We start from the raw sequence: 57,671 nt of genomic DNA on the forward strand, positions 1-57,671 counted from the left end.
GTGAACACCACCACGACACCATGAACACCAAGCCCTGCCCGCCTCCGGCGGACAGGGCTTCACCATGCCGCTACAAGCTCACCAGCAACGACGCCTACATGCTCACCGCGAACGCCGCGCAACACCGCGCTCCTTCGCCGATCTCTTGAGACACGTGCGCTGCCCATCGCACCCTTCGCCTCGATCAGCCAGTCATGCGGCGCGACAGCGTGACGCCCGCGTAGGTCTGCCTCGGCGCTACGCCTGCCTCGGCGCGCATCCAACCGGGGCAGGTGGCTGATATGGCCTGTGTCGTCGACGCCCAGCACGTGGACGCAGAACAGGTGGGCGGCTGCCATGCCGAGGCGGTATCCGACGGCCGCCGCCTCGCTGGGATCGCTACCGTGGGTCAGCCACGAACTGCGCTGAAGGACAACGTTGCCTGCCCAGTCATTGCCAACTTGGAGCCCGCTGACCAATGAGTCAATTCGCACTCGGATCTCGGCCCAGGCGAAGGCTGGGAAACGCACAATGTGTGAGGGCAGCCGACGGCCCACGGCGGCACTTGCGAGCAACAGTTCGCCCCAGGTGACTTCGGCAGCCGGGGTGAGGCCCAGCAGCACATCCTGCGGGGCTGGCCATGCCTGAGCGTCGGTGTCGATCGGCTGAGTCCCAGTATGAGTGGAAATAGGAATTCGAATTACATCGAGCAGCCCAGGGGACGTCAACTTGCCTCCTCGCAGAGCAAGCCGCTGCTGAAGCGGGCATCCGCAACGTACACCTTTGTATGTGCGAGCACGTCGGCAATGCCAGCCGTCATACTGGCCGACCCCCACTCCCGCTACCCGTTCAAACTCCGAGGAGATGTCCCGATCCGAGCGGTACCGGCACCAGGTCCATGCCGGACATGCACACCCGCAGGCGACATCACCCGCGGCTCGACCATGAGGTGGCCTACGCGGGCTGGAGTTCAGCCAGGCGGATTCAGCAGCAGAAACGGATGCAAGACATCGTCAATGACTGATGCCTTGCGGGAATTTGCTTGTCCGGGCGAGTTGAACCCTAAGTACATGATCACGATGGCAGCTGACCTGCAACTTACATGATCGCCATGCCGGGCGGCGGCGAACATTGTCGCATCGCCGCCCGGCTAGTCATGCGTAAGCGAGCAGCCGCGTCGGCCCGAGGTGCGAGCGGCTCCGGCTCCGGCTGTCGAGTTCGAAACGCTCCATCAGCGCGTTGAGCATGAAGCGATTTCGCAGCCTGCGCCGTGCTGAATCCGTCGCACGTCAAGAAGACGATCAGGCCGCAGTATTGATTATGCTGGTCACTCTTCGTCGTCTTCCTTCGGCCTAAGTGCGAGGAGTCGCTGTAGCGCCTCGGCGGCACCTGGCGTGCCTACCGCAACCTCTGCGATGATCTCGTCGGAGCGGTTGTGGTCGGCAAGCAGGTTGACCAACCGATGGGCGAAGTACCTGTTGCCTACAGCTAGACCACGCATTAGTTCAACAGCCTCGTTAATGCGGTTATGTTGTTCGAGTAGCGCTGCCAGCCACTCGTTATAAAACCTGTCGGTTGAAGCAAGATTGCTCAGCAACGCTACGGCTTCGTTTAACCGGTCCAACCCTAGGAGCAGGTCGATCAAGCTTTCAACGTCGTGATGGTCTACTTCTTTGCCCTCGTTCAAGGCGTGGCAACAAAGACTTAAAGCTTCAGTAGCGCGACCATACTGGATAGCGTTGCTGATTAGTGGAAGCGTGTCGTCGGGGTGGTGATTGTCGACTAGAGCCCGCCAGACCTGGTCGGCAGGGTGAATGGTACGACGAATGCGCAAGAAGTGTTGGTAAAGGTAGTCGGCGGTGCTATAGCCGGCGATGCGGCCCATCCCCGCTGGGAGCGGGCTGAGCGTGGAGGCTGCGCCGTGGAGGGTCTTGGTGGCGTAGGTGAGGGCCTGGTCGAGCCAGTCGCGTGTTGCGGTGGCCTGTTGAGCAGGGGTGAGGTAAGCAGGGGCGACAGCTTCTAGGAAGCTGCGCGTGACTGATTGTTCGGCGCCGACGCGTCGAGCATCTAGCGCGGCGGTAATGACGGCCTTGCCGTAGCACTGATTAGTAGGAGCTTGCTCCCAGTGGCGAATGAGCGCCGGGCCAGCGGCCATGACTTGGGTAAAACCGGCGTCGGCGTCATCCAGGGCGGCGCGGATGCGCTGATCCGTGGCGAGCACCTCACCGCGGAGGCGTTCAGCTGCACTGAGCATATCGGGCACATCTATGACGTGAGCAATGCGGAGCAATTCCCGGTCATCCGAGTAGGGGTCGGGCTTATTCGGCTCCCGAGGTTCGGTTCGGGCGGCGTACTCCTCTGGCCACAGTGTACTCACCACTGCAGTCCCGGCCGCAACAAGCTTCCGGATACCGTCAGCGGTTAACTTGCTGGCTTGAGGCCCGGCCGGGTGGTTGAGGTAGCGCTGTAGCTCGTCCAGCCACAGCACGGTTCGCGGTGTCGGATTAGCCGCGTATACGTTGATCGCAGTGACGTCGGCCGGATGCAGCAGCCACCACTGCGGCAGAACCGCCCGGACCGCCTCAACAAGGGTGCGCGTCTTGCCAACCGATGAGCCACCGACCAGCAGCACGAACCCGCCGCGCTCGGCGGCGGCGGTAATCGTGGCGCGCAGCTCTGTATCGAGATCCCGGAGGACGTATGGAGGCAGTTCACCGACGGCACCCGGCACCTGGATCGCGGCGTGCACTCCCAGAAGCCGCACTCGGGCGTCCTCAACCCGGACCGCGGCCGGTGGACGTGGCTTGTGGCTGGTGGCGACGCGTTCCAACGCTGCCAGCCAGGACCGCTGCGTCGCATCGTCTTCGATGCCGCACGCAACCAAAAAGGTAATGGTCGTCTCGCGGGTCGGGGTCGACTTGGCGTTGAGCAGGTCGCTGAGCGTGGCAGCTGGCAGCGACCGCGGCCGGGCGGCCCGCCCGAGCTCCGCATAGGAACGGGCGCCGCGCAGCCGATCACACGCCCGGGCGAACGCCTCGAGGGACTGCACCGCGTCTAGGTTGAACTCGATGCTGTCGTCCGCAGCGCGGTGGTCTTCGGCCATTACGGAATCCTCCCTCTTCTGTTCGGCGGGCACACCGAACACTGCCGAACCACCGTAGAACGCTACGAAAATTGGCGCGACCGTGCTGGTCAGCCACGGAGGTTAGGAGCTGGCCGGTTCGGCTTCGTTCGTCGCCCATGCCGGACGGCACCGCCATCCGCTTTCCTCGAGATGCTAATGGGAGACCGGCCGGCTCCCGACCGCCTGCATTAACCGGGAGTACGCCATGTCGAAGCCGCCCACCAACCTCACCTGGCGCGAGAAGCTCGCCCTAGCCACCATCACAGGCGCCATCTCTGGCGCCGTCCGAGCAATCGTCGCCTGGACCTTGCAACACTAAACCGGCCGATGGGCCTGACTCGTCCGAGCCGGGTCGGGCCCATCGCTGACCACAATCGGGAGCACTGACGCTATGAGCGAGGACCGCCAAGATGGGAGTGGCTGCCCGCTTGCTGTATCCGCACCAAACCAGCCTCAACCATCACGCCGGGAGGTGCGTGGATTTCGCTATCGGGCGGGAAGCGGAGGTGGCCATGGCCCAGAGTGGCACCCTGGACCAGTACCTTCACTGGCGCTGCACTCATCATGGTGGCCGTACTGCCCGTTTTCCATCCGCAGGACGGATCAAGTATCACCGCGGCCCAATCGACGATCGTGGCATTCTGTTCGGGATGACGCTCGTATTCGCGTACGGTGCGTCGGCAACCTCACCTTCCGTGCCGTGCTGGGCCGTCTACACCTTCGAGTTACGCCCGCCATGTACCCGCCGCGGAGTGTGACAATGGTGCGGTGAACGAACTGGCGCCGTCGTCGTACCGGCTCATCGAAACTCTGCTGGCCAATGCGGAGACCACCCACCATGGCAGGCCCACGGCCAACCCGAAGGGGTTCGAAGACCTCACCGACTCACAGGTGATCATGATGGTCAACCAGTTGCAGGACATGCACATTCTCATCTCCCAATGGGGTGACGACTTCCCGTTCAGCATCACGCTGACTGGAAACGGCCTCGCCAGAGCGCAGGAGTACCGAACAAACCGAACCAACAAGCGGACCAGGTTGCAAGCGTGCCGCTCGCACCTACTCGCGTGGGCGTACGACCAGGCCGATGCCACCGACCCCGATCCCGAGGGCTTCCTCGCTGACGAGCGAGCGTGGTTCTACGGCTGGAAGTTCTCGGACAGCGACTTCCGCTCCAGCGTGCAGTACCTCGTGCAGCTCGGGCTGCTCAAGACCAGCGTCGTACCCACCCTCGGCCCAGAGGGCATCGACTCATACATCCACTATCTACTGACGGCCGCCGGGGTGCGGTGCGTCGAGGAGTTCGACTGCGACGTGGTGAAGTTCAACAACCATCAGGACGGCCGCCAGGGCCGCGTTACCGTAGCGATCGGCACCATGATCGGCAGCAATTTTGCAGCTGCGGGCGGCGACCAGAGCCATCTCACTCAGGGTGTGAGCGGCACGGTGGACATCGAACAAACGCGGCAGTGGGCCGACTCGGTCTCGACGGTGCTACCCGTGCTCTGCGTCCCCGCTGACCGGATCAGCGAGCTCGAACAAACCGTGGCCGAGCTAAAAGCAGCGACTGCCGAACCGGTACCGCAGCAGTCCCGAGTAGCGGCGGCGTTCGGCAAGACGCTTCAGGTGCTGACCGCGCTGGTAACGGTCAGCGATGCCGCAGGACTGATCCAGATGTTGATCGACCAGGGCGCCGCGCTGGCCCTGGGCGGCTGACTAGCCCGAGGATGGGAGTCGCGTGGGGCTCGCCTACCCGCCAGACATGCTCAGCAGCAACTTACGCGGTGTGCTCAACATGTCCGTGGTCCTCGGGCCTGTCGGCCAGGCCCTCCCAGACGATTCGCCATGTTCGGTAGCCGGCGCGTTCGCATAGCAGCATCAGGCGGACCGGTTTGCCCTCGTGCTCGTTGAACCAGACGTCCGGACCGCTGGTCCAGTGTGGTAACGGGGTACGGCTCATGCTCAGCACACGGCCATGGCCGAGTACGAGCGGCAACTGCGCGACCTCGCGGCCATGATCGTCAACCCCGGCGGCGTCGGACGAGAACCGGTACGGCCCCCATACCTGGTCGCGAAGCTCCTGCTCCGTCACATCGTGGGCACCGCTGGCGCTTGGCAGGTGGTCCGCGTCATCGTTGCCGACCGTAACTGTGACTGCATCAGGCCGTCGCCCCGGCTGGCCCAATGAGCTAGCCACTGTCGCGATAGCGAATGTCCCCGAAGTCGAACGGGTCGTGCTCGATCGTCACGGGCCCGTGGACCGCGGATCCCTCGATGACCGGGCCGCGGATGACCTCCCGACAACGATGTAGACCCGCGGAGTGACAGCGTCCAGCAATTGACGACGCTGCATCGCCATCTGCCTTCGCGCCAGGGCATTCGCGTCGCGTGCTTGCGCCAGAGCCGCTGCGGCGATGGTGTTGGCGCTAGAAGAGTTTCTTTCCGCGTTCTCTGCGGCCTTCGCGGCGATTCTGTTGCCCGTACGTGCTGCCTTGGCCTGTCGGAACGTGGCAAGCAACGCGATGGCGGCTACCGTCAGGCTGACTGCGCTGATCGTCTCCGAGGGGTGTGATGCGAACTACCCGCCGACCTGGTTGAGATCGTGGATGGGTAAGCGCGAGATCACGTCGTCAATGTAGGACTGGCGCACCAACGGTTCCGACCGCTACTGCGAACATGGCCCTGGCTGCGCCCAACCGGCTGGGTCGAGCCGCCGCCACCGCTGATGCCGTAGCCACTGGCTGTTGTCTGTCGGACATCCCCATTGAGGGAACGGCCAGCTCGCCGCAGGTCGGGGCGGCGGAGTCAACAAGCCCACGCGGATAAAGCTCGCAGCAGGGATCCTCATTCCCGGTCGACATCTGCCACAGACAGGCCGAACCGCATCAGCACGCTGGGCTTCGCGCCGTTGACAGAAGGCAGGTAAACGGCCCGAACCGCACCCGTCCGATGGACCGCGACAAGCCGCTGCACGTCCTCAACCAGGCGCGGCTCCGTGAAGTACACCAGGCTACCGCCGTCGAGCGAAACGTCGTCGGCGTCGAAGTTCGAAGTAATTACTTCGACCGGGTACGGCGGGCCACCGACGGCGCGAGCGCTCGTCTTCATCCCCGCTGGTAGGCTCGGCAGAGACGTCACGACGTGCTCGATCCCGCTCTCGACCAGGTGTCGGTAGACATACTCCACATCGGCCAGGAGACGGCTCGTCACGATTAGCACAGGTCCGGCATCCCGAAGGCTGCGCACCGTCGCTGTGAGCGCGGCGAGGCGGGCGTCCGGACCCAGCGCTTCCAGCTTGTCGACGACTCCCCAGATGTCATCGGCAGCGTACGTGGCCTCCTGCTCTCCCTCGGCCTCTCTGGCGAGACGCACGAGCGATGAGTGCATGGCGGCGCGGCTACGCATGCGGTCGGGGTTGTCAAGCAACCGTGCCGCGTCGCCGAGGACGGACTGTTCCGCCGCATCGAGCAGCACGTGGTAGGTCTTGATCTCAGCCTGGCGGGTGCCCGCAAGCTCGTCCAGCGACATCTCGATCACCGTCGCGTCACTCGGCCAGCGCGGATTCCCCCGGCTCCACAGGTTCGCCACGACGATCGTTCGCGCCGATCCGCTGGCGACTTGGAAAATCCGCGGCAGGGAGTCGTTGCCAACCAGCAACATCGAGTCGAACACACACAGGGCAAACGTTATGGACTCCAGAACCTTACGCACCGGACCGTGCTGCGCCCTTGCATCCGTGGCCAGCAGCACACCGGTCGACGGGCGTGCCGAGGAGCTGTCAGCGAGTTCCTGCGCGACGTCGGAGGTGATGACACGCACCTCGGGCACGCCCGCCTCGCGCAAGCGCTGCGCCCACTGGTTGACCATCGTTAGCGTCGGCGCCGTGACGAGGACCAGACCGTCCGCCGCCGCAGTCACGATGTGCGGCATGAGCGTGGAGCGCACGCCGCTTTGCAGAGGCACGCGCAGAACCACGCAGCGATCGTCCTTGGCGCGTGCCAGACGCGCCGCCAGTGGCGGCTGCGGGAAGGATAACGAGCTCACGGAACCATCCTCACCCTTCGCTTGAGCCAGGCGCTCGCCGACATCATGAGCTCGGATTCCTCCGCGGTCACCTCGCCGCGGAAGTGGAAGACCTTATTGCGTACCTCTCGCACCGGCTCAAGCAGAGATACCACCAGCTCACGACTGCCCCCAAACGTGCGATTGAACACGCGCCCGAATCGTTCCCGGTGGCTGATGAGGCTGATCAACTCGCTAAAGGTCAGATCCTCGAGCGCTGCCGCCATTGGGCTGTTCGCCGTTGTCTGCGTCGACGTGGCGATGTAGGTGCGCAGCTCCTCCTCGCTGGCACAGGCCGACTTCACCAGGTGTCTTGTCGCGAGCTCTATGTCTCTGAGCAGCATGAACTGCCTCGATGAGTGCCAGAGGTAACTGTTGAGGTCAGCCGCGGTGACCACCGCCAGCAGGTTGTCCTCGTCTCCGATCAGCACGGCACCCTTGGCCTCGATCGCTGGCAGCGCGTCGGCGACGTCGGAGCCATACCGCACGAAGTAGAGATCCTCTAAGAAGTCGGCCACGGCATAGGCCCTGGGGTCGTCTTGAGGTCGGACGACCCCAATATTGCTAGCGAACGAACGGTAGCTAAAGACTCCGACAACCGCCTTGTTGCGAGTGACCGGGATCTGATCGAATCCGGTTCTGGCCATCACTGCAAGTGCCTCCGACACCTTCGTATCGGTGGTGACGGTAACGACCTCCTGGTCCGCGGGCACGAGTTGGCTGATTCGGAGGAAGTGATGCTGCGCTCCCGGGCCGCTCAGTAGGAACACCTCCCGTACGAATCATGGACTTTCATTGCCGCAGGGCAGCATACCGTCGGTGTACGGGAATCGGGACCGCCACATCGGGCTTCGTGCCGCCGCCTGGAGCTACTGGCGCGAGTTGGTCACGGATGCCGGGCCAGGGTTACCGGGGCGACGCCGAGATTGACGAGCGCTGTCGCATACCAGGCGGAATGGTCGCCATCACTGCTGTTCCGGTTCGTGGGCGCCGCACACGAACGCGCCCTGGGCATCGCCAGCCATTGGCCCTTCGAGCAATGGGGCCGGTTCCTGCCCGAACACGTCACCGCAACCAGCCGGCTCGACCGTCTCCTGCACCACGCCACCGTCGTGGTCACCGAAGGCGGTCCTTCCGCATGCTGGAGGCCCGTACCCGCACCAGCCGGACGCCCGTGAGTTGACATGACCACAGGTGGCGACATCGCCGGCTCTGAAGCACTTTCCGTGACGCCGCGTGGGCTCAGGCGTCGAGGAGGATTCTGAGGCGCAGTAGGTCATGGTTTGCGCGGCCGAACATCGTGCGCTTCAGCATCTTGATCTTGTTGATGCGGCCTTCGACCTTGCCGGAACTGTAGGGCAAGGTCAGCCCGGCGACCACGGCCTTCCAGTCCTTGCGTAACCCCGCGGCGAATGAGGCGATCTCCCGGACCGGTCCGTCTCGGGCATCGTCGGCCCATTGTGCGAGTTCGAGGCCACGACGTTCGCGCAGCATCACGTTGAACCGGCGGGCCAGATCGCAGGTCGCCGCCAGTTCCGGGTTACCGTCGCAGACCCGCTTCAGGTCGAGGCGTTCGTCTGCCGACAGGTCGTCCTGCGGCCGCATGATCCACGCCACGAGGTCGCGAGGTTTGATCGCCTTGGGCTGTTCCGGCTCGTCGATGTGCTCCCTCAGGCGGATCAGCCACCGCCGCAGGGTGCGCTCACTGCCGCGGAAGCCCTGCTCCCGGATCTCCGCCAGGAGTGTCTGCGTGCTGATGCAGCCCTCGGCGGTGCGTCTGCGCAGGTGCGGCTTATAGGGCTCGAGCAGCTGGCTCAGCCGCGGCGCGGTGGAGATGAGTTCGTCGGCGGTGGCCGCCAGGGTGTACTTGCGCACGGTCTTGGGGTCCAGATGCAGTGCCGAAGCGATCTGCCCAGGGAGCCAACCCTTCGCCAGCAGTACATGAACCTCGGCGTGGCGGGTGCGTGTCTGCTGCGCCCGTGGACCGTCGGCAGCCTGTGACGCCTGCAGTTCGACGACGACGGCAGCAGGCTGTGGACGCAGCGCACTGCGGTGGCGCCTGACGGCGCTGTCGACCGCGGTCGCCAGGTTGTTGATCAAATGCCAGCGGTCGGCGACCTGGACCGCGGCGCCCGCCGCGCGGGCGGCGCCGTCGGCGTAGTAGCCGGCCCGGTCCCGGCAGATCACCTCAACGCCCGGGTGAGCCGACAACCACGCGGCGAACGTCGCGGCCTCGCGGTCAGGCAGCACGTCGACCGGCTGGGAGGTTTCGATGTCGACCAGGATCGTGTTGTAGGTCTGACCACGGCGCACCGCGAACTCGTCCACGCCCAGCACTGCAGGTGTCAGGGTGTCTGGTGGCGGAATCCGACGGATAAGCCGGATCAAGGTCGTGGCGTGCACGGTCATGCCCAGATGCTCGGCCAAGCGTGCGCCGGGCCGGCCGCCGGCGGCCAGCGCCACCCGCTCAAGCATCCGACGCTGCAGCAGACTGCGCCGGCCATGCCGAAATGTCAGGCCGTCCACCTGCTCGGCAAACGTCCGCCGCCCACACCTGTCGTTGACGCAGATGAACCGGCGGACCTGCAGCTGAACCACGAGTTCGCGGCCACCTGCGGCGACGTCGGCCAGTCGCCGTTCATAGCTGCTGTGCACCCTGCCCGACGCCGTCAGGCAGTCCGGGCAGATCGACTCCGGCCCCGCACAGGCTGCCACAACACGCACAGACCGGCCACGCAGGTGCACCGACTCGACCCTCACCGCCGAAAGGTGCGGAAGAAGCACACGGACGAGATCGGGTTCCAGATTGGACACAAGCCATGATCGACGACGGCGCACGCTTCACGGAATTTGCATCAGAGCCACATCGCCGTGGCCGTTGACAATCGGCCGGCATCATGGTCTCAAACCCCGCAGCAGCACCAGCCAAACCATCGAGTACGTCTTGTCGGCTCACGCGTCACCGCAGCGTACGCGGCACGGCAACTGTGGTAGGCGTGAACTCCTCTGTGCCCCTGCAGCTAGCCCAACAGAGTGCAGGCACCGTTGAGAAACTCCTCATGCGTGCAGAGGGCACGGTAGAGGGCGGTTTTCCAGTCATTAGCCCCGCGACTTTTGGCGTATGAACGCGCTTCACGCATGACCGTATCCAGCACCGCGACACGACCACCTGCTGCAAACAGGTCGCGGAAGCTGTCAGCGCGGTCTTGGAGTTCGACGTTTGCCTCTCGGCGAAAGGTCGTATAGAGGTCGAGGTGCTTGAGATGGTAAAGGTACCGGCGATACGTGCTCAAGTCGACCACATCAGGCGCCAGCCGGTAGTTGACGGTCACAACGCGATACGTGTCGACGTCGGCAAGCAGGATTGGTGCCGTCGGCGGAACGTCGAAGTAGGGGTGGAGGAACCTCTCGTCCGCCAATTGCGCCCTTTTGTTGCCTTTGGTCTGGTTGCAGTTGTAGCAGACGGGCACGAGGTTGGCTGAGAGGACTGCGTACTCCGGGAATACCGATTTTGGTAGGTAGTGGTCAAGGGACCTGACAGTGGCGCAGCCGCACATGGGGCATCGCCGGTTGGCGGCGGCATCGAAGAGGAGTTGGTGTAGATCTCCATCTTCGGCCGCAAGATCGTAGTTGGACTGAAGGGCTTCTTTAGCATCTTTGTCGTCTTCGGCGATGACCGAGGAGGTCGAGCAGAGGTGCCACTGCGCGTCGTAGGCGGCGTATGCGGCGAGGACGTTTTGCTCGACTCGGCGCAGGTGCGTTTTGGTGGGCTGTCGGCGGCGTTGAGTAAGAGACGTGAGCCTGGTGGTGTCGTCGATGCGCGGTCGCGGGATGTGGTACATGCTAGGTCCGCGAGCGGTAGATGCTCTGGACGTAGGCGCGTCCTTGTGCGCTCATCTGACCGTCGAACATGTCCTCGATCTGGTCGGGGGTATGGTGCTCGGCGAGGTTTTCCAGGGTCGAATGATAGTCGGTTGAGCGGCTGTCGAGGCTGAAAACGGTCTTGGTCAAATAGCCGACGTTCTCAGCGAAGGTTTCTTGTTCGGGGCGCCGAATACGGGTCATTTCGCCGATGCGTTCGAGGATGTGAACGTACCTGGCGGGGACTTCCTGCAGAACGACGGGTGAGTGGGTGGCGATGACCGCGTAGGAGTCGCGGTCGTCGAGGACGACATTGATTGACCGAAGCAACGCCGCAAGCAAGGGCGGATGCAGGTGACACTCGGGCTCGTCGAAAAGCAGCAGGGACTTGATCTGCATATGGGCGACGAGTTGCAGAACAATGTTGAGGACAATCTTGTGTCCGGTACTGAGGCGATCGAACACTACTTCGAATCGCCGATCGTCAGCGAGTGCCGCCGTCGTGAAGCCTGCCTGCGGGTAGGAGGGTTCACGCAGGAGCGGCTCGAGTGCTTCCCGGAGGAGGACGGTTCGCGAGGCCCGAGTTTGCTGCAGCGCCATGACAGTTTCGGCGCGGAGTTCGGCGATGCTCTTAAGCGGGTCGGTGACACCACGACCGCGGAAGCTGCGCAAGCCGCAGTACACATAGCCGAACACCTCGCCTTTGGTGCGCATTTGGTCTGCGGCTTGGCGCGATTCGCGGCCGGGGATGGCGAAGGTATCGAAGGCCGAGTAGGACACTGACACGACCGCCCCGAACGGAAAAGCTGGTTCGCGCACGAAAGCCCCGGCGCTATCCATTAACTCATAACGGTTGGCGGGTGCCCGTGATGCCACTGAGGCTAGGTTCGCCAGCAGTTTCGTCTTTCCCGTGCCGTTGTAGCCGATGATGACATTGATGCGTCCAGGCAACAGCGGTGCCTGGTTGAAGGCTAGCGGCACCGTGAAATGGCTGCCGCCGACTGTCGTTCGGAACGGCAAGGTCATCGGTGCGCCTGGTTGCTGGGCGTCGGCGGTGTTGGCGAGCAGCGCTGCGGCGTCATGGATCGCCCGAGTGGCACTGCCTGTTCGCTCCAGCGACTTCCTGAAGCCCGGATGTTCGGAAAACGAATCAGCGATGGTGGGATCGGCAGCGATATCTCGCAGGCCGGCAAGGACAGCGTCGCGGACGTCCGTTCCCGCCTGGTGAAGGTTCTCGTAGTACGACAGTGATTGGCCCAGTGAGCAGTACCCAGGAGTGAGCTGAGTGAACCGCACATCGAGCGGGGTCATGCCACCCGTTTGGTCCCGATGGAGGATCTTGACGGATCCAACGTCGACTGGCGCCTGGCTAGCCGACAGATACAGATGGAGACGAAATGTCGTCACGTATCCGTAGTCGTTCCAGTTGTCGCGGACGAGCACCACGGTTGTGCCAGGATGGTCGCTGACTGCAGGCAGGTTGTCGACGACGAAGAACGTTATTCTCATGTCGGTCCGACTGCGGCGGCCAGTTGTTGAAGCGTTTTCGGGTCGTCGTGGGTGATGAACCGGTAGCTCTGGGGTGGATGAAAGCGATGAGTGCTTCGCAGTTCGCCGAGAGGCAGCACCACCGGAAGGCGCTGGATGTGGTGGAGGTATATCAGGCAGGCGATGTCGCTGCCGTCGAGGTAGTCGTAGTACTCCTGACGGGTGAGCGCGGTGTTGGGACCGTGGTGCGGCCACGCACCACGAGGGGTAAGCACACGTACTTTCTCGACGCGGGCGGTTCCAACAACAGCCATCAGGGGTGAGCTGGCGTACAAGATCACGGCCGTGCCCGGCTCTGCACTGACGCGTCGTCGGCGCAGTTCCGCAGACTTGCTGCCATCGAGGATCGCTTGAGCGAAGCGGGGGCGCAGCGACAACAGCAGTGGCCGGGATGCGGTTTTCATGAGCGTAGTCCCTGTCCCTCTGTGAGGATCTGCGCAAACAACGGTGGCGCGATCTTGATCGGTGCCTGCGGGACGGTCTTCTGACCGTACTGCTTGGCCAACGCCTCCAGACGGCTGAGGGTCACCTGGTTGGGGAAGATTTCCGTGTCGGTGAACCGGATGACCTGTGCCCGACCCTCGTCGGCGACGTGGGTAACTTGACTCCGGTCCCAGACACCGAGGTGACGGTAGGAGTCCATGAGTTCATCGACGTCGGCGACGTAGGACTCCTCTACCAGCGAGCAGCCGATAATTCCTGGCGGGAACAGCGGTTTGCCAGGCCCTTTGTGCTTCTTGACGTACCAGAGGACACGGGCAGGGGCGTCGATGATTTGCGGCAGGCTGCGGTAGTAGACGTGCTCGCGGCTTAGGGCGAGTTCGGCCGGACGCCCTGTGAGAATCTGCGGCACACCGAACAACTGCGCTGCCCACCTGGCCTCGATGGAGACGGCGTAGGTTGGGATATCGGCATCCAGTAACCGCGCTGGCCACCATGCTCGCTCGAACTCAGCAGCGGCGGTCGCAGGCATACCCGATCTTAGGCTTGGCATATCGTCCCGAACAAGGGTTCGAAGAACTTCAACCGCGCGCGCCTCGACGTCGGCCATCGGCGCGCAGAGGTCGATGACGACAGCAGCCATGTGGCCGTCGTCGGCCAGAATAAAGCCCTCTGCGGTCGCGGCATCCTTGATCAACGGCGACGGCAGTGGATCGAGGATCCTGATGAGCGACCGTTCAGCTCGTCGGCACTGTTCACGCAGCGCGAACAGGATCTGTCTCGCCAGCGTCAGGGCCTCAGCGCTATCACGCACCCGGATGAGTGGTACGCACAGTGCCGGCCCGCGAACCTCAGTGGCATACAGAAGCATGGCGACGTCGTCTGGGCCCGTCAGCGCGTATAGCGGAGCTCGGAGTCCCGCGATCGCGTTCTTGAGGTCCTGTGCGGACTCCGATGTCATCGGGTCGACGAATCCGCTCAGGTCGTCCAGATTGTCGGCACCCACATGCGTCTTATGGTAGTCGCTGCCGGAGAGCGCAATCGGCCGGTAGTCCTGCGAACGGGCCAGTTCCTCGAGGTGGACGATCGCCGCTAGCGGTCGCATCACCCGAACCCCGAAGTGCGTCATGACTTGGGAAAAAAACGTGTCAGCGCTTTCGAACGTCACGAAAACGGTCACGCCCGCGCTGATGCAGTCGGCCAATCCGGCAACCAAAGATTGGTCTTTCCACGGCAACTCACTGACCCCTCGGGCGGCGGTGAGCATGGCCCGGAGCTCTTCCTTTGTCTGCGTGGATCCGACTAGGTCGTGCCGCGTGGTAACCATGCTGTCCAGCCGGTCGGTGTACTGACGGCGGCGAGTAGCCGATTGCACGCCGGTCAACTCGACACGCAGTGCCACCGTCACTATCAACTGCAGCTGCTGGTACAGATCATCGCCGGCCAGTGCTGCAGCTTCGATATGGTCGCGGTCTTCGGGATCCTGTATCGCTTCCAAGACGGTCATGTCGAAGCAGGCGCGTAGAGCTGGCTCTTCTTGACGCGACATTAGGGTTGGGTGGCCATGGTCTCGCCACCAGACCACCAACGGCAGGCCTTGCCTATTACGCCCAGGGACCTCGGTTTGCTGGTTAAAGCCGAGCTTCAACCAGACCTGATCGATGCCGTAGCTCTGGCGGCATTTAGCCATGACACCCGGTCGGTCACGGTGGGTCTCGCTGATGTACTCGACTAGCGCCCGCGCGATGCCGTTCTTGCGCACATCAGTGGCCACACACAGGTGGACCAAAGTCACTCTTCTGCGGGACAACCGGTAGAGAACGTATCCGACCACGCGATCTTGAACCAGAGCCGCCACTAGCGTGCCACGTTCGGCCGACGCCGTGTAGACGGCGAAGGGCAGCTGGCCGAGCGTCTTCTTCGCTAGGTCGCCTAGTTTGATACAAGAGTCGATGCGGGCTACCTCGGTCGCTGCGACCTTCGCGATTCGAACAGCTCCGGGCAGTCCACCATCCGCCTCGATCATTGCGAAAGTCTGCCGCATCGACGCCCGCAGCACAATAGGTAGCCACACACTCACAAGCAGTCGCCGATGCCAGCTCGCTCACTGAAGTGTCGCTGTAGCCCAAAACTCGCCTCCGACTTGTGTACGGAAGTTCGGGACAATCTGGCCCCGCCGGCGCCGAGATGCAGATCGATCGGCCATGTCGGTTTCCCAGGTCCCGTATCGCAGTTGGGTGGTCAAGAGGACCTGTCCAAGCTAGTCACCCGCTTCCAGCGCACCGTCCGCAAATTACGACCTCGATCCCTCACACCACGTCGCGATAGTCCAACGGGCCATCGTCATCGTCATGATCCGACGCCAGCCCTTTAGCACAAAATCAGCCCAGCTGAAAGCCGCGCTCAGCACCAGCTGACCAGGTCCTTCAACAGGTACCAATTTCACTCCCGAGCGTCGTCCGGGGCGGATCCTGCTGAAGGTGGTTCAATCCAGTATGGCCACAACGCTGTTAGTTGACCTCCAGGAGATCCTCCGCTCGTTGATCACCGAGGTCGGAGAACCCGAAGAGATCTGGATGTTTGGATCGCGCGCATATCGAACTGGCAGCACTAGAAGTGATATTGACTTGCTGCTCGTTGACCGCAAGAACGAAATCCGCAGAAACCGGCTACTTGAATGGCGGGAGAATGACGTTACGCGGCGGAAGGTGTTGGACTTCTTCATAAGCCGCGACGGCCATATGGCTGAAAGCGTCATCAATGGAAGCGTGCTCCCACATCGCGCTGATCTTCCAACGGAGCTTGATGCGATTCCACTTTGGCGCAATGGGAGCTTCGAATCGGACGGACTGTGGCAGCACGACGTCGACGCCGATACCGATTTTAAGATGACTATTATTCCGACAAACTTCAGCCGGACTCTGGCTGAGCTTCCGGGCGAGCTTGCGAGGTTGCGCCTCCCCAACACGTTCATGGGAAGCAATTGGCAATCCATTGCCATGTATTGCTCGGACGTCGCTGTGCGCGCCGTCGCGTCGATAGCTCAACTAGGAAGAAGAGCAAAGTGTATCAACACAGAGCGCGCATACCCCACTGACGAATATGACGTGCAGAACCTACTATTCCTGGCCTTAAAGCCATGGCTCCCCGATCTTGAACTGAGTCCGATGCTCATCAAGTATGCTGACCAAAAGAAGTTTGCCGATCTTGCTGCCGTACAATCGCAGCTCGTTATCGAGGTCAAGTTCGTTAAAGCAAATGACCCAAGCGGCAACGCTCAAGTCGTGAAGCAAATCGCTTTCCTTGGCAATCTTTACAGACAGTCAGCGAGCGTCAAGGCAGTAATTATTCTCATCGTTATCGAATGGGACGCCACCGGGTGGGATGGGTCGAAAATCGATCATGATCATACGGACTGGAATCACTCGCCTGTGTTACTTACGCGGAGCATCTCACTACCCAAGCCCGCAAACGGACGGTAGAGAAGGCCGCTGGAGTTCGCGTCTTCGACTGTCCGCCCCTCGCCCCCTCCCTGTGCGAGTGGGTGGCTTTCGTCCGCATAGGCAGCGAGCGCGGTCGCGACTTCGTACACGTCTGCTCTGACATAGGTTGCGGTGCTGCCGACGTTTCGGTAGTCGTTGTGGCCGGCGTAGGCGCGGGCTACGGCGTAACCGAAGGTTCGTTCGACCCACGTGAGGGTGGTGTAGCGAAGCCAGTGGGTGCTGACCTGCTGGGCGGCCACCCAGGGGACGTACTTGCCGATGCGCGCCCACAGGACGTCGTATCGACGGCGGGTGATTGGCTGCCCGTTTCGATTTCGCAGGAGGTGGTCCAGAGCCTGTTCCACTCCCCTGCCAGCAGCATGTTCGAGCAGTCGAGTCATCAGGGTAGGCGTCACTGGCTGCCATCGCTCGGTGCCGCCCTTTTCGCGTAGCCGGAGAAGGCACCATTCTTCATCAAGGTCACAGCGGCGCAGGACCAGTGCCGCGCCGCGGCGGCATGCGGTCTGCCGGTGCAGATCGAGTAGGAGTGTGTCAAGGTCGGGGTCGTGGCCGGTTTGATCTGCTGCATGCCAGATCTGCTCGACCTGTTCGGCATGAAGAGCACGTCGCAAGCTCGGGGCACGCAGCGGTTTGGCGACCTTGGCGGCAGGATTGTGTTGTTGTGGTAATACTCCATCAGCTACCGCGAATCTGTAGAGACATCGCAGAGCCCCGATGAGGTGTTCCGCAGCCGCTCGTCCGCCTCTAGCGTTGCGCCTTTGGACAACACGGTTCTTCATCTGCTCGGCGAAGGATGCGATCTCCACCGCGGTCAGATCGTCGATTCGCCGGTGTCCCCACTCTGCCCGTACGCGGTTCCAGTAGGTCTCGTATACGGTCAGCGTTCCTATACTCACGGCCTGGGACACGTGGTCGATGTACTCATCGAATGTCGGCGCGATGGTACCGATCAGCTGCTCGGGCTTTACTCCTAGCCGTGCCAGGAGGAAGCGCGCTGCTGCAAGCTCATCCATGGGCAGATTCATGGTGACGCTCATGAGATCGGCTGCGCCGTCAAGGCGTCCGAGTATGCCTGCAACACGCTGCCGGCCACAGGCAGCGTGTACATCACGATCACATCCCTGTCGCGCATAGCCGCCAGGAAAAGCCGGTCACCGGCGTGAAGCTGCATACGGCGACGGATCGGCGCCGACAGCCTCAGGTGGCCCTGCCCAGTAATCGCGTGGTAGCCGCGGGGGCGGACAACTATCAATCCCGAACGGCAATCTGCCGTGACGGAGACGGGTAGGTTTGCCGGCCAGTTCATAAACCTGACTGGTGTTTGGTCCGCAACACGCCCACTGGCATCGATGCTCGATATCGCGTAGCGACGTGAAGGGTGGTCTCCCTGCTGCTGCGCTCGAGTCGGCACGCATACGGTCCTGCGAGAGTCTTCAGACTCAGGTGCGCTGTAACAAATGCAGCTCCGGGCTGCAACCGTTTCCATGTAACTCCTCCAGGTAGCTGCGGAACGACAGCGATCTAGGGTCCCCTCGACGAGGCAATTCTGATCGGGTGCAATGCGAATGTGCCAGCGTCGGGCTCGGTTTCATCCACTCGATTGACGTCAGGAACCGACCGCAGTGGAGCGCGACGGGCTGCAACTAGATCCTGAGCCGCCATGCGCCTTTGTCGCTGGCCATGATCGATTGTGCGAGCCCCACATACGCCCCAACCGCTGCGAACGTCATCCCTACCAGCTCCGAGCAGCACCCCTAACGAACCAGGCTGGCCACGGATTCAGTCAAGCGCTGATCAAGGCAATGCTGCTCTGCGAGTCGCACGCGGACCACCATTCGCTGATGGTTCTGCCCGACCACGACCGCTACCGACGACCTGACCCACCCCGCCAGCGGCAGCCGGAGTCCACGTCGTCCTCCTGCGGCCCGAGGGTGTTCTGCAAACGGCGACGTGGACACCGTGACCATAAGGCCGACACACGACGCCTACGACGGAACGCTCCGTCAGCTGTGACCGTCAATGTCCGTTTCGGACCAGAACCGACAAGGCACGTCTCCGGTACAGTCCCGGGCATGCCTCAGGCAGACGTCACCAGGGCAAAGGCCATTCTCGACGCCGTGCTTATGGTATTCGAGACATGGATCGGGGAGGACGACGCGAACACGTCCCTGGCCAAGGGACTGATGACGTCCGTAGAGCACGACCACGCTGTAGCAACAGCCGGCGCGATCCGCGCGACCGCGATCCGACTCCTCGGCGAACTCATGCCGGCAAGTGCATACACCGCCCTTCTCGCCGGCCTGGAGAGCCTATTCCCGCGGTCGCACGAACCCGTAGGTGAGACATCCGGCCGCTGGCGCGATCCCGACCAGCGAACCGTGGCCGCACACAGCCTGTTGAAGTCGGCCGCCGCGGCACAGCGCCGCGCCGAACGAACCGCCGACCACGCACGTCGCACGCGGACCGCCGCCGCCCAGGCAATGTTGAACTCGACCGCCGAGAAGGCGGCACGGCTGGCAGCGCAGGAAGCGCAGCGAAAGGCAGACGCAGAGGCCCAGGAACGACGACTCGCCGAACAGGCAGCAGCGGTGAAACGCTTCCGGTGCCAGGCAGACCAGGTGTTCGCCGAGGACTTCCTTGGCGCCGACATGTGGTTTCGCGCCCTGGATACCGGTGGCCACGTTACCGCGGACGACTTCGACCGCTGGCGGGCTGAGTTTGTCCAAGCCTGGGCGCGGGAGGTCCTCAACGACCACCAACTTGACCTCGATCAGGCGCGCGCCGTCGCCCAGACCTCCCGGGACTTGCGGCTCGTCGCACGTGCCGGCAGCGGGAAGACGCGGACGATCGTGACCCGCGCGCTGTTCCTCCAACTGCACTGCCGGGTCGACGCCGGCGCGATCATGCTCGTGGCTTTCAACCGCAAGGCCGTCGCCGAAATCAGCGACCGCATCCGTCGAGGACTGCCCCAAGGCTCGGCGACACCTCACGTCGTCACGTTTCACGCCCTGGCGTATGCGCTGTTGCGCCCGCAGGAGGATCTCGTGTTCGACGACGCGGACGCCGAGTCACTCGCCCAATCCCGCAAGATCCAAGCTGTGGTCGACGACTTCCTCATCGAGCGAACACCCGAGGTCCGGCGTGCGATGCTCGGGCACTTCAAGGACGACTGGAAGGCAATCCAGCGGCGCGGCCTCAACTTGGACCGCGACGCATTCTTCCAGAACCGCGCCGAGGCGACGAAAGTGACACTCCGCGGCGAGTACGTGAAGTCGCGCGGCGAACGTCTGATCGCGAACACACTCTTCGAGCACGACGTCGAGTACAAGTACGAACGCACCTTCGCACGAGCAGACTTCAACTACCGTCCCGACTTCACGATTCTCGTTGCGGGCGAGGCGCGTGTCGTGATCGAGTACTTCGGTGTCACCGGCGACCCCGCCTACCTCGCGAACGCCGAGAAGAAGCGGTGCTTCTGGGCCGATCAGCGCGACTTGACGTTCTTGGAGTACACACCTTCCGACATCGCTTCGACCGACGAGCATGCGTTCCAGAACCGACTGCTCGAACAACTGCAGCTCGCAGGGGTCCCTCATCGTCGCCTGAGCGAGGACGAGATCTGGCAGCGGGTTCACTCACGGGCCGTGGACACGTTCAGTAAGACGGTGTGCCGGTTCGTCGACCGTGCGAGGCAGCTAAACCTGACCGCCGACGACCTGCGGGACCGGACCGCCGAGCTCGACGCCGACGAGAGCGTGACCGACTTCCTCACACTCGCCGCCGATGTATACGAGCAGTACCTGGCACGAGCCTCGGACGAGGGTTACGAGGACTTCACCGGAATCGTCTGGCGAGCCGCTGCGCAGGTCCGCGCCGGCGCGACGGAATGGGTCCGGGCCGGTGGATCCGAGCACGGCGACCTGCGGAGTCTCAGGTTCCTGCACATCGACGAATTTCAGGACTTCTCCCAGATGTTCATGGAGTTCGTCTTGGCGATCCGCAGTCAGAGTCCCGAGGCCTCGCTCTGCTGCGTCGGCGACGACTGGCAGGCGATCAACGGTTTCGCCGGGGCCGACCTCCGAATCTTCCATATGTTCGAGGAGGAGTTCCCCGGCTCGACGACGCATCAGCTCGCGACCAATTACCGGTCGCCCCGCCGCGTCGTCTCGGCGGGCAACACCGTGATGGCCGGTGTCGGCACACCCGCACGGGCAGCAAGAGAGGACGAGGGTGCGGTACGGATCGCCCGACTGGACTCTTTCCGCCCGACGCCCACCGAGCGCGATCGGTTCCCCGGCGATGCGGCGACGCCGGCGCTGCTACGACTCGTCAAGCACGCACTCGACGGTACTCGGGGCAACGTGGTCGTCCTGTTCCGAGGCAACACCGTGCCCTGGTTCACCGACGCCAGACAAGGCGCCTTCGTCGGCAAGCTCGAGCGGTACCAGCGCCACATACGCAAGCATTTCGGCGATGACGAGGCCAAGCGCATCGAGGTGACCACGTCGCACAAGTACAAGGGTCGAGAGGCATACTCCGTCATTGTCGCCGGCGCGGATAGCAAAAACTATCCGCTCGTCCACCACACGGCCGCACTCTTCGAGGTCTTCGGCGACACCGTCGATCGGCTGGTCGATGCAGAGCGACGTCTCTTCTACGTCGCAACGACACGAGCGCAGGCATCATTGTGCTATCTGGTGACCGCAGAGCAGGCGTCGCCGTTCCTACCAGCCGTCGTGGCCAACGCTGAGACGGTCGTGTGGGCCGATCTGCCGGCAGCCGTGTCCCTGCCGACGTCGATGGTCGTGATCCGGATCTACGACGCCTACGACATCAAGGAGACCCTCAAGGATCCCTATGGCTTCAGGTTCGACAGGGATACGGAGACCTGGTATAAGTACCGTCCGGCTAAGGACTTCGACTTTCCGTCAATCCGCCGACTACTTTCCTTCATCGGTCCACGCCTGATCGAGGTCAGGAACGACTCGAACCAACTGCTTCATCAGGCGGGAACCCGGATCTCACGCGCGGCCTTCTGAGCAGACCCTTCCGCCGCCGTCACACCGGCCTCGCCACCGCGACGCCTCCGATCCTAGCTGCCTGTCGTTCAACTTCGGCCGGAGCGGCGGGTACGCCCCAGGCGGCGAGGACTCCGGTGGGTGATCCTGCGGGCGCGGCTGACGCCTTGGCAGTTCCAGGTGTTCAACCTGCTGTTCATCACGGTGTAAAAGAACATCATCCTGCTGCTGATCAGCCGTCCGCGTACACGGCGCTGATCCGCCCGCGGCCCTTCGGGGCGCTGGACGCCATGGTCGCGGTGGTGTTCCTGGAGTGGCTCGCCGGGGAGACCGTCGCCGACCAGCAGCAATGGAACTTCCACCGGCGCAAGAGCGCGGCGATCGCGAGCGGTCGCGAGTCCGAGTCGCGGTTCGCGCGCACGGGCCTGTTCCGGCACCCGCGCCACCCCAACCACTTGTGATGGCAGGCGCAGTGGCGGGTGGTGTTCGGCTTCGGCGTGGTCGCTGCCGGTTCGGTGACTCAGTGGACGGTTCTGGATGCGGTCCTGCCTACCGCACTGTTCGTCGGCTAGACGATCTTTGCGGAGAGCCTCACCCGCTCCCGCTACCCTGAGTACGCCGACACCGGGCGGTCACCTCGCCGATCGTGTCCTGGCCGCCGCGACGCGGCTCGCACGTGCCCCCGCCTCACGGCGTGGGCATGTGCGAGTCGGTGACCCGCGACGCGGTCAGGAGGCCTCACCGAGCGGGCGGTGGCGCGTGTAGGCCGAGGTGAGCGTCGCACGGGCCGTCATGAGCTCGGCACGGCGTGCTTCGACGGCCGCCGTCTCGCTCTCCAGCGGTGCGGCCAGGCGCAGCGCCTCACGTACCGCCGTGACCGATTCTGCCCACGGCACGCCGGGGCCCTCGATCATGAGCCGCTCAGCGATCTCGGGAGCACGGGCGGCGATCTGCTGGGTCAGCTCCTCGCGCTTGCGCTGCTGCTCCCGGCCGAGCTGCTCGCCTTTGTGTTCGCTGATGCCCAGACGGGTCAGCGAGAGCAGGACCGGTGCCGCCTCACCGACCGCCGATATCCAGCGCAGCTGCTTGGCGAGCTTGGCGGCGTGCGTCGGGCTGTTCACCCCGCCGGGCTGACGCAGGAACTCGACGAGCTTGCGGGTGGGACCGTCGTTCTTCAGTTTCGCGAGTTGTCCGGCCGCCGCGTCGCTGGTGAGCACGTCGGTTTGGTTCAGCAGTCTCAGTGTGTCCTTGGCGGTCTCCGGATTGAGCGCCGCCACCAGCGCGTCGTACTCGCCTAGAGTTCGGCGGGCGGTCTCCGGCGTCATCTCAGCGCCCGCCTCATAGATTTTGCCTAGTATCGTCTTGGCGTTGTTCGCCAGCAGGTCGACCGCCTGCATCCGCCGGTCGGGGCCGGGTTCGGCGCCCGCCGCCGGCGTGTGGCGCTGGGCCAGCAGTTCGTTCACCGTGCCACGCAGGTAATCGGTCGGTAGCTGGACCTGGGTCCAGCTCTGCAGTTCGACCTCGGCCCGGCGCGTCAGATCCACCAGGATCTTGTTCGACTGTGCCAGCCATGCCTCGACGTGCTGTCCGATGCGGCGAACGGCCTCGTCGGCCAAGGCGTTCTGGTCCTCTTCGACCGAGACGCGCGCCACTGCGTTCAGCTCGCGTCCGATGAGGGTCTGCAGCCGCGCGCGGGCGCTCGCGTCGACGGTGTCCAGTTCGTGGCGCAACGCCGCCAGCTGGTCGGTCAGCGCCCGGCGCCCGTCCAGTTCGGCGGTCAGCCGCTCGATCTCGGTGCCGGCCTGTGTGATCGCGACGTCGGCCAGGTGCCGCCAGTGGCGTCCTGCCGCAGCGGTGCGCAGCTGCGCCCTGCGAGCGGACAGGCCTGCCAGGGCCGAACCGAGCGCACTCACGCCGTCCCAAGCGCGGGAGCGGTCGTACGCGGCCAGCTGGGGCTGCGCGCGGCGGGCCTGCGCCCCGCTGCTGTCCGCGGCGACGACGACGATCTCGGGCAGGGCACGCCCGGGCAACGCTCGCTGCAGGGCGCTGTGCAACTGCCCCCGCTTGCGTTCGCACAGTTGCCGGTAGCCCTCCGGGTCGTCGACCGGGTCCGTGCCCATGGTGTCGCCCCGGGCGATCACCAGCAGAAGCGCTCCCGGCGGGAACACCGCGTCGCCTGCCGCGGCGAGAAACGTCCCTTCCACCAGTGCGGCGGCCCGCTCGACGTCGGTGAGCACCAGTTGCGGCCCGATCAGCAGCACCAGCGCGTCGGTGAGGTCGATGGCTTGCGCCGCGGCCGTGTCATGGCTGTCCTCTCCGCTGTCCAGCCCGGGGGTGTCCACATAGGTGAGACCGTCTACGGTCACCGCCTCGGCCAGGAACGTCTCGCGACGCGCGCTGGCGGTCAGCCAGCCGGGCACGGTCGCCCCGGCATCCACCAGCAACCGCTTGAGCAGGCTGGACTTTCCGGTGTTGTACGGTCCGGCGACGGTGATCCGCACCGACGGGGTGGCTGCGAACTCCTGCCACCGGCCGTGCCACCGATCGACCGTGGCGGAACCGAGGACGATCGCCGCCGCCGCGGTCACCTCCGACGGCGCCCATTTGTCAGACATCGATGCTGCTCCCCTTGGTCAGATGGGCGGCGGCGGACTCCGCCGCCGCGGCGTACCGGTCGGCGCGGGTCTGCGCTTCGGCGAGGTCCCGCTGGTCACGCTGGCCTTCGCCACGTAGGTCGGCGGCGAGTTCTACGAGTGCGGCGCGCTGGGTGCCCAGCTCGGCGAGCTGCGGGTCGGAGTCGACGATCCCGTTGGCGGTGAGGTCGACGGCTTCCCGCAGTTCCCTGCGTCCCTTCTCTCGGTCCTTGGCGGACTTGCCCTCCTCCATCCAGCTGTAACCGAGGTCGGCAACGGTCGTCACGACCCCCACGTACGGCGTGACCTTGACGACGCGGCCCAGGAAGGTCGCGAATCGGCCCACCTTGACCACGTTCGATGCCGCCTTGGCGATCCGGCCGACCACCGCCGACAGCCGGTTCAGATCGCTGAGCTGGAAGAGCGCGCCGTGGCGGCCGAGGAACCCGGCCGAGACGGCGGCCTGCGGAGTCTCGAACGCCGCTCGGAAGTCCGCCTGCCCGGTACGCCGGTCGACGACGGCCGCGGTGGCCAGGCCCCATGCCTCGACAGCGCCGCTGGTGGCGGTGCGCCACTCGTCGATGACCTGTCGGGCCTCCGGGTGGGTGTCCAGTTCTTTGATCATTTTCTGGACACTGGCCTTGCGCTCGGGCGTGGTGGCCTGTTCCCAGTCCATGAGCAGGCGTTCCACCAGGTCGTTCAGGCTCGCCGACAAGGCCACGCGTCGCTGCGCCGCGAGCACGTCGGCCGCGTCGGCCCGCTGCTCGGCGTCGGCCGCCAGCACGGCGCGCTGCTCGGCGCGGGCGGAGATCGCCGCCAGCTGCGCCTGTGCCTCCTGCCGCAGGGCGGTGAACCGGGCCACGCCCAGGTGCAGCACCGCGGCGTCGGTGCCGTTGGCCGCCAGGGCGGCGCGGCTCTCACGCAGCACCTCGACCAGCTCGGCGAACCCGTCCCAGTCCTGGCCGCCGCGGGCGTAACGGAACGGGTCGGCGGCCATGCTGACGACCTGCTCGCCGATGCCGCCGGGGTCGGCGCCGCCCGCTGCCATGAGCTTGACCAGTTCACCGGAAAGTTCCAGCTCCCTTCGGCGGCAGCGGGCGGCGAAGGCCACCGGCGCGTCCACGGGGTCGATGCCGATCTCGTCGACCCGGTGGATCACGAACAGGCAGCGACCGGGTTGCGCGCTGATCCCGGCCCCGGGGTCGCCGAGGAGCAGCGTCTGGAGTTCGGAGCGGTCGCCGACGGTGATGTTGGGAGTGAACAGGTAGACGATCAGGTCGGCCTGCTCGAGGGCCGCCCGCGCGGCGGTGCGGTGCGCTTCGGTCCCGGACTGGAACCCCGGTGTGTCGATGACCGAGTACGACTCCCACGCGTACGCACGGACCTGGTCGGTGGTTGGGACGGCCCCGACGGCCAGACCGTCCGGGACCGCCGCGCCCGCCTCCCGGAACAACCGCCGTACGAACGAGGTCTTGCCGCTGCTGTAGTCGCCGCACAGCACGATCCGCGGCGGCCTGCCCCCGCTCGCCGCGGTCAGCTCGCGCAGCACGTCCCGGGCCCGGAAGTCGTCGGAGAGCCCGCTCAGGCCGTCCAGCCACGTGCGAGCAATGCCGGGCGGAGGCGAGCCGGCGATCCGGGTGAGCAACGCGCGGGTCCGCGGGCCCACGAGGCGGTGCTCGGCGGGGAACGGCTCGGCGCGAGGGTGGTCGTCGAGGTCGGTGTCGGTGAGGAAGGCGGGGTCGGCGCACCAGTCCTCCCCGAGCCACACCTCGTGACGGCACTGGCGGTCGTCCATGCCCCAGGTGGCGGCCAGCCGGGCGGCCGTCCGCGCGGCCAGGGTCCGGGTCGCCCGCTCGGCGGCGAGTTCATCGGCGAGTTCGCGCAGGCGCCCCGTATGCGCCTCGGACCGCCGGCGTAGCGCGTGGACCGCCAGCCCCGCGTCGATGAGCCCGGTCACCTGCGCGGCGAGCGCATCGACGGTGTGCAGGACCAGCTCGGCGCACAGTTGCCGTTCCCGCTCGTCGAAATGGCTCTCGATGCCGGCGCGTACCTGCGCCTTCGACGCTGCCCGGGTCTCTTCGGCCTTCTGCGCGGCACGGCGGCGCAGGAACCGGCCGATCACGTCGCCCAGCAGACCCCCGACCGCACCGGCGACGATGCCGACCGGGCCCAGCAGCACCGCAGCGGCCACCGACCCGATCGCGATCACGGCCGGTACGGCGTACCCGGCGACGCGGAGCCTGCGCCCGGCCTTCCCGTCGACACCCAGCGGTTGGCGCGACGCCGCACCGCCAACGAGGTTCATCCGCTGGGCGACGACGTTCAGCCGGTGCTTGACGTGCTCGGCAAAGGTCTGCCGCACCTCGGTCACCGCGTCGTCGATCGCCTGATGCGGCAGGATCTGCGACAGCAGGGTCTCCGCGTCGGCGACCTCCCCGTCGGCCATCAGCCGGTCGACGATGGTCTCGCCTCGGGTTCGCGCCTCGGCGCGTACCGCGCCCAGTTTCGCGCTGACCAGGTTCTCGGCGTAGAGGCTGATCGAGCCCTGGCCGCCGGGGCTCAGCGGTGCGCCGCGCTCGCGTTCGAGTTCGCGCAGGCGGTGTACGAGGCGGCCGAGGGTGGTGTCGGGGTTGGCGGCGTCGGGGCCGAGCAGCGCCGGGTCGCCGACCATGAGCAGGATCTGGGTGATTCCCTCCTCGACGGCCGCGGCGGTGCCACCCGCGGTGGCGCCGAGATCGTGCCAGGTAGCCGCCAATGCATCGGCCTCACCGGCGATCTGCCGCTGCTGCGATCCCAGCCGCAGGGCAACCGCGTGCTCCTGGATGGTCTCAGTGAGCAGCTGCTCCAGCCGAGGCAGGTTGGACCAGGTGAGCACGGTCGGGGTGTCGAACCGCCGACGCAGCTGGTCGCGGGTCTCGGCGGCGGGTCCCCGGTAGACGTCGCCGCGTGCAAACACGGCGCGCATGCTGTTCACGGCCACGACGGGAACGTCGGGCAGACCGAGGACGGCCAGCTCGGTGCGGATGCGTTCGGCATGGTCGGCGACGTCCTGGCTCATGTCCAGGCGGCCTTGCAGCCCAGGCACACGGTCGGGGCGGCGCCACTCGTGCTCGCGGACGTTGAGCACCGCGACGGCATGCTTGCCGTAGCCGGCGACCCAGCGGGCAACCTGGTCGAACTCGGCGGCGGTGGAATTGGAGGTGTCGAAGCACAGCAGGACCAGATCCGCCCGGATGAGGCCGCGGTAGGCCTGCGCGCGCAGCTCCTCGACCCCGTGGGCGCGACCCCAGCCGAGGATGCCCGGGGTGTCCACGAGCACGCCGCCGGGCCAGGTTACGTCGGCGACCTCGACGGTCCAGTCGTTCTCGCAGGGCGAGATGCCCGAGCCGTCCCCGCCGACGAAGGCGTTGATCAGCGTGGACTTGCCAGCTCCGGTACGCCCGAACATGACCACGGTGAAGTCGCCGACCTCGGTCAGCCGCTCGGCGACGATCTGCCGGAACTTGTCGACCGACAGCGTGGCCACGTCCACCTCGGCACGTAGCAGCTGACGTACCCCCTCGTCGGTGCTGTCGGCCGCCGGGATGGCGAGGTCGTCGATGACGCGTTCGAGCCGGCGGCGCAGCCGCTCGGCTTCGGGGCGGCTGCGGGCGACGGCGTCCCAGCAGGCTTCCTGCAGCGCCGTGATGGTGGGGTCGGGGGTCGTCATGGGTGGTCTCCTCCCGCCTGGGCGGCGGCCAGCGCTACCAGCGCCTTGATGTAGCGGGTGACAGGGTGGTCCGTCCGGGCGTCGCGCAGTCGGCCCAGTTGAGCCTGGCGGGCCTCCTGAGCCCTTGGACTCTCCGATCGTCAGACCGTGCGGGCTGTCAGGTGAGCTGCGGCGAAATGCCCTTCACCCCGCCGAAGACCTTCAGCGCGGTCGCGGTGACGGGCGCCAGGACGTGGCTATAAGGCCCTAGGATCATGGGACCGGGTCGGCGGCTCAGGCTCCCCTGACTTCGCGGCGTGCAGCCGTTTCGAGGCCGACGAGATCTACCGACCTGGACTTCCTCAGGGCCCGCGTGTCTGAATCACTGCGATTCGTCCAGGTCATAGCTGCCATTCCTGGCGCAGTTCCGCGAGGAGTTGCTTGTGGCGGCGCTCCACGACCTCGGGGGTCCATTCGGCTTCCGAGAGGACCTGGCTGGTCAGAGCAAAGGTCGACACGCCCATGCCTCCCAGGAAGTAGATCTGCTTCTTCTGGGCGAACTCGTAGTTCTGGGCCTGCGAATTCTTGGACCGGTTGAGCAGAACGAGGTTGCCAAGCCGGTGGATCCACTCTTTACGCTGCGTGGCATCAAACAGCTGGGTCCACGCTGAGCCACGGTTTGGCTGCTGCGGCAGCACGTGCTCAACGGTCACGATTGAGTGCACGTAGGAGACGCCGGGGTTCTTCGCCAGCGCCTCGTCGAGACGGAGCAGGACGTACTTCCGGATCTTGTTGGCGAGGTAGACGTCACCGTCGAGGAGATCGACGGTTTCGTGACGCTCCTGGTCGCTGAGCTGGAACGACGGTGCAGCCAAGTCGTGACCCTCGTCAAGCTCCCGCAGCAGGGATGCGTAACGCATGACCCGAGGGGTGGTGTAGACCCGTCGCACGTGCATGCTGGCCGCGAGCCGCTCCAGCGCGCGCAGGAACTGGTCGAGCCAGGCGGAGTCGTGACCGTTCTTGCGGAGCGCCCACAGCGCCAGGGGACGCCAGTCATTGTTGTCGAGCTGCGCTAGCCGCGAGAACCAGGCGTTCACGTTTGCGGCCCCAGTCGGCGCCGTGAATCCGCGCTCGCGGATGGTGACATAGGCGTCGGCATAGGGCGTGAGTACGTCGTCGACGAAGTGCCTGCCCTTGTCGGGCAGGTAGTCATCGAGCACCTGCCTCTGGAACTCGGTGAGCAGCCCGTGCACGGCGCGTTTCTTGCCGAAAATCATCCGAAGGTGCAAGAAGAGGTCGGCGAAGGCGTCGCGTCCTACGGCCTCCTCAGCATCTTCCCACCTACCTGCATACTCATGCGATTGTGGATCGCCGATGCTGCCGATGACCTTGGACTTGAAGATGTCCGCGGGCGAGAGGTCCAGGCCGCGTGAGTTCATCACGCTGAAGATGCGGTGTGCGCTGTTCAGGTCCGGCGTGCTGACCACGACGAGGTACGTCCGCTTGCTGAGCATTCGCACCAGGGCAAGCCGGCGCTCCTCGGCCCACTCGGGCTTGGTCAGCTTCTCGTACAGTGCTCGCACGTTGGCCTGGACGGCGATCTGGGCGCCAGTCGACAGCGTATGCGTGGGAACGTATCGCAGATCCGCAGTTCCGCCCGCGGTCTGTATGTGCTTCTCGAAGAAGTCCTGGTCGCGCTTACGAAGCCGGAGCCTCGGCTCCGGTTCGTGGGCAAGCGCGATGTCGCCCGGCTCATTGATCATCTTTTGAAGCGCGGAACGCAGCTCGTCGTTGTCGGTCAGGTCCCGCAGGATCGCCAGCAGGATGGTGAGGGTCGTGAGCCGCTGCTGCCCGTCAATCACCTCCGCCTCGGCGTGGCCCGAGCGTTTGACCAGCACGACCGACCCCAGGAAGTACGGTTCATCCGGATCTCGGTCGAGGGACTCAGTAAGGTCGTCGAGGAGCTGCTCGGCCTGCTCCCTCTCCCACGCGTAGGGACGCTGGTACTCCGGAATGCTGAACCTGAAGTCGGCGCAGAAGACCCGGTGCAGCGGCACCTCATGGGCCTCAAGGCGGTAGTCCATCGACACGTGTCCTTTGGGGTTGTGAGTGGCGGGTTCCGCGCCCGAGAGGTTCGGCGCCCTGCGAGATCAGACCTTGGGCAGGAAGGGACTCGGCGAACCGATGTGAGAGAGGTAGAGCATGTCCCGCGCCCGGGTGCACGCCACGAAGAGCAGGCACCGTTCGCGCAGCAAATCCTGCCGGTGGGCGATCGGGTCTTCGCCTTCGTCGGCGAGCGCCTTCCGCGCCGGCAATGTCGCCGCATCAACGCCGACGACGGCCAGGCACTGGAACTCCAGGCCTTTCATCGCGTGCATCGTGCCCACTCTCACCACGTCGCCTTTGCCGGTCACCGGGCCGGCGGCGATGCCTGCGGCGGCGAACGTCTCGGTCACTGATCGGACCAGCTGGCCGTGACGAGCGGCAACACCGATCGCGTGGGGCTCAACACCCTTGTCGAGCCATGAGCCGACCTGGCGGACCAATGCCGCGGTCTCGGCGGAGCGGTCGGTGTACGCCGCCACGGCCGGCCGGCGTCCGTGAGTCAGCGATCGATACCCGGTGAGGTTGTCGCCCTCGTCGTCCAGCCCGACCGGTGCGACGCCTGTCAGCACGGAGACGGACCAGGCGAGGATCTCCTGGGTCGTCCGGTAGTTGACCTTCAACTTCCGGCTGCGACCGCGGACCGCGATGCCCAGGCTCGCCAGCGACACCTGGCTGTCGTAGATCCGCTGATGCGGGTCGGCGACGATGAACATGTCGTTGGGCCCGGCTGGGACCAGCGCCCGCAACAATCGCCACTGGGCCGGGTGCAGGTCCTGGCCCTCGTCCACGACCAGATGCCGGTAGATCGTCCTGCCCGTCATGGTGAGCAGGACAGCCGCTTCCTCCGCCAGCTGCAGGTGGGTGCTCTGGCCCCATTCCGCGAGCTTGCCGGTGACCTCGTTCACGGCGTTCCAGATGCGCTCGCGCTGCTCGTCCCCTCGCACGGGCCCGCCTCGGCCCCGCCGGGGAGCCGTCAGGTAGTCGGTCAGCCCGGTCAACCGCTGAGCGAGGATGACCTGCTCCCATTCCCGTTCAAGGAACGTCGCACTCACACCTGTGGCAGTCGTGGCGGCGGTCTCCCAGAGATGGCGCATGGCCTGGTTGTCCGGCACGCGCGGTTGGCGGCCGTGGATCTCCGTGAAGATCCGGTGCGCCAGCCGGTCCACGTTCAGGATCTCGATGCGGCCGAGGATCGCGGGATCATCGGTGAGCAGTGAGAGCTGGCGTTCCAGCGCATCGGCCAGGTTGCGAGTGAACGTCGTCACCAGGACCTGCCGGCCGGAGACCCCCGCCGGAAGCTGGCGCGCGAGATGGACCGCGCGGTGCAGCGCCGTGATGGTCTTGCCAGTTCCCGCACTGCCGGTGACGAGGGCAGGGCCGTTGTAGACAGGCTGGTAGGCGATGTCGCGCTGGGTGGGGTGGAGAAAGATGCGCCAGGCGTCGAACGGGTGAGCGAGGACGTACTTCAGCTCCTGTGGCCCGGTGACGAAGGCGAAACGGTCAGGAGTACGAGCCGCTGCCGCGAGCAGGTCGTCGGCGTCGATCGCCGCTGGCGTCGCGGTGAGGCGCTCGCTGAGCTCTCCCCACACCTCGTCGGCGGTCATGCCCGCGGCCAGCCCTGTGAGAACGTCGTGCTGGACCGCCGGTAGCAGTCCCGCAAGCGCCGTGAGCTGCGCGTCCGTCGCGATGACCCGGACCAGTGGCAGAACCGTCGCATCGATGCCGAGCCGCCGCAGGTCGGCGTCGGAGACGTTGTGCAGTAGCGCTGCCGGTGCCGCCGCGGCGAGCTTCGTGTAGGTCTGCTGGACCTCCTCCAGCTTGTCCTGATTCCGCACCTCCAGGACGCCCAACGCCTGGTTGACGGTGAACCGGTGGCTGATCGCATAGGCGATGGCGTCGTCGTGCGGCAGCACCGTGATGAGGAGGTAGTCGGTTCCGGTCTCCGGGGCGAGCACGACGCCGCGATAGAATTGGTTGATCCGGATCGTGCGTATGCGTGGATCGCGGGCGTTGTTGAGCTTTTCCAGGTGAAGTCCGGCGTGCGTGTGCTCCGCGAACCGCGTGATCGCCGCGTCGACCGCCTTCTGCACGGGTTTCTGCAGCTTGGCGTAGTCAGCGAGGAACTCCTTCGCGATCGCGAGCCGTTGCATGCGTACGTCCTCCCGTGTCTTGTCTGTCCGCATCGCACATAGGCGAACCGACACCATAGCGACACTTTCTGTAGCGATCCACCGCCGGGACGGGCAGTTTCGACGGCTCGGTGGCTGGTTGCGGGCACGTTTCCGGCGAGTAGGCCGGTCCGGCAGGCCATAGTCTCGGCGAGCGTCGGAGCTCTCCGCCGGACCGGTGTCGTGCGGGGTCGGATCTACGACAGCGAGACCGGGGTCCCGCCCGAGAACGCCGAGTCGTGCAGCTCCAGCCGGGTCAGCTTCGCGCCCTTGGGGATGTCGAAGACGATGACGCCGGTGACCTGATTGCCGGGGTTGATCTCGTTGAGCAGTGTGTTGGCATCTTCGTTCACGTAGATGCCAGCACCGCTGTCGGCGCTGTACTCGGCCTCGCCGGCGCCGTACGCCTTCTGGTTGCTGTCGCTGAACAGCTGCGGCTCCTTGCCGATGTTCTTGACCTTGAGCGTGACCAGGCAGAACTGCCCCTGGGCCTTCGCGCCGAACAGATCGCTGCCCACTTTGGCGACCCCGCACTTGACCTTCTGGACGGTGAACTCGAACTTGCCGTCCCGAACCGCCTCACCCACCTTGGCGGCTTTCGCGGCCTCGGGGGCAGCGGTGTTCTCCTCCGCCCCAGCCGCCGCGAGCGCATCGTCCGAGCCGTCCGCTGTGTTGCCGCCGGCACCGCACGCAAGGGTGAGCACCGCCAGGAGCGACGCGGCCGCGACGGCAAAGGCGTTCTTGCTGGTCATTGAACTGTCCTCTCGAAGAAGCGAAGCGGCCTGAGCGGATTCCCGGAGGAAAGCTCGAAACCGGCCATGCCATGAGAGCACACTGTGAACCCAGTTTTCAACTAGTTCTTATGACTCGACGCGCGTCCATAGTTCGCCTAGAGTTCACGACACACGGCGGCGGCTCCGCACCTGCACAGTGCCGGCCGCTCTGCCAGACTGCTCACGACGCGTGGCAGGGGTCGCACGGAGAGGAGTGCCGGTGTCGGACACAGCGGTGGAAGCGTTGAAGGTTGGTGCCCTGGTGGCCGTCCGCGGCCAGAAGTGGGTAATCAGCGACGTCGCACCTGGCCGCAGAAGCCAGCTCGTGACACTGCAGAGCGTCGAGGACGGCCGCTACGGCGAGACACTCGACGTGATCTGGGAGGTCGAGCCAGGCCGCGAGGTGCTCCCTGACCGCCCGCTCCCCCAGGTGTCGGCCGGCGAGTTCGACCCTCCGCATCGCCTTGCCGCGTTCCTCGACGCGGTGCGCTGGTCGGCGGTCACGTCCGCCGACGTCAAGACGCTGCAGGCACCCTTCCGGTCGGGTGTCGCCATCGAGGATTACCAGCTCGAACCGGTGGTCCGCGCGGTCGATGCGCCCAGGGTGAACCTCTTGCTCGCTGACGACGTGGGCCTCGGCAAGACGATCGAGGCCGGCCTGGTCGCGCAGGAACTGCTGTTACGCCACCGGGCCAGGCGGATCATGGTGGTCTGCCCGGCCGGCCTGACGGTGAAGTGGCGCGACGAGATGGCCGAGAAGTTCGGCCTCGACTTCACCATCATCGACGCCGAGCGCTGCGCGGTGGTGCGGCGGACCTACGGCTCCGCCGCCAACCCGTTCATGGTGTACCCGCTGACCATCGTCAGCCTGCCGTGGCTGCGCGGCCAGAAGGCTCAGCGCCTGCTCGACGAGGTGCTACCCGCCGACGGACCCGGCACCCGTCGCACTTTCGATCTGCTCATCCTCGACGAGGCACACCATGTCGCTCCGGCCGCGCCCCAGCAGGTGTACGCGGTCGACTCGCAGCAGACGAAGCTGATCCGGCGCATCGCGCCGCACTTTACGCACCGCCTCTTCCTATCGGCGACCCCGCACAACGGCTACCAGGCGTCGTACACGGCCCTGCTGGAGATCCTCGACGACCAGCGCTTTGCGCGAGGTGTGAAGCCCGACGACGCCGCGGTGCGCGACGCCGTCATCCGCCGCCTCAAGCGCCACATCATCGACCCCGACACCGGCAAGCCACGGTTCACCCAACGCGACCCGCAGGCGATCCCGGTGGAGTACCCAGAGGACGAGCGGGCGGTCCACAGCCTGCTCAAGCAGTTCGCGGCGCTGCGGCGCAAGCGGTTGACCTCGCAGCGCGGACACCGGGCGACCGACCTAATCACGCTGCTGCTGAAGAAGCGGCTCTTCTCCAGTCCGGCCGCGTTCGCGCACACCGTCGCCGTCTACGCCGAAACCCTGCGCGCCAAGTCCGGGCCGGTGGCCGCGAGCACCACCGACGAAGTCCCGGAGTGGCTCGACGAGTTCTTTGACGACGTCGCCACCTACGACGACGAGCAGCTAGCCGAGGCCGAGGACGGAGCGCTCGGCCGGGCTCGGCCGCTGCAACCCGACCCAACCGCCGACGAGCTGGGCCTGCTGGAGCAGATGGAGCGCTGGGCCGTCGCGCACGAGGCACAGCCGGATGCCAAGGCCCGCGCCCTGATCGACTACCTGAAGGCTGTATGCCTGCCGGATGGCAGGCACTGGACCAACGAGCGGGTCGTCGTCTTCACGGAGTACCGCGACACGCAGCGTTGGCTTGCCGAGCTGCTGCGCCAGGAGGGCCTGGCCGGTGAGCGGCTGGAGCAACTGCACGGCCAGACCCCCACTGACGAGCGCGAGCAGCTGCGGCTGGCGTTCCAGGCAGATCCGGCGGAGCAGCCGGTGCGGATCCTGCTGGCGACCGACGCCGCCAGCGAGGGCATCGACCTGCAGAATCGCTGCCACCGGCTCGTCAACTTCGACATCCCGTTCAACCCGAACAAGCTCGAGCAGCGCATCGGCCGCATCGACAGGTATGGGCAAACCCAAACACCAGAGGTCCGGCACTTCGTCGGCACCGGCTGGAAGCACGCCGTCGATTCGTACGAGGCGGATCTGGAGTTCCTCTCCCGTGTCGCTGCCAAGGTCGCCCAGATGGAGGAAGACCTCGGCGCGGTGAACGCCGTGCTCGCCGAGGCGGTGCAACGGCATATGTTGGGAGACCGCAGCGTCGACGTCGACGCCATCACCGCGCGGGGCACGACGCAGCACAGCAGCCAGGCCGCCGCACTCCCCGTCGAGACGCAGCTGCCCGAGCAGGTGCGCCGCCTGCGGGCGACCGTCGACGACACAGTCAAGGAACTGGGAATCACGCCCGATGCTGTGAAGCGGGTCGTCGACACGGCCTTCGAGCTGGCCAAGCAGCAGCCGCTGCGAGCCCACCTCGACGACAAGCACCTGGTGGGCGGCCTTTACGCGGTGCCCCCGCTGACCGGCTCGTGGCAGCGGGCGACCGCCGGCCTGACCGAGAAGCTGATCCGCCCCGGCGAGACGCCCCGGCAGATGCCCATCACCTTCGACCATCAGGTCGCTAAGGGACGTGACGGCATCGTGCTCGCCCACCTCGGCCATCCGCTGGTCACGATGTCGACCCGGCTCCTGCGCGCGGCCGTCAACAACGACCGCATCGGCCTGCACCGGGTCACTGCGATCGTCACCGATCACCCGGACCTCACGGAGACGCTTGTCGGTGCATACTCGCGGTTCGTGCTGGTCGGCACCGACGGCATACGGCTGCACGAGGAGGTGCTCTACGCCGGCGGCTGGGTCCCCAAGGACGGTGGCCGGTTCCGCCGCCTGGAGAACCTCACCACACTGGGCGGCATCCTCGACCACGCGCTCACCTCCGGCACGCCTGCCGCCGAGCACCTCCAGCAGCGGATGGCTGCACGCTGGCCGCAGTTGGCCGACAGCGTGGTGGCCGCGATCGAATGGCGCCGCAAGGACCGGCAGGAATCACTGCAGCGCCGTCTCGAACACAGGCGCGAGTCCGAGGAAAAGCGGATCAATACCAACCTCGACCGCTTCGCAGCGACGCTGAAGAAGGCCCTCACCGTCGACGAGGAAGACGCCCTGTTCGGCCTCGACTTCACCAAGAGCCGGGAAGAGCTGGCGCAGTACCGCAAAGACCGGCAGTCATGGCATGAACGCCTGGCCGGTCTGGAGGAGGAGCGCAGCCGCGAGCTCGCGGCGGTCGCCGACCGCTACCGCGACCCCCAGCCGCACACGTTCCCCGTCGCCGTGGTGTTCGTCATCCCGAGGCAGGAGGCCACCCGATGAGCCGACCGTTCCGCCGCCCCGCCCCCGACGGCGCTCAGCAGCACCGCGACTGGCTGAGCCTGATTGACGTCAGCGGCCCGTTCCTCAGCCTTCCGGTACTGCGGACCACCTGGCCGACGCTCGACCCGCTCGACAGGAAGGTGCGCGAGCAGCTGCGCACTGAGCACGCCCTGTGGGCCGACGCGCCCGCCGACGGGCAGCGCGCCTGGATCGAGTACGTGCTGGGCGACCTTCTCCAATGGGGCGATACGCTTCGCTTCGACGTCCCGGACACGTTCACCGTTCCGGTCGCCGAGCACGACACCAGCCTGGCTCCGTCATTCCTGACGGTCGAGCCCGGCGAGGAGGTCGAGCCTCGCAGCGTACGGCTGCTCGGCATGATATGCCCGTCCGGCCAGCACCCGACGGCTCGCGTACCCGACTCGGACTGGGTGGCGACGCCCGCCGACCGGTTGGCCCACATGTGCCGATACCACAACGTCGAACTCGGCTTGGCCACGAACGGACGCTGGTGGACCCTGGTCTGGGCACCGCGCGACGGCGTCACCACCACCGCCGTCTTCGACGCCACGTCCTGGGCCGAGGCCGCCGAGCGCGATGTGGTCCGTGCCTTCGTGTCGGTGCTCTGCCGCCGCCGCTTCTTCGGCGTGAAGGACTCGGAGAAGCCCGCCGTGCTGCTGCGCGCCAGCCTGGCCAGTCAGGAGGACATCACCGAGGCACTCGGCGTCCAGGTGCGCCAGGCGGTCGAGCTGCTGGTCGCGGCGACCGGCCGCGCCGATGTCGCCGACCGCGAGCACGGCGGGCCCGGCTTGGCCGACATCGAGGCGCACGATGTCTACCGCGGCGCGGTCGCGGTGATGATGCGCGTGGTATTCCTCCTGTTCGCCGAAGAGCGCGGCCTGCTGCCCGCCGACAACGACCTCTACGCCTCCGCGTACTCGGCTGGCGGGCTCTGCGCGGAGCTGGAGCAGCGCGCGAACGAGGGCAGCGAGGAACTGCTGGAGCACAGCCACGCCGCCTGGCACCGGCTACTCGCTCTGTTCAATGCGGTATACCACGGCATCGAGCACCCACGGCTAACCCTGCACGCCCACGACGGCTCGCTGTTCGACCCAAACACCTACCCTTGGCTCCCGCTGTCCATCGACGACCGGACCGTGCTCCACATGCTGCGGTCAGTGCAGTACGTCCAAATCGGCACCGGCAAGTCGAAAGAGCGGCGTCAGCTCAGCTTCGCCGCCCTCGACGTCGAGCAGATTGGGTACGTCTACGAGGGCCTGCTCTCGTTCGAGGGGTTCCGCGCCGAGTCCGTCACCGTCGGGCTGATCGGCAAGGAGGGCTTGGAGGCGGAGGTGCCGCTGAGCCAGCTAGAGGCGCTCGCGGCGCTGCACCGAGACCCCGTGAAGCTGGGCGAGGTCCTTACTGAGAAGTACAAGGAATCGAAGATCGGCACCGCGGGTGCGCTGGCGAAGGCGTTGGCGCCGCTCAATGAGGTGGAGCGCGAAGAGGCACGTAAAAAGCTGCTCGCAGTCACCCGAGGGGAATACGAACTGGCGGGCCGGCTTCTGCCGTTCTACGGCATCATCCGTGCCGACCTCCGCTGTCTTCCCGTGGTCATCCTGCCAGGGGCGCTGTTCGTCACCGAGTCAGCGCTGCGCAAGAACACCGGGACGCATTACACGCCGCGCAAACTCGCTCAGGATGTGGTCAAGCACGCACTACAACCACTGGTATACGAGCCCGGGCCGTTGCAGACAGCCGATACCGAAAGGTGGAAGCTAAAGTCCAGCGGACAAATCCTGTCCTTGAAGATCGCCGACATCGCGATGGGCTCTGCCGCCTTCCTTGTCGCGGCGGCGCGGTATCTCGCGGACCACCTAATCGAAGCTTGGAAGCGCGAAGGGGTCATCGCCCAGGAACATCAGCCGGCTCAGGCAGTGGATCCTGAAAACGACCCGCTGGTGATCGAGGCTCGGCGGCAGATCATCGAGCACTGCCTTTACGGCGTGGACATTAACCCTATGGCCGTTGAGATGGCGAAGCTGTCGCTGTGGCTGGTCTCTATGGACCCGCAGCGTCCCTTCACATTTCTCGACGACCGCCTAGTCGCCGGTGACTCCCTGCTCGGTATCACGTCTCTGGAGCAGCTCGAATACATGCACATGGACCCGAAACAGGGCCGCGAGCTGCACGAGGGCACCCTGCTGGACTGGACGTCCGGCGTCGGATCCGATGTCGCCGAAGTCGCCGCGCGGCGCCGGATGATCTCCTCGATTGGATCAGCGGACGACCCGATCGCCGCGCTCGCCGCCAAGCGCAACCTGCTGAAGGCAACCGAGGACAGGACGGAGCGGCTACGTTTCTTCGCTGACCTGGTCACCGGGGCAGCGCTCGCGGGATCACGCAAGGGCGCGGGCTCCAAGGATCCCAACGCCCGTGCGGAGATCGACGAGGCGAAAGCGCGCGGCCGTGACGGCTACTACGCCGAGGCCGCTCGGCTCGCCGACGAAGTGATCAAGGTCGGCGATGAGCGGGCAGCACGAAAACAGCGCAACGAGTGGCTCGCCATCGACCAGGTCATCGGCGGGTTCGCCCGAGAACCGCTGCACTGGCCGCTGGTATTCCCGGAGGTTTTCGAGGCCGAACGCGGCGGCTTCGACGCGATAGTCGGGAATCCTCCCTTTGTGCATGGTTCAAGAATCTCGAGCACGTCAGGTACAGCCTACCGGGAACTACTCGTCAACGAGATCGCCCAGCACACGAGAGGCAACGCCGACATCGTTGCATTCTTTTGCCTACGCATTCATGCCCTTCTGAACAAAACAGGCCAGGCCGGCCTGATAGCGACCAATACTTTGGCACAGGGCGATACAAGAGAGATCGGCATAGATAGAATTTTGGCGAGCGGTACGGAAATCCGCAGAGCGATAAAGAGTAAGCGCTGGCCCTCACGGTCCGCCAAAGTGGAGTATTGCGCCATCTGGACGACCCAGGTTGCGATGAGCAAAGACTCTGTCCGCCTGATCGACGGAGAAGTCGTACCTGGCATCACAGCCACCCTGGATCCGGCGTCCACCATCTCCGGCAATCCCCATAGGCTTAAAGCGAACACCGGCATTGCTTACTACGGCACCTACGTACTGAGCATGGGCTTCACCATGGAACCTAGTGCCGCAGCAGAATTGATCGCGCGCGACCCGAGGAATAAGGAAGTCCTCTTCCCCTATCTCGGCGGTAGCGACGTCACCGACAGTCCTTCATTTACAGCAAGTCGTTGGATCGTAAGTTTCCGGGATTGGTCTCGAGAACGGGCCGAATCCTATCGAGAGTGCTTCGCGCATGTCGAGGCTTACGTCAAGCCCGAGCGAGAGAAGAACAGCAGTAGCCAGCTTCGCGAGTACTTTTGGCGTTACAAGCGCCCTACCCTTGATTTGTTTGCCGCGTTATCAAAGGTGGACCGTGCGATCGTAATCACACGCCATAGCAAGATGGTGCTTCCCGTCTTCGTGCCTAGTGATCAGGTCATTAGCGATGCTGCAGTCGCATTCGTCAACGATGACCCGGCAATGTTGGGCCTACTGAGCAGCGCGGCCCACTACTGGTGGGCAGCCAGTTTTGGGTCAACCCTCAAGACCGACATCAGGTATGCACCCACCGACATCTTCGAGACATTCCCGCGCCCGGAGCTTACAGGGGAGCTACGTGCACTCGGCAACCGGCTAGACATTTTCCGCCGCGAGGTGATGCAAGCCCGCCAGGTCGGTTTGACTGCTACCTACAACCTGCTCCATTCGCCCACCTGCTTCGACAAGGACATCGTCGAACTGCGAGAGATCCACCGGGCAATCGACGACGCCACATGCGAAGCCTATGGATGGACGGATCTGCCTCGCGGTCTCGCGCATGGGTTCCAGGACCTCGGTCGGGAAATTCGATACACGATTGAGACAGGCGCGCGGCGAGAGATCCTCGATCGGCTGCTCGAACTCAACCACCAGCGCCACGCCGCAGAGATTGCGGCTGGCGATTCCGGCAAGAAGAAGCCGGCCCGCCCCAAGGCCGACTCAGCTTCCGATCAGGCGAGCCTGTTCTAGGCGGTGAGGATAAGGATGACGATGGATGGGCAGGAGTCCCTCTTCCCACACCCGCGCGGCGAGCAGCAGATGCTCGCCGTACCCGAGCGAGACGGTGGTAGCGCCGCTCGGCTTGCGGCGTCGCCGCTGGATCAACCGCAGGATTTCGCGCCGACCGGCTCCTTCCAGGTCCGAGACGAGCTAGAGGCGTTAGTCCGACAGGATTTGCTCGGTCCATGGGAAAGCAACGAGTGGGAGGAGTTCCGGCCGGGCGCGATGGGCCCGCGTGAGCGCTACCTCGTCGGCATGATTGGTCCGAAGCAGCGCCCGGCCGCCGCCAAGCAGCCCGACGACGTGCAGGACCTCGACACGACGGTCCAGGGCGACGCGACCGACGCCGACCTGCCGGAGATCATCACTCCGCAGAACCTGGGCCGAATGTGGGCATCGTCGATGGGCATGTCGTTCGCCGTTCCCGTGGACGTCGACGTGCTGTCGGTCAAGGCCTTGTGGGGACGCTATGACAAGCGCGAATCCGGAGACGACGACGGCAAGAAGCGTTCCGTCTGGGTACGCGAGCCCGTCGCGTACGCCAGGGAGGTCCGGCTCGACGGCGAACCCTCCGACCGGATCCCACTGACCGCCGACCATCCGGATCAGCCAGGCGTGCTGCTGGGTATCGAAGTCAGACCCCGCGACGGTCGCCGCGTAGTACAGCTGACGCTTATCAACACGCAGATCGAGCCACAGGCAAACGCTGACACGGCTTGGCTGTTCCAGTCGTCGCTGAGGGTGACCGCCCTGGACGGGGACACGCCGGTGTTCCTGCCGATCGACGACCCGCAGGACGAGGTCCAGGGCGTCTCCGACGACCAAGAGGAGACTCACCTGCGGCTGCTCTACCGGGCGCAGCGCCGCTACGCCTCCGGCCACAACGTGGCCGTGCACCCGACGGTGCTCAGGGACGAGCGCTGTGCGACTGCGCTGGAGACGACATGGCTCCCGGCGTACGACGTGGCCGCGACTGTGGCCGATGCGAAGCGGCTGGCCGGCGTCGACCTCTCCATGGATGCGCTCGCGGCCGCCAGTGTCGGTCAGCTGCGGGAGAAGCTGATGCCGCTGGCCGAGCGCTACGTAACCTGGCTCGATGAGCAGGCGGCGCAGATCCCCGAGCTGCCTGTCCATCTGCGCGCGTCAGCGGAGTCGGCGGTATTCACGGCGCGGGCCGCGGCCGAACGCATCCACGCCGGCATCGAGCTGCTGACCGATGCCGCCGTGCCGGGGCACGCGCAGGCGCTGGCGGCGTTCCGGTTCGCCAACGAGGCTATGGCTCTGCAGCGGCGGCACACCGAGGTCGCACGCCTGCGCGAGGAACCGGGCCTGTCCTACCCCGAGGCACGACAGCAGGTGGCGGCGAAGGGGCCGTCGGCGGCCTCGTGGCGGCCGTTCCAGCTCGCGTTCGTGCTGCTCAACCTGCCGTCGCTGACCGATCCGACGCACGCCGAGCGGGCCGCCGACCACACGGCGACCGTCGACCTGCTGTTCTTCCCGACCGGTGGCGGCAAGACCGAGGCTTATCTCGGCCTGACTGCGTTCACATTCGCGATCCGGCGGCTGCAGGGCACCATCGGGTCGGGCGAGCGGGCCCGTAGCGGCGCTGCCGGTGTCGCGGTGCTGATGCGGTACACGCTGCGCCTGCTTACCGCTCAGCAGTTCCAGCGGGCCTCGGCGCTGGTGTGTGCGGCTGAGGTGCTGCGCCGCCGCGACGAAAGCACCTGGGGCGCTGAGCCGTTCCGGATCGGGCTGTGGGTCGGCGGCAGTGTGTCGCCGAACTGGTACGACGAGGCGGCCGAGCAGATCGCCGAGGCGAGGGAAGCGGGCGACGGCAAGTACACCAACGTGCTGCAGACGCTCAACTGCCCGTGGTGTGGCACGAAGCTGCGCGCCCAGCACAACCTGCAGCCGAAGGACGATTTGCGCCGGATCCTGCTGTGGTGCTCGAACGCCGAGGGCGCCGACGCGTGCCCATTCTCGCGCACCCAGTGCGACGAGGGCCTGCCGATTCTCACCGTGGACGAAGAGATCTACCGATACGCGCCGAGCCTGGTCATCGCGACCGTGGACAAGCTGGCACAGCTGCCTTGGCGGGGGTACGCGGGTATCCTGTTCGGCCGGGCGCGTCGGCGCTGCCCGCGTCACGGGTATCGTCACGACGACCTGGACTCGCGGGTGAAGTGTGCGGACCGGCACAACGCGAAGGGTTCGCTTCCTGCAGCGCTCACCGAGCCGGTGATGCGGCTGCGACCGCCGGATCTGATCATCCAGGACGAGATGCACCTCATCTCGGGCGCGCTGGGCACCACGGTGGGCCTGTTCGAGGCTGCGGTCGACGAGCTGTGCACCTGGCAGACGCCGGGCGGAGCGGAAACCGGCCCGAAGATCGTCGCCTCGACTGCGACCACGAAGCGGGCCCGCGAGCAGGTGCTGGGGGTCTTCGGCCGCGAGCTGGCCGTGTTCCCCCCACCGGTGATCGACATCGCGGACACCTTCTTCAGCCGCCAGGTCCCGGTCACCCTGGAAAATCCGGGCCGCCGCTATCTCGGCATCTGCGCGCATGGCGTGCGCCTGAAGTCTGCCGAGATCCGGCTGGCCGAGATCCTGCTGCTGGCTGGGCAAACCCTCTTCGACAGGTACGGCGCACCGGCCGACCCGTACATGACGACGGTCGGTTACTTCAGCGCGACACGCGAGCTGGCCGGCATGCGCCGCTACCTCGACGACCAGGTCACCGCGCGCGTGCGGTCACACGGCCGTCGCAAGGGCCTGTCCGACCGGCTCGTCACCGCCACCCGCATGCTGGCGATCCAGGAGCTGACCTCGCGTATCTCCTCGGGCGACATCAGCGAAGTGCTCAAGCGCCTGGAGATCGGATTCGATCCGGAGTTGGACACCTCGGCACGCAGGTCGGCGATCAACGATGAGATCCGCAGGGCGCTGACCGAGAAGACCCCGTTCCACCCGCTGGCCGACCGGTACTCGACCCGGCTGAAGGAGGACCGGGAGGCGGTCGACATGGTGCTCGCGACATCGATGCTTCAGGTCGGCGTGGACGTGTCCCGCTTCGGCCTGATGGTCGTAACGGGCCAGCCGAAGAACACCGCCGAGTACATCCAGGCGTCGTCACGGGTCGGCCGCGACGCGCGCCGGCCCGGGCTGGTGGTGACCCTCTACAACTGGACCCGGCCCCGCGACCTGGCCCACTACGAGGACTTCGAGTACTACCACGCCACCTTCTACCGGCAGGTGGAGGCGCTGTCGGTCACCCCGTACACCCGGCGGTCGCTGGACCGGACAACCATGGCGACGTTCGTGGCCGCGGTGCGCAACATCGAGGAGGCCCACTCGCGCAACACCGACGCACATGACGTGCCCCTCGACGGCGCCGGCGTGAAGCGGGTCATACGGCGGCTCCTCGCCAGGGCAGAGGCCATCTCCGGCGACCGCGGCCGCGGCTACCTCGAGGAGCGGCTGAACGCCGTCGTCGACCGGTGGAAGCTGTCCCGAACCGGGTCTACCCGCCTCGGCTACAAGCAGGGTAGCTCCAAGCAGCAGCAGCTCGTCGGCCTGCTGGAACAGGCCGGTGGCGGCAAGTGGACCGACCAGACGGTCGGCCAGTCCATGCGGGAGACCGAGAATGAGATCAACCTACTGCTGCCGGGCGGCGGGGAGATATTCAACCCGCAGTACGGCTCGCCAGGGTGGTCGTTCACCGGCCAGGCCGATGACATCACCGACGACGACCTGCCCGCGGGCGACGAGTTGGGCGACACGACGCTGACCGGGGGAGCCCGCTGATGACCGTCAACTACCGCAGGCGTGTTGGTGCAGTGCGTCCGAGCCACATCATGTTCACCACCGGCGTGGGGTCGCTGGTGGACCTGCCAAACTTCTCGGTGCTGGTCCGGGGCCTCGACGACTGGAACTACACGGCCGTGCCCGAGTGGGAGCCGATCGCCGAACCCCGCCTGCTCGCCGCGGTGCGTGCCCTGCTGCGTGGCAACATCGAGCAGCTACGCCCGGCCCCGTGGCTGGACGGAATCGACAGCGACCCAACCGGCCCGGCATCACGCGTTGGGGTCCCGGTGGTGCCGTTCCCGGCATGGCTGCGCTGCACGGTCTGCAACGAGCTCGCGCCGACCGACAGCAAGGTGTTCGGCTTCGAAAATGACAAGCCCCGCAAGCCGCATGACGCCCGCTTCTACCACGACAACTGCGCCCGAAAGAGGAAGGGCCGCAAGCCGCTGGCCGTCGCAGCACGCTTCGTGCTGACCTGCGGCGCCGGACATTTGGACGAGTTTCCCTACGTTCACTTCGTCCACCGCGGGGGCGGCTGCACGAACGCGAGCCACCCCCGGATGCGCATGGAGGACCGGGGAGGCAACCTCGGCGCCAACGTCGAGATCCAGTGCCTGGGCTGCAACGAGCGCCGCAACATGCGCGAGGTGTTCGGCCGGCGTGGGCCGGAGAGGCTGCCACGTTGCCGGGGTCGTCACCCGCATCTGGGCTGGTACAACCCCGCAGGATGCACCCGGGACCCGAAGGTGCTCGTCGTCGGTGCGTCCAACCAGTGGTTCGCACAGACCATGGCCGCGCTGGCCGTGCCACGGACCAACGCCGCCGAGCTGGACACGAAGGTTGAGCAGCTGTGGGGTGTGCTCACCACCCTGCCGGGCGCAGCGATGCTGCCCTACGCCCGCGCGAACGTGCCCTCCCTGAAGGCGCTGGAGAAGTGGACCGACGAAGAGATCTGGGCCGCGGTCGAGAAGCGGCGCGCCACGCCGGCACCGGACCCGCAGAAGGACGGCTACCCCGACTTGCGTACGCCCGAGTGGCAGATCTTCTCGGCGAAGCAGCTGCCAGCGGCCACCGACGACTTCACACTGCGCCGCGACCCTGCAGGCGTGCCCGAGCTACTCAAGGGCATCTACGCCGACGTGGTCCAGGCCGAACGGCTGCGTGAGGTCAGGGCGCTCATCGGCTTCACCCGTGTCGACGCGCCCGACCCGGACGACCCGGATCTCGTCACACGGGCGCCGCTGGCGCTCGGCAACGTCACGTGGGTGCCGGCCAGCGAGGTGCGCGGAGAGGGCATCTTCCTGCGGCTGTCGGAAGACCTCCTCACCGCCTGGGAGGAGCGTGCCGGACCCTCCGCGGCGATGGCGGAGCACCAGGGCGCCTACGTGCGGTTCCGCGGGGCGCGGCACACCGACCGACTCGGGAAGGGTTTCGAGCCGATGCGGCTGTGGCCGGGCGAGCGCTACATCGCCCTGCACACGCTGTCGCACATGCTCATCCGGACCATCGCGCTTGAGTGTGGCTACAGCTCGGCCAGCCTGTCCGAGCGGATCTACGCCAGCACCGCCGATGCCCGCGCTGGAATCCTCATCTATACCGCCGTGCCCGACGCCGAGGGCACCCTCGGTGGCCTTGTCTCGCTGGCCGAGCCGGACCAGCTCGTGCGACTCACGCGGCGCGCGCTCCGCGATGCGATGCGCTGCTCGTCAGACCCGCTCTGCACGGAGCGCTTGCCGATGTACCCGGCAGAGTACCTGCACGGCGCCGCGTGCCATGTGTGCCTGTTCGTCTCGGAGACGACCTGCGAGCGCGGCAACAGGTTCCTCGATCGCCGGTTCGTGGTGCCGATCGACGGGACCGACGTGGCGCTGTTCCCCGAGCTGCCATGACCTGGACGACGAGATGACCTGGTCGGAGGAGTTCGAGTCGGCGGCGGCCGAGGCCGCCGCCGTGCTCAGCGCCAGTCACCTGCGAACGCTGGCCGACCGGCTCGGCGCGGGCTGGCCAACCGCGGCCACCGTCAACGCGGTGCCGGTGCCCGGCTTCGCTCAGCTCGCGATGGCGACGATCCAGGCCGCGCGCGCCACCGGGATCTCCGACCCGGAAGCCGCCGCCTACCTGCGCGGCCTCGCGGCGGGTAGGTCTGCGGGGCAGAACCTGGTCCGTATCGAGTCCGTGTGGAGCGGTCCAGGCACGCACCAGGTGCCCGTACGGGCGACCGCGCAGGTGCTGGTGGACGTGATCGCGGAGGCACGCTATGAGCTCCTGATGATGACCTACTCCGCACGCGCACACTCGCCGGTCTTGTCGGCCCTGACCGAAGCGGTGTCACGTGGCGTGGTGGTGAGCATCGTCGTGGAAACCTTGGCGGGCGCAGGCGGTGCGCTCCACGGGCCCGAACCCGCCGATGCGTTTGCCTCCGTCGCCGCGGTGAAGTTGTGGCACTGGCCGCCGAAACAGCGGACCGAAAGCGGCGCGAGGACCCACGCGAAGATCGCGGTCGCAGACCGCCGGACGCTGCTGGTGTCCAGCGCCAACCTCACCCAGTCCGGCGTAGGACGCAACATCGAGGCAGGCCTGCTCGTCCGTGGCGGCACCGCACCGCAGCGGGCGGCCGAACACATCACGCAGCTGCAGACCGCCGGCGTGCTGGTCCGGTTGCGTCGGGGAGAATGACGATCATGACGCCAGCCGAGACCGCCACGCCTGATTCCGCCACCGTCGCCGCGTACGACATCGCGCGGCTCGCGGGTGTCGGCAAGGCCGCGGTAAGCAACTGGCGGCGGCGTTACCCCGACTTTCCCAAGCCGGTGGGCGGCACGGCGACGAGCCCGCTCTACCTGCTGTCGGACGTCGAGGCATGGCTCACCGAACACGGCCGGACGTTCGAGGTCCAGCCCGCGGACCGGGTATGGCAGCAGATCCGCGGCACGATCGACGACCTGCAGCTCGGCGACCTCCTAGGCTGCGTCGGCGCTGTCCTGACGTTGCGTGAACGATCATCGCGCACCTGGCAGTCGCTGGCGAAGCTACCGGATCGAGACCTATCACGGCGGCTGACCCCGGCGATACGCGAGCACCTCCCCGAGCTGCCAGGATCACTCCCCCAGACTTGGGACGACGCATGGCTGACTGTCGTGCGAGCCACCACCGAGGCCGCCCACCATCAGGACGCTCGGCAGGTGTTCGAGTTCCTTTACAGCCGTTACGCCGAGGTCCACAGCCGCCGGCTGTCCACGACCGCCGGCCCGCTGGCCGAACTCATGGTCGCCTTCGCCGGAATGGGGCACGGCGCCGTGGCCGACCCAGCCTGCGGTACCGGCGGCCTGCTACTCGCCGCCCGCGCGGCCGGTGCGACGCGCCTTCTCGGCCAGGAAGTCGACGGAGTTCTCGCCCAGATCGCTGCCGCCCGGCTGATGCTCGCCGACACCCCCGCACGCGTCGCCGTTGGGGACACCCTGACCGCGGACGCATTCACCGGCGAAATCGTCGACGCGATCGTGTGCGACCCTCCGTTCGCCGAGCGCGCCTGGGGCTACGAGGAGCTGGTCAACGATCCGCGTTGGGAGTACGGCCTGCCCCCACGCGGCGAATCGGAACTCGCGTGGGTACAGCACTGCCTGGCCCGAGTGAAGCCGGGTGGCTACGCGGTCGTGCTAATGCCCGCTGCAGCTGCGAATCGCCGCGCAGGCAGGCGTATCCGCAGCAACCTTCTCCGGTCTGGGGCACTGCGCGCTGTGATCGCGGCCGGCGGCAGCACCACGGTCGCCGCGCCGCAAGACCTCTGGGTGCTGCAGCGTCCGTCTCCGCAGCAGCCGCCGCGATCGCACCTGCTGCTGGTCGACATGGCGGACGACGCAGCCGCCGCGCGGGCCGCTTGGGAGACTTTCTGCGCAGACCCGGCAGCCATGATGCCGGCCGGCGCGCTCGCCGTACCGGTGATCGATCTCCTCGACGAGGATGTCGACGTCGGCCCCCGTCGTCGTGTCGTCCGCGCCGGGCCGTCCGCGCACGATATGCACTTCGCCGAGGTTCGTGCCGCGCTGGCGGACACGCTTCAGCGGTTGCCCGCCTCACTCCCAGCGCTTACCTCAGCGGTCGAAGCACTGCCTTCGGCAACTGCAACGCTCGCCGAGCTGGCGAAGACCGGCATGGTCAGCATCCACCAGGCGCCGTTGAAGACCAGCGAGGACGGACCAGACACGTTACTCAACGCCCGAGACGTCCGCCGCGGCACGGAACCATCCGGCCGCGGCATCGCCATGCCGGGCTCGGTCATCATCCGACCAGACGACGTGGTCATCTCGCTATCGAGCCGCGAACCTGCCGCGCGCGTCGTCGCCGCCGGCGGGGCCCTCCTTGGCCCACAACTGCTGTTGGTTCGGGTGGACAAACAACGCCTCGACCCCTACTTTCTGGCGGGCTTCCTCCTGGCCGCGCTGCGCGAACCGGCAGCGCGCGGCGCGGGATCATCCTCCAGATCCGACGCCTACCGCCTAGCCGTACCCCGGCTCACGCTTGCTGAGCAACGCCCGTATGGTGCCGCGTTCAAGCAGCTCATGGCATTCGAGGACACACTGCACGAGGCGACGTCACGCGCACACGAGCTACTACGACTAGGATTTGCTGGCCTAACCGCAGGCAGCCTCGAGCCGCCGAACGCAGGCTGAACGGAAGCGGCGTCGTCATCAGCGGAGGGAACGTGGCCGAGCGCATCGTCATCAACGGACGCTACGAGCTCGACGAGCATCCCCTCGCCCGCGGCGGCATGGGAGAGGTCTGGACCGGTAGAGACGTACGCCTCGACCGCGAGATCGCCGTCAAGTTCATCCGCTTCCCCGAAGGGCAACCAGACGCCGATCTGACCAAGCGTTTCGTACGCGAGTCGCGCCTGGCCGCACGGTTGCAGCATCCGGGTGTACCCGCGGTCCACGACGCGGGCACCCATGACGGCCGGCCCTACCTGGTGATGCAGCGCATCCGCGGGATCAGCGTCGCCGACCTCATCGCCGAGCAGGCGACGTTGCCGATCGGCTGGGCGGCCGCGATCACCGCGCAGGTGTGCAGCGTACTCGCCGCAGCTCACAGCGCCTCGCTGATACACCGCGACCTCAAGCCGAGCAACTTGATGATCGATGGCAATGGCGCGGTCAAGGTCCTCGACTTCGGGCTCGCAGTCGCCATGGACGCCGCCGACACCTCCCGCATCACGCACACTGGCCAGACGCTCGGCACACCTTCGTACATGGCCCCTGAGCAGATCCTTGGCAAGGCGAGTACTGCTCAGACCGACCTCTACTCGCTCGGCTGCACGCTCTACGACATGCTCACTGGCCGCCCGCCCTTCAACGGGCCCAACCACTACACGATCATGAACAAGCAGGTCGGTGAGCGCCACCGCCCAGTGCGCGAGCTACGCGCCGACGCGCCAGAAGGTCTGGAACGGCTGCTCGATGCCCTACTGGACAAGCAGCCCGAGCGTCGACCGGTCGGCGCGCAGGAGGTCTACGCCACGCTGCTCCCGTACGTCGAGGGTCTGCCGCCCCTGCCCGTACTGCACCCGGCATCGCAGGCAAGTCCTCTGCGCATGTACGGAACCGTGATCGAACGCATGTTCGCGCTGCCGTCTGCACCCGCCGGCGTCGCCGCTGCGGAGAGCCGTCCCGCCATGCAGCGAACCGACGTCGACGCCATCCGTCTGAGGGCAGAGGAGCTGATGCGTAACTCCCGTTACGGCAGCGCCGCCGAGTTGATCAGCGGCGTCATGGAGCCAGCGACACGGGCGCTGGGCGCCGCAGACGACGACGTCATCAGCCTCCGCGGGCTCTACGCCAACGTGCTGCTCGACGCGGGGGACTTTCGGCCGGCCGCGCGCCAGTTCCGCCAACTCGCCCGGGACCTGGCAGAACGATACGGCTCGGACGCCGAACAGGTGCTGGATTGCCGCCTGCAGATCGCCCGATGCCACGCTATGCTCGGCGAGAGCAGCAGGGCGTTGGTTCAGCTGAACGATCTACTCGCCGACCGCCAGCGGATCGATGGCCCCGACGATCCGCGCACATTTGAACTGCGCCGACAGATCGGTCTTCTACAGCTTGGCGTCGGCGACAACGAGGCGGCCGGCCGCACACTCCAACTCCTGCTAGAGGACCTGGTGAACGCCTTCGGTCCCGACCACGGCGAGGTCGTGGAGGTTCGGAACCTGCTGAAAAATGCGGCTGTTCGGTGACCGTGGCTCAACCAGTCGGCAGCAGGCTCAAACTCAAGCGCCGGCCTCCCGGGATGTCCCCTTCAACGTCACCTGGCATCGATGAAGGCGACCCAGGCTGACGTCGCCTCAATCCGGTGCAACACACGCAGCCCAGCGCTTCTAGGCTTGCCGAAGTGATCGAGGTCGGGCACCACGACTCCCGCATAACGGCATTGCTCGAGATCGCGGATCAACTGTTCGAGACGCGGCCGCCAGGCGGCAACGGCACTCGTCCCTTCGTCACGAACCACGTCAGCGAGCCACAAGCCGTGGTTGTCTGCGTAGTTGCGGACTTGTTCCACCAAGCTTTCGAGGTCAGCGCCGCCACGGGCCGTCGAACGGACGTATCCCACGACCGGGCTTCCACGAAATGCCGGTCCCGGCGATGATGATTCCGTTGACTCCCCCGGATGCTGTAAGGCAGCGTCGGTCATGACCATGCACCTGACCGCGCGTCGAGACCAGTGATATCAGCCTCATTCCAGCCCGCGTCCGTGAGCAGCTCTCGTCCCCACTGATTCAACCTGCAAGGGTGCGGTTCTGCGCAGTTCAGACATCGGTCACCCTCAGGCCAGGCAATCGGGCAATGGGTTCTGATGATCCATTTCGCGAGCGTGATGTCACGCTCGGAATCTTTCTTTCCGCTGGTCGTCAACTCGCGTCTCCCGTCGGCTCGAACGAGGCGCCCGGCCGGACGGAGTCAGCTGTCGCGTCCGGCCGGGGCCTTCCGGCCACCGAGGTTCCACGATCGATTCGGCCTCGATTCCTCGGGGTGCGAGCCAGGGAGATGAGGCGAATTCGTCGGCGTCCCGGTGCTTGACCAGCGTCCCGCCAACAACCATCGTCTACAACGGACTGCTGTCGCAGGTCCGTCGCAGGTCGGTCGTTGATGTGTCCCAGACCTGCCCTACGGCTAGGATCATCAGGGGGATGGGTATGGCGACTGTGCGCCGCTGGACTGGCCGCGAGGCACGAATCCTTCGCGAGGCGTATCGCCTGAGCGTTCGCAACTTCGCGAAGTTTCTCGGCGTCGGCGCGCGGACCGTGTCGGCATGGGACGCAGATCCACAGATCTGCCCTCGTCCGGAATTGCAGGCGGTGCTGGATACGGCGCTGGCCAGGGCAGACGACGGTACAAGGGCACGCTTCGAACTGGGACTGGCCCCGACAGGCTCTCCGCGGAACCTCGAATGGACCGCCGACCCCGACCGCCTCCAACGGTCCGCTACTCCCCTGTGGGATTCGCAATTGACAGACTCGGCCCTTGCCCCGGAGGAAGGAATGGCGAGCAATGTCGCTGCCCTCCGCTGGCTCTTGGCGTCGGAGCGGTCCGTTCCCCCACGTCACGGCCCGCTACACGTGGGACTTGCCGATGTCGAACGCATCCGGGAGGCACGCCGGACGCTCAAGGCCGTCGACCACATGCATGGTGGCGGTGCGGCCTTCCCCTCTGCGCGTAGGTTGCTCCGCCGGGACCTCGCGCCCCTCTTGACCGGCAGCTTCACCGGACAGACCGGCAAGGCCCTGTTCGAGTTGGTTGCGGAGGTGACGCTCGACGTTGGCTGGATGGCCTACGACGCCGGCGATCACCGTCTCGGCCGCGCGTACTTCAGCCAATCGCTGGGCTTTGCCCAGGCGGCGGGCAACCGTGTACTCGGCGGCCGGGCGCTCAGCGCCATGAGTCACCAGATGCTGCATCTCGGCGAGGCTGAAATCGCAGCGGACCTGGCCCGAGCCGCGCGTATCGGATCGACGCAAGCCGGTCAGCCGCGCGCGGTGGCCATGTTCGCGGCGATGGAGGCCATGGCCGAGGGTGCCATGAAGCGCGAGGCGTCGGCCACTGACGCCCTCGCCATGGCCGAGAAGGCGCTTGAAGCAGCGGAAGGCGTCGATGACGGCCCGGACCAGATCGACTTCAACGAGGGCGGCCTATGGGGTCACGCGGCCCACGTCTACCGAGACATGGGCAAAGGACCAGTATGCGTGCGATACGCAGAGCTTGCCATCACCGGTTGCCATGCCGACCACATCAGGACCAGGGCGCAGAGACGAGCGATCCTGGCGGCGGCGTTCACCCAGATCGGGGACCTCGATCAAGCCGCCGACGTCGGCTCCACAATCGTCAAGGAAACATGGAACCTTCAGTCCCGGCACGTTTACCTCGAGGTCAAGACGCTCGCGACGGCACTCGATGACGCACGCTCGGTCGCGACGTCGGCGTTCCGCGACAGCGCACGCGAGTACCTGGCCACCGCTGATCCCCAATAACCGCTCAAGTCGGCGCTGCCGGGCCGCCGAAGCGGAGCGGGGTCGATCCGGAACTCGATGCCTCTGCAAAGATGGACGAGAGCGTGCGCACCGAGGCGGGCTGTCACATGCGCAGTTCTGGCGCGCCGTTACCCCGATTGCACGACTTGGAACAGCTCGACGAGGCTGCCGAGGGGCAGGCCCGCGGCTGCGGCGTTCTCCTCCAGCCGCTGACGGATGCTAGCTTCCAGCTCCTCGGGATGTTGAATCTGACTCGCGTGTGCGGCGACGGCTGACACCTTCTGGTCCAGGCAGTGCCCGACCTCCACATGGTGGTTCGGGCTCGGCGAGTTGAACAGCCAGATCTCCGGCACTGTCCAGGGCTCGAGGCCCTCCTCCAGCAGCATTGGTATCGCGAACCGGTTACCGGCGTCCGGGTACACCGCACGCAGCGCCGCCGTGCCGGTGGCAAGGTGGTCGGGATGGCAGCTGCGGAACCGCGACCAGTTCCATTCGGGGCTCCACGTGATGAGCCGCTGCGGGCGCGTACGCCTAATTGCGCGGACGAGCTCGGCATGAAGCCAAGTATTGGGATGCGTAAGGCTGCCCTCGGCCATCCCCAAGAACTGGATGTCCTTTACACCGAGGATCGCTGCCGCGCCGCGCTGCTCGGCTCGGCGCACCCTAGGGATCTCGCCCCGCGGCACATCTGGGTCATAGCCGCCAGCATCACCATCCGTCAACACCACGTAGGTGACCTGGGTGCCCCGGGCTGTGCAGTCGGCAAGCACGCCGCCGACCCAGAACTCCGCGTCATCAGGATGTGCGATGACCACCAGCACCCGTTCCACGTACGCATCCACGGTGCCGGACGCCCTCACTCCCCCACTCCTTCGGTATCCCTACTGAGCTGCCTGGCCAAACGGGTCAGGTAGGCCTGCGACGCAGACTGCATCTCGTGCGGCGAACACTACCTCCCCCAACAGAGCAATCGCCCGATGGCCAGCGGGATCTCGTTAAGGCAAAGCAGTGACTCACGAGAGTCCAGACGTTCGCACTTTGCCTCCTGGCCGTACGAACATCGCGAACACCTTGGGCATGTCAATCCACAGTCCACATCGAAGAGGCCGGCAGCGGTGCTCCGCCAGCAAAGTGCCGCGTGAAGGCCCGCACTTGACGGCCCTCAGCAACGGCCGAGGCCGGCAGGAAAGTTGCCATGGCGGTGCACGTCGTACGAATCGATCACGAAAAGTATGCTCAGTATCGCCAAATGCCGAAGCCGAGGGGTAAGACCTCGGCACCCTGGGCTCGTCTTCCGACGACAAGATCACCTTTTACAATGCGTTCCACAGAGACGGCGCGCGAAGTATCAAAATTCGCAACAAGCATCAACCTGGCATGTGGACGGCTTATCAGAAGCAATCCGGGCGCTGGCACCTCAACGAAGTCGCCGGTTAGCGCGTCAACACCATTGAAGTAGCCTCGAACTCGATTGAGGGACTCGAGAAGTTTGTACATCGATGACATAGCCCCGGACTCTACGTACTCGCTCCTAGCCGTGTCGAGTATGGGTTGTCGATTTAGCGAACGTGGATCCGACTGACCAAACGCCCGATATTCTGGAAGATCTCCCATGACAAACGGCAAATAAAGGCAGCACCACCCGGGGATGAACGCGCTCACAGCCACGCAGAGCTCAATGCGCGCACGCATTCCCGCAATATCAGTGCCGAGCGAGCAGAGGTACGGAAGCGAACTGTTGACTTCGTAGGCGTCGTTGTCGATTACGCGCACATCCACACCGTGGCCTGCCACAGCTTCTAGCAGAGACTTCTTGGCACGGTCCGAAAGAAGCTTGGACCTCAGCAGAATTCCATCGTGCGTACGCGGTGCCCTAACTACAACGCTCGGAAGGTGCCACGTATTTTCCAGATGCTCCGCAAACGACGATGTCTCTGCAGTCAACAATGCTAATACGAGGTACGCCGAATAAGCATAGTCAACAATGGGCGCAGAATAGTCGCTCCTCGGAAAGTACTTGACTCCATGCTCGTCGCAATCCAGTTGCGCAGTCACCGCGAGCCCACGAGCAAGAGCGATGTCGGCGATCATGCGGCTCAGCCTGTAGGCGTCTGGATTATGGCGGTGAGGCTGGTCGATAAACTTTGCATAGTACGCCGGGGCGTCGAGGCGTAATCCCCAGATGTTGTGTCCGACTAACAACTCTAGATGCCTGTGTATATGCTCGAGGACACGGGGATTATCTAGGCGGATATCGATTGCAGACTCAGAAAACGTCTGCCAAACTTGCCAACGCTTCTCTTCAATATGGAACGACCTGAGAACCGGGCCACCGCGTGGAGACCTTGGACAGCTGAGTTCGGAGTCGACCTGGAATCCGTACACTGCGTCATTATTGTGATGCGGATCGCTGAAGAAAGAAGCCGCAAAGGGATGGCCTAAGCCAACATGGTTGTAAATCCCATCAACGATCACCTTCCTCTGGAGAGCGATACTACGGATATCGTCCCAAGTGCCATATGTCGGAAGGACACTAAACCAGTCATTAGGCGCGAAGCCCCAGTCCCCCTCGCTCGGATAAAATGGAAGAAGATGAAGGCCGACGGATGGCGGGACGATCGACGGCAATTGCGTGCACAGATCCCCGAGCGGTGTAGAGCCTTGGTGGCTCGAAGAGAAGCTTTGTGGGTACGCGGCTAGGAAGATCACTGTCTCACCCGATCAGCAAGCGAGTAACGCGGCGCCGAGCATGCCTCCGTCGTTTCCATGCACAGCAGGCCTGACAATCGTTTGAGCGGAGATCCGCCGGATCGAGTTTGCTCTTGCACGCTCGATAGCAGCACGGACATAAGGTCCGCCGTCGTTAGCTTTGTGAATGCTTTCGGATGCGAGAATCACACCACCCCCGAGGGTGATGATCCCCGGATTAAGGATGTTCATGACGTCACCTATCGCCACACCTAGCCATGATCCGGCCGCAATAAAGGAGGCCTCAGCATGGTCGTCTCCCTGCGTCACGGCGGCAGTGACGTCGTCTAGTGTGAGTGCCTCGTGTGTTCGTAGGGACCGGCTGTAATACCGTGCTACTGCAGGTGCCGCTGCTACCATCTCTACGCACCCTATGCGTGTGCAACTACAGACAAGGTCCGACTGTAGATCGACCTTAATATGCCCGAATGTTCCGGCGGCAGAATGGTCACCTATCAGCAATTGGCCACCGTGAACAATTCCGCCGCCAACGCCGGTTCCGACAACAAAGTGCGCAAAGACCTGGGCGCTCTTGCCCTGGGCGATATACTCCGCCCAGGCCGAAGCGCGACCATCGTTGCACGTCGCCACACGTTTGATCTGGCGGAACTCGGCCTTAAGAATGTTGCCCCAAGAAACGTTACTATACCCTGCAAAATGTCCGGCATTAATGACCGTGCCATCATGCGATACGGAACCAGTTGTGCTGATAGCGACCACGTCTAGCGACTTATTCAGAGCCAGGGTTTGGTACACGGTTTTGAGAATCTGTTCCTTGAGATCCTCGAACGCGTTCGAACGCAGTTGGACGGTGTCGTAGGAATCGATAATGCGGGCACCGTGATTCTGGACGACCTCGACGAGCGCGTGCTTTACGGAGGAGCCGCCGATGTCGATGGCATAGACCTTCATTGCCCTACCTTGTCTGTATAGTGCGAGTGGCGCAGCCTGCTGAATTTAGGACCTCAAGGGTCATGTAAATTGATCATACCGTAGTTCCGCTTGACACCGTGCGCAACTCCTCAAGCCTATTCGCTTGACAACTTGTTCAGCTTGTTCGCTGAAATTGAGACCCAGATACCCAGTCCAACGAAGCCGAGTATCCGCACACTAATGATTATGGCTTGTTCCCAGGCACTCGTCGCCGGCGATTCTGTTCCGCTAAGCCCAAGAAACGAAAGAATTGAGAGCCCAAATGCCTTTCCTAGAAGGTTTGGATGAAAGTAGGTTCCGAATATTTGTCCACGAGTTGCAAGCAGAGCGAGGGTGTGAATGAGAATGACTAGCAGCGAGCACCATGCGAGGCGGCCGACGCTCTGACCGTAGGCCGAAGTAGCTCCCCACAGGCGGAACATTATGCGAGCCATACGTCCCGTGGCGAGATCCAGCTTTCGGGTCAGATACTGTGCATCTGCAGTGGCGCGTCGGATGATCGGCGGCACTCCTTTAATGTCCTGCACCGGTTGCCCAAGTAGCGACGGACTCGGACTGTAGCGTCCCGTCACGCTCACTTTGCCAGTTTGATTTGGCCAGACGCAGCCTATTAATGCGGTGTCTAGGAGTGTCGCGGTCGAGGGGCCGATCTGCGATAGGTCGATCTCTTGAACTATGCTGCCGCTGAGGTTGAGGGTAGTGACTTCTGTTCCAGTGATGTGCAGTCGACGTATCCTGGACTCAGTCATTGCACAAGACCGAAGAAAGCCAAGTGACAGGTTCCACTCAGCTATGTCGCATGCCCTAAAGACGCATTCGCAGATGGACGGCTCGCTGAGTTCTAAGTTCGTGACTTCACAGCCCTCGAAGGTGCAGGCGTCCAGCCTGGTGTGTGATGCGGCTGCATCCCGGATCGTCGTCTTGTGCAATTTCGTATTTGTAAAGGTTGTCCTATCCATCGACAAACCCTCGAAACGGCACGCTGTTAACTGGCACCGCGTGAAGGTCGCATCGTCAATCGCTGCCACGGAGAGGACTACTTGATCTAAGGTGGTCTCGCGCACTACTGCGTTTCTAAGGCTGAGGTCGGTTGCATGCAGCTCTGTTAGGCGGCAGGCAACGAGGCTGGCGTTGTCGAGCGAGACCGCCGAGAGCTGGCACGTCTGAAAGGTTGAGCCGTCTAGATTCGCGTTCGTCATCTGGGCGCCTGTCAGATCACACCGCCTAAAAGTGCGCCGGCGCAGATCGGCACCGCGTAGGTCGGCAAACG

The 57,671-nt window shown here is 65.3% G+C and carries 33 protein-coding genes (1 of these 33 running past the window's edge); 13 read left to right on the top strand and 20 right to left on the bottom strand.

The window, feature by feature from the left end:
* Positions 1-1,306: 1,306 nt before the first annotated feature.
* Complete coding sequence (locus FLL47_RS00010) at positions 1,307-3,082, bottom strand: hypothetical protein (RefSeq protein ID WP_144118301.1); 1,776 nt, start codon at positions 3,080-3,082, stop codon at positions 1,307-1,309.
* A 789-nt stretch (positions 3,083-3,871) separates the two neighbouring features.
* Between FLL47_RS00010 and FLL47_RS00015 the strand changes: the two genes are divergently transcribed.
* Entirely contained in the window at positions 3,872-4,819 is a 948-nt protein-coding gene (locus tag FLL47_RS00015; protein ID WP_144118302.1) for a hypothetical protein, read from the top strand.
* Positions 4,820-4,880: 61 nt separating this feature from the next.
* Here the strand turns inward: FLL47_RS00015 and FLL47_RS00020 are convergent, their stop codons facing one another.
* The 3 genes from FLL47_RS00020 to FLL47_RS00030 form a co-directional block, all read right to left on the bottom strand.
* Positions 4,881-5,195, bottom strand: a complete 315-nt coding sequence (locus FLL47_RS00020; protein WP_144118303.1) for a hypothetical protein — start codon at positions 5,193-5,195, stop codon at positions 4,881-4,883.
* 752 nt (positions 5,196-5,947) lie between these two features.
* Positions 5,948-7,147, bottom strand: a complete 1,200-nt coding sequence (locus FLL47_RS00025) for a DEAD/DEAH box helicase family protein (protein WP_144118304.1) — start codon at positions 7,145-7,147, stop codon at positions 5,948-5,950.
* Positions 7,144-7,878 (bottom strand): CBS domain-containing protein, encoded by a 735-nt coding sequence (locus tag FLL47_RS00030; protein WP_186315485.1) that lies wholly within the window; start codon positions 7,876-7,878, stop codon positions 7,144-7,146. Before FLL47_RS00030 ends, FLL47_RS00025 begins: the two co-directional genes overlap by 4 nt.
* A gap of 270 nt (positions 7,879-8,148) precedes the next feature.
* Here FLL47_RS00030 and FLL47_RS45070 point away from each other — a divergent pair, with 270 nt between their 5' ends.
* Positions 8,149-8,343, top strand: coding sequence for an ATP-binding protein (locus tag FLL47_RS45070; RefSeq protein ID WP_425457632.1), 195 nt, complete (start codon positions 8,149-8,151; stop codon positions 8,341-8,343).
* A 64-nt stretch (positions 8,344-8,407) separates the two neighbouring features.
* Here the strand turns inward: FLL47_RS45070 and FLL47_RS00040 are convergent, their stop codons facing one another.
* The 5 genes from FLL47_RS00040 to FLL47_RS00060 form a co-directional block, all read right to left on the bottom strand.
* A complete protein-coding gene (locus FLL47_RS00040) occupies positions 8,408-9,979 on the bottom strand; it encodes an ISL3 family transposase (protein ID WP_144118306.1) in 1,572 nt (523 codons plus the stop codon).
* Positions 9,980-10,185: 206 nt separating this feature from the next.
* On the bottom strand, positions 10,186-11,007 hold the full coding sequence (locus FLL47_RS00045) for a hypothetical protein (RefSeq protein WP_144118307.1): 822 nt from the start codon (positions 11,005-11,007) through the stop codon (positions 10,186-10,188).
* Position 11,008: 1 nt separating this feature from the next.
* Positions 11,009-12,535, bottom strand: coding sequence for an AAA family ATPase (locus FLL47_RS00050; protein WP_144118308.1), 1,527 nt, complete (start codon positions 12,533-12,535; stop codon positions 11,009-11,011).
* Entirely contained in the window at positions 12,532-12,978 is a 447-nt protein-coding gene (locus FLL47_RS00055) for an ASCH domain-containing protein (RefSeq protein WP_144118309.1), read from the bottom strand. The genes FLL47_RS00050 and FLL47_RS00055 overlap by 4 nt, the downstream gene beginning before the upstream one ends.
* A complete protein-coding gene (locus FLL47_RS00060; protein ID WP_186315486.1) occupies positions 12,975-15,041 on the bottom strand; it encodes a GNAT family N-acetyltransferase in 2,067 nt (688 codons plus the stop codon). The genes FLL47_RS00055 and FLL47_RS00060 overlap by 4 nt, the downstream gene beginning before the upstream one ends.
* Before the next feature lie 469 nt (positions 15,042-15,510).
* On the opposite strand from FLL47_RS00060, the gene FLL47_RS00065 reads away from it, so the two are divergent.
* Positions 15,511-16,497 (top strand): PD-(D/E)XK nuclease domain-containing protein, encoded by a 987-nt coding sequence (locus FLL47_RS00065; protein ID WP_144118311.1) that lies wholly within the window; start codon positions 15,511-15,513, stop codon positions 16,495-16,497.
* On the opposite strand, the gene FLL47_RS00070 is transcribed toward FLL47_RS00065, so the two are convergent.
* Entirely contained in the window at positions 16,437-17,555 is a 1,119-nt protein-coding gene (locus tag FLL47_RS00070; RefSeq protein ID WP_246157403.1) for a tyrosine-type recombinase/integrase, read from the bottom strand. The two genes, FLL47_RS00065 and FLL47_RS00070, sit on opposite strands and share 61 nt — an antisense overlap.
* 1,035 nt (positions 17,556-18,590) lie before the next feature.
* On the opposite strand from FLL47_RS00070, the gene FLL47_RS00075 reads away from it, so the two are divergent.
* Positions 18,591-21,557, top strand: coding sequence for a UvrD-helicase domain-containing protein (locus tag FLL47_RS00075; RefSeq protein WP_186315487.1), 2,967 nt, complete (start codon positions 18,591-18,593; stop codon positions 21,555-21,557).
* Between the two features lie 116 nt (positions 21,558-21,673).
* A complete protein-coding gene (locus FLL47_RS43510; protein WP_222105922.1) occupies positions 21,674-21,997 on the top strand; it encodes a DUF1295 domain-containing protein in 324 nt (107 codons plus the stop codon).
* A 267-nt stretch (positions 21,998-22,264) separates the two neighbouring features.
* Here FLL47_RS43510 and FLL47_RS00085 read toward each other — a convergent pair whose 3' ends face one another.
* The 5 genes from FLL47_RS00085 to FLL47_RS00105 form a co-directional block, all read right to left on the bottom strand.
* Positions 22,265-24,151, bottom strand: coding sequence for a GTPase (locus FLL47_RS00085; RefSeq protein ID WP_144118313.1), 1,887 nt, complete (start codon positions 24,149-24,151; stop codon positions 22,265-22,267).
* On the bottom strand, positions 24,144-27,878 hold the full coding sequence (locus tag FLL47_RS00090; RefSeq protein WP_144118314.1) for a GTPase: 3,735 nt from the start codon (positions 27,876-27,878) through the stop codon (positions 24,144-24,146). The genes FLL47_RS00085 and FLL47_RS00090 overlap by 8 nt, the downstream gene beginning before the upstream one ends.
* Before the next feature lie 380 nt (positions 27,879-28,258).
* Complete coding sequence (locus FLL47_RS00095) at positions 28,259-29,941, bottom strand: DUF262 domain-containing protein (RefSeq protein WP_144118315.1); 1,683 nt, start codon at positions 29,939-29,941, stop codon at positions 28,259-28,261.
* A gap of 66 nt (positions 29,942-30,007) precedes the next feature.
* A complete protein-coding gene (locus tag FLL47_RS00100; RefSeq protein WP_144118316.1) occupies positions 30,008-32,113 on the bottom strand; it encodes a UvrD-helicase domain-containing protein in 2,106 nt (701 codons plus the stop codon).
* Positions 32,114-32,328: 215 nt separating this feature from the next.
* Positions 32,329-32,883 (bottom strand): DUF4352 domain-containing protein, encoded by a 555-nt coding sequence (locus FLL47_RS00105; protein ID WP_144118317.1) that lies wholly within the window; start codon positions 32,881-32,883, stop codon positions 32,329-32,331.
* Positions 32,884-33,139: 256 nt separating this feature from the next.
* Between FLL47_RS00105 and drmD the strand changes: the two genes are divergently transcribed.
* The 7 genes from drmD to FLL47_RS00140 are packed head-to-tail and all read left to right on the top strand — an operon-like array spanning position 33,140 to position 50,431.
* The gene (drmD, locus tag FLL47_RS00110) at positions 33,140-36,274 is read left to right on the top strand and encodes a DISARM system SNF2-like helicase DrmD (RefSeq protein WP_281286629.1); all 3,135 of its coding nucleotides are present in this window, start codon (positions 33,140-33,142) and stop codon (positions 36,272-36,274) included.
* Positions 36,271-40,368, top strand: coding sequence for an Eco57I restriction-modification methylase domain-containing protein (locus FLL47_RS00115; protein WP_144118319.1), 4,098 nt, complete (start codon positions 36,271-36,273; stop codon positions 40,366-40,368). Before drmD ends, FLL47_RS00115 begins: the two co-directional genes overlap by 4 nt.
* A gap of 15 nt (positions 40,369-40,383) precedes the next feature.
* Positions 40,384-44,202, top strand: coding sequence for a DISARM system helicase DrmA (gene drmA, locus FLL47_RS00120; protein WP_144118320.1), 3,819 nt, complete (start codon positions 40,384-40,386; stop codon positions 44,200-44,202).
* Complete coding sequence (gene drmB, locus FLL47_RS00125) at positions 44,202-46,091, top strand: DUF1998 domain-containing protein (RefSeq protein ID WP_144118321.1); 1,890 nt, start codon at positions 44,202-44,204, stop codon at positions 46,089-46,091. Before drmA ends, drmB begins: the two co-directional genes overlap by 1 nt.
* Before the next feature lie 13 nt (positions 46,092-46,104).
* The gene (gene drmC, locus FLL47_RS00130) at positions 46,105-46,878 is read left to right on the top strand and encodes a DISARM system phospholipase D-like protein DrmC (RefSeq protein WP_144118322.1); all 774 of its coding nucleotides are present in this window, start codon (positions 46,105-46,107) and stop codon (positions 46,876-46,878) included.
* Positions 46,879-46,883: 5 nt separating this feature from the next.
* Positions 46,884-48,872, top strand: coding sequence for an N-6 DNA methylase (locus tag FLL47_RS00135; protein ID WP_144118323.1), 1,989 nt, complete (start codon positions 46,884-46,886; stop codon positions 48,870-48,872).
* Between the two features lie 32 nt (positions 48,873-48,904).
* Positions 48,905-50,431, top strand: a complete 1,527-nt coding sequence (locus FLL47_RS00140) for a serine/threonine-protein kinase (RefSeq protein WP_144118324.1) — start codon at positions 48,905-48,907, stop codon at positions 50,429-50,431.
* Positions 50,432-50,499: 68 nt separating this feature from the next.
* On the opposite strand, the gene FLL47_RS00145 is transcribed toward FLL47_RS00140, so the two are convergent.
* Entirely contained in the window at positions 50,500-50,886 is a 387-nt protein-coding gene (locus FLL47_RS00145; RefSeq protein ID WP_186315488.1) for a recombinase family protein, read from the bottom strand.
* 496 nt (positions 50,887-51,382) lie between these two features.
* Here FLL47_RS00145 and FLL47_RS00150 point away from each other — a divergent pair, with 496 nt between their 5' ends.
* On the top strand, positions 51,383-52,720 hold the full coding sequence (locus FLL47_RS00150) for a helix-turn-helix domain-containing protein (RefSeq protein ID WP_144118326.1): 1,338 nt from the start codon (positions 51,383-51,385) through the stop codon (positions 52,718-52,720).
* A gap of 128 nt (positions 52,721-52,848) precedes the next feature.
* On the opposite strand, the gene FLL47_RS00155 is transcribed toward FLL47_RS00150, so the two are convergent.
* From FLL47_RS00155 to FLL47_RS00170, 4 genes are all read right to left on the bottom strand, one after another.
* Positions 52,849-53,550 carry a PIG-L deacetylase family protein gene (locus FLL47_RS00155; protein ID WP_222105923.1) on the bottom strand — a complete coding sequence of 234 codons (702 nt, stop codon included), beginning with the start codon at positions 53,548-53,550 and terminating at the stop codon, positions 52,849-52,851.
* A 406-nt stretch (positions 53,551-53,956) separates the two neighbouring features.
* Complete coding sequence (locus FLL47_RS00160) at positions 53,957-55,429, bottom strand: alpha-amylase family glycosyl hydrolase (protein WP_144118328.1); 1,473 nt, start codon at positions 55,427-55,429, stop codon at positions 53,957-53,959.
* A 12-nt stretch (positions 55,430-55,441) separates the two neighbouring features.
* Entirely contained in the window at positions 55,442-56,380 is a 939-nt protein-coding gene (locus FLL47_RS00165) for an ROK family protein (RefSeq protein ID WP_144118329.1), read from the bottom strand.
* Positions 56,381-56,496: 116 nt separating this feature from the next.
* On the bottom strand, positions 56,497-57,671 hold the 3' portion of the coding sequence (locus tag FLL47_RS00170) for a pentapeptide repeat-containing protein (RefSeq protein WP_186315489.1). It continues 94 nt past the right edge of the window; only the last 1,175 of its 1,269 coding nucleotides appear in the window; its start codon lies off the right edge, out of view; its stop codon occupies positions 56,497-56,499.

The sequence above is a fragment of the Catellatospora sichuanensis genome (assembly GCF_007483665.1).
In the GTDB taxonomy this organism is placed as follows: Bacteria; Actinomycetota; Actinomycetes; order Mycobacteriales; family Micromonosporaceae; genus Catellatospora; species Catellatospora sichuanensis.

What these genes read in the sequence shown, in the direction of transcription:
- FLL47_RS00075 (WP_186315487.1), top strand. Translation starts at nt 18,591, where the DNA reads ATGCCTCAGGCAGACGTCACCAGGGCAAAGGCCATTCTCGACGCCGTG.
- FLL47_RS00085 (WP_144118313.1), bottom strand. Translation starts at nt 24,151, where the DNA reads ATGTCTGACAAATGGGCGCCGTCGGAGGTGACCGCGGCGGCGGCGATC.
- FLL47_RS00045 (WP_144118307.1), bottom strand. Translation starts at nt 11,007, where the DNA reads ATGTACCACATCCCGCGACCGCGCATCGACGACACCACCAGGCTCACG.
- FLL47_RS00100 (WP_144118316.1), bottom strand. Translation starts at nt 32,113, where the DNA reads ATGCAACGGCTCGCGATCGCGAAGGAGTTCCTCGCTGACTACGCCAAG.
- FLL47_RS00070 (WP_246157403.1), bottom strand. Translation starts at nt 17,555, where the DNA reads ATGAGCGTCACCATGAATCTGCCCATGGATGAGCTTGCAGCAGCGCGC.
- drmA (WP_144118320.1), top strand. Translation starts at nt 40,384, where the DNA reads ATGACGATGGATGGGCAGGAGTCCCTCTTCCCACACCCGCGCGGCGAG.
- FLL47_RS00165 (WP_144118329.1), bottom strand. Translation starts at nt 56,380, where the DNA reads ATGAAGGTCTATGCCATCGACATCGGCGGCTCCTCCGTAAAGCACGCG.
- FLL47_RS00115 (WP_144118319.1), top strand. Translation starts at nt 36,271, where the DNA reads ATGAGCCGACCGTTCCGCCGCCCCGCCCCCGACGGCGCTCAGCAGCAC.
- drmB (WP_144118321.1), top strand. Translation starts at nt 44,202, where the DNA reads ATGACCGTCAACTACCGCAGGCGTGTTGGTGCAGTGCGTCCGAGCCAC.
- FLL47_RS00010 (WP_144118301.1), bottom strand. Translation starts at nt 3,082, where the DNA reads ATGGCCGAAGACCACCGCGCTGCGGACGACAGCATCGAGTTCAACCTA.
- drmC (WP_144118322.1), top strand. Translation starts at nt 46,105, where the DNA reads ATGACCTGGTCGGAGGAGTTCGAGTCGGCGGCGGCCGAGGCCGCCGCC.
- FLL47_RS00135 (WP_144118323.1), top strand. Translation starts at nt 46,884, where the DNA reads ATGACGCCAGCCGAGACCGCCACGCCTGATTCCGCCACCGTCGCCGCG.
- FLL47_RS00055 (WP_144118309.1), bottom strand. Translation starts at nt 12,978, where the DNA reads ATGAAAACCGCATCCCGGCCACTGCTGTTGTCGCTGCGCCCCCGCTTC.
- FLL47_RS00095 (WP_144118315.1), bottom strand. Translation starts at nt 29,941, where the DNA reads ATGGACTACCGCCTTGAGGCCCATGAGGTGCCGCTGCACCGGGTCTTC.
- FLL47_RS00050 (WP_144118308.1), bottom strand. Translation starts at nt 12,535, where the DNA reads ATGAGAATAACGTTCTTCGTCGTCGACAACCTGCCTGCAGTCAGCGAC.
- FLL47_RS00150 (WP_144118326.1), top strand. Translation starts at nt 51,383, where the DNA reads ATGGGTATGGCGACTGTGCGCCGCTGGACTGGCCGCGAGGCACGAATC.
- FLL47_RS00060 (WP_186315486.1), bottom strand. Translation starts at nt 15,041, where the DNA reads ATGATCGAGGCGGATGGTGGACTGCCCGGAGCTGTTCGAATCGCGAAG.
- FLL47_RS00065 (WP_144118311.1), top strand. Translation starts at nt 15,511, where the DNA reads ATGGCCACAACGCTGTTAGTTGACCTCCAGGAGATCCTCCGCTCGTTG.
- FLL47_RS00105 (WP_144118317.1), bottom strand. Translation starts at nt 32,883, where the DNA reads ATGACCAGCAAGAACGCCTTTGCCGTCGCGGCCGCGTCGCTCCTGGCG.
- FLL47_RS00145 (WP_186315488.1), bottom strand. Translation starts at nt 50,886, where the DNA reads ATGACCGACGCTGCCTTACAGCATCCGGGGGAGTCAACGGAATCATCA.
- FLL47_RS00090 (WP_144118314.1), bottom strand. Translation starts at nt 27,878, where the DNA reads ATGACGACCCCCGACCCCACCATCACGGCGCTGCAGGAAGCCTGCTGG.